We start from the raw sequence: 56,215 nt of genomic DNA, 5'->3' as shown, positions 1-56,215 counted from the left end.
GTCGTTCGGTCCGGGCGTGGCGTTCAACCTCAAGCCCAAGCAACTGGCCAAGACCGAAGACCTGACCGCGCTCAACCGCATCCAGATCCAGATGAGCGCCCTGAGCCCGGAAGATGGCGGTTATGTGCTGATGAACTTCAGCCAGTTGTTGGATGACGAGATCCAGGCAGTGCTGGTGTTCGGCAACGACCTGGCGCGAGTGCTGGAACTGTGTGCCGAAGTCGGCATCAAGGCCGAGCCCTCGCTTGAAGCCTTGAAGATTGCCGTACACGTCTGAAATAAAACGGAACCCGCGCCAAGGCTGACTATCCTACAAGTGCATGCCCTCACTTAGGAGCGACACCATGGGTTCCACGTTTAATAGTCTGATTGGCCTGATCATCCTCGCGCTGGATATCTGGGCGATCATCAACGTGTTCAAAAGCGGCGCCAGCACCGGCGCCAAAGTGTTGTGGATCCTGTTGATCCTGCTGTTGCCAGTGCTGGGCCTGATCATCTGGGCTATCGCCGGGCCGCGCGGTAACGTGCGGATCTGACGACCCACTCGATTTGGAGCGGGCACAGTCAATGTGGGAGCTGGCTTGCCTGCGATAGCGGTGGGTCAGCTTGCATTGTATTGGTTGACACACCGCTATCGCAGGCAAGCCAGCTCCCACAGTGGGGTTTACGGCGTTAATTAAATTTGTGTGTCGAAAGTATTCGCCGCACGAAATTTTCACATCCCATCCAAGACAATTCTCCGGCTTTATCCGGCTGCCAGGGCTCTATCTCCAGTGCCCTTAAAGGCAGGGCTGTGGCATGCGTTCAGTAATTAATAGCCTTGCCGGCCTTGATCGGGCACCATTTGTGCCACCGCGTTAACCGCCTACCCCAGCCAGCCTGGGCGAGGGACGGACGCCACTGCATTATTTCGCAACTTAAACTTCCAATGGGTCCTAAAACGACATGGCAAACCCGGACGCCCTGAATCAGCAGCGAGCTTCAAATCGCCTGCTGCAACCGACCGTCAAATCCCATCTGGCGTACACGCTGCTCTGCGCACTGGTCATGATGGTGATGTTTTCCCTGCTGCGCCTGGCGTTGCTGGTCTACAACCGCGAGATGATCCTCGATACGCCGGCCTCGACGTTCCTCGAAGCCTTCGCCAACGGGCTGCGCCTGGACATTCGCCTGGTGATGTACCTGCTGATCCCGCTGCTGTTGGCGCTGTTCAGCGTGCGGGCCATGGCAGCGCGCGGGTTCTTCCGTTTGTGGCTGACCGTCGCGTCCAGCATCGCCTTGTTCCTTGGCCTGATGGAGATGGACTTCTACCGCGAATTCCACCAGCGCCTCAACGGCCTGGTCTTCCAGTATGTGAAGGAAGACCCGAAAACCGTGATGAGCATGCTCTGGTACGGTTTCCCGGTGGTGCGCTACCTGCTGGCCTGGGCCGTGGGCACGCTGATCCTGAGCATGGCCTTCAAGGGCGCTGACCGCGCAACGCGCCCACGGGGCCCCTTCAGCGGCGGCACTATCAGCACGCGCCAGGTGGCGCCATGGTACAGCCGCATCGCAGTGTTCATGGTTTGCCTGCTGGTCGCCGTGGTCGCCATCCGTGGCACCCTGCGCCAGGGGCCACCGCTGCGTTGGGGTGACGTCTACACCACCGATTCGAACTTCGCCAACCAGCTGGGCCTCAATGGCACCTTGTCGCTGATCGCGGCGGCCAAGGCGCGCTTCGGTGAAGACCGCGCCAACATCTGGAAGGCGACCCTGGAACAACCGCTGGCCACCCAGACCGTGCGTGACATGCTGGTGCTGCCGCAAGAGAAGCTGGTAGACACCGACACCGCTGCCGTGCGTCGTGACTTCACGCCACCGGCCGAGAAAACCCTGCCGATCAAGAACGTCGTGGTGATCCTGATGGAAAGCTTCGCTGGTCATTCGGTGGGCGCATTGGGACGTCCGGGCAATATCACCCCGTACTTCGACAAGTTGACCCACGAGGGCTTGCTGTTCGACCGCTTCTTCTCCAACGGCACCCACACCCACCAGGGTATGTTCGCCACCATGGCCTGCTTCCCGAACCTGCCGGGTTTCGAATACCTGATGCAGACTCCGGAAGGCAGCCACAAGCTGTCGGGCCTGCCGCAGTTGCTCAGTGCGCGTGATTTCGACGATGTGTATGTCTATAACGGCGATTTCGCCTGGGACAATCAGTCGGGCTTCTTCAGCAACCAGGGCATGACCAACTTCATCGGCCGCAATGACTTCGTCGACCCAGTGTTCTCCGACCCGACATGGGGCGTGTCCGACCAGGACATGTTCAACCGTGGCTTGGAAGAACTGAAGGCGCGCGAAGGCGGCAAGCCGTTCTACGCACTGCTGCAAACCCTGTCCAACCACACGCCGTACGCATTGCCGACCCCGTTGCCGGTAGAGAAAGTCACCGACCGTGGCAGCCTCAACGAGCATTTGACGGCCATGCGCTACTCCGACTGGGCCTTGGGCCAGTTCTTTGAAAAGGCCCGCAAGGAGCCGTACTTCAAGGAAACCCTGTTCGTGATCGTCGGTGACCACGGCTTTGGCAATGAGCAGCAGATCACCGAGATGGACCTGGGTCGCTTCAACGTGCCGATGCTGATGATTGCACCGGGCATGCGCGAGAAGTTCGGTGAGCGTGACCACACCGTGGGTACCCAGATCGACATAGTGCCGACCATCATGGGCCGCCTGGGCGGCGATACCTTGCACCAGTGCTGGGGCCGCGACCTGCTGAACCTGCCGGAAGGTGACAAGGGTTTCGGCGTGATCAAGCCATCGGGCAGCGACCAGACCGTGGCCTTGCTCACCGGCGACCGCGTACTGGTATTGCCCAAGGAAATGCCACCCAAGTTGTGGGAATACACACTGGGCGCCGAGCCGACTGGCAAGGTGATTCCTGAGTCGCCGGACGAAGCTGTGCTCAAGCAGAAGCTCGAGTCGTTCCTGCAGACCGCGACCAAGAGCCTGCTGGATAACACCGCAGGTGTGGTAGATGGCAAACCGGACTAACTGACCGGCAATAAAAAAGAGGCCCTCTAGAGGGCCTCTTTTTTTTGCTTTCTTACTTGTAGGAGAGAGCTTGCTCGCGAAGAAGGTCAATGATAACGCGCGTCCTGAATAAACGCGGCGCCTGTACCTTTTTCGCGAGCAAGCTCGCTCCTACAAAAAGCGTAGCGCCGTGTTTATATCTTGCCGAGCAACAACAGCACCAGCAGAACAACCAGTACCACACCCAGGATACCCGACGGTCCATAACCCCAGTTACGCGAGTGCGGGAACACCGGCAGACCACCGACCAGCAGCAGGATCAGGATAATAATCAGAATGAGGCTCATGGTTTTATTCCTTATAGGTTCTTTGCAAAAACCGGCTGTTTAACCGTTGGTTCGTCCATGTACAGTGGGACGCCTTACCCATTCCGACTCTGCCACTTCGTAAAAAATTCATTGTTTTTATAAAACATTTTGATGGGTCGCTTATTTCTTTTAACGCGTGCGCAACTTGAACTAATCAGTTAAAAAAATTGAACTTAATCTATAGGCACGCCTGCGACCGAGCCCACGGTTTGCCCGGGGCATTCATCACCCTGATGGTGCGTGGGTAGAGCAAAATCCTTCGCTACACTGCCGGTCACTTCTTTCGTGAACCACAAGGCTACCTCCTATGCAAAACCGCATGATGATCACTGGCGCCGGGTCTGGCCTGGGTCGCGAAATCGCGCTGCGCTGGGCCCGTGAAGGCTGGCAGTTGGCGTTGTCTGATGTCAGCGAGCCCGGTTTGCAGGAAACCCTCAAGCAGGTTCGCGAAGCCGGGGGGGATGGCTTTACCCAGCGCTGCGACGTGCGTGACTACAGCCAGCTCACGGCCTTTGCCCAGGCCTGTGAGGTGAAGCTCGGGGGCATCGATGTGATCGTCAACAACGCCGGCGTGGCCTCGGGCGGGTTCTTCGCTGAACTGTCCCTGGAGGATTGGGACTGGCAGATCGCAATCAACCTGATGGGCGTCGTCAAAGGCTGCAAGGCGTTCCTGCCGCTGTTGGAAAAGAGCAAGGGGCGGATCATCAACATCGCGTCAATGGCAGCGCTGATGCAAGGCCCGGCCATGAGCAACTACAACGTGGCCAAGGCGGGCGTGGTGGCGTTGTCCGAGAGCCTGTTGGTGGAGCTCAAGCAACAGGAAGTGGGCGTGCATGTGGTGTGCCCGTCGTTTTTCCAGACCAACCTGCTCGACTCGTTCCGTGGGCCAACCCCAGCCATGAAGGCTCAAGTGGGCAAGTTGCTTGAGAGTTCGCCCATCTCGGCGGCGGATATTGCCGACTACATTTACCAGCGCGTGGCCGAAGGCGAATTCATGATCCTGCCCCACGAGCAAGGCCGCATGGCTTGGGCGTTGAAACAGAAAAATCCGCAGTTGCTGTATGACGAAATGACCCTGATGGCCGACAAGATGCGCGCCAAGGCGCAGGCTGTTAAGGCCTGATTTGGCTGGGGTCTGTCAGGCAAGTTACCTACCTGTGTAGGAGATGCCTGATTTGCCCGCAAGCCATTGTCGGTCCAGCGCCAAGGGGGCATGGTCGAGGTCCTGTTACTGGAAAAGGACTACCGCCATGCTGGTCTTAAGCCGTGCCATAGGCGAAGCCATCGCCATTGGCGATGACATCACCGTGCATATCCTTGACGTGAACGGCACTCATGTGAAGTTTGGCATCGAGGCGCCGATGGGCGTCAACGTGTACCGCTCCGAGGTGTACCGCAAGATTCTCAAAGGCGAGGGCCAGGCTACTCATCCCGTGCCGGTGCCCAACCCTTAGGCGCAGCTTTTCAGTCGAACAGATGCTTGGGCACATCGTGCTTGAGCATCAACTGGCATTGCTCGCTCTCGGGGTCGAAGACGATCAGCGCCTGGCCTTTGGTCAGCGCCTGGCGCACGCGCAGCACGCGGGTTTCCAGGGGCGTGTCGTCGCCATTGTCGGTGCCGTCGCGGGTGACGAAGTCTTCGATGAGGCGGGTCAGGGTGTCGACTTCAAGTGCATCGTAGGGAATCAGCATACAAGCCTCAGGTGTCAGGTCCCGGCGATGCTACTGTGCCGGGACTTTTGTTGCCAGTATTCACTCACCCCGCGTCAGGACTTCTGGCCGACCAGGCTGTCCACCGACGGCACGCGGGTGTCGCTCTCCATTTGCGTTTCATGCTCGATCTGATGACTGAACCGATCCAGTGAGCCCTGGGCCGGTTGCGCATCGCTGGCAAACACCGGCGGGCTGAGGATATAGGCGCCCAATAAGCGGCTCAGGGCGGCGAGGCTGTCGATATGGGTACGCTCGTAACCGTGGGTGGCGTCACAACCGAAGGCCAGCAGGGCGGTGCGTATATCATGGCCGGCGGTGACCGCCGAGTGCGCATCGCTGAAGTAATAGCGGAACAGATCGCGGCGTACCGGCAGGTCGTTCTCCGACGCCAGGCGCAGCAAGTGGCGGGACAGATGATAATCATAGGGCCCGCCGGAGTCCTGCATGGCCACGCTCACCGCGTGTTCGCTGGAGTGCTGGCCGGGGGCGACCGGGGCAATATCGATGCCGACAAACTCACTCACATCCCAGGGCAGGGCGGCCGCTGCACCACTGCCGGTTTCCTCGGTAATGGTGAACAGCGGGTGGCAGTCGATCAGCAAGGGTTCGCCACTGTCGACGATGGCCTTGAGCGCGGCGAGCAGGGCAGCGACGCCGGCCTTGTCGTCCAGGTGGCGAGCGCTGATATGCCCGCTCTCGGTGAACTCGGGCAGTGGGTCGAACGCCACGTAGTCACCGATGCTGATGCCCAGGGAGTCGCAGTCGGCACGCGTGGCGCAGTAGGCGTCCAGGCGCAGTTCCACATGGTCCCAGCTCACCGGCATTTCATCCACGGCAGTGTTGAACGCGTGCCCGGAGGCCATCAACGGCAATACGCTGCCGCGAATCACGCCGTTGTCGGTGAACAGGCTGACCCGGCTGCCTTCGGCAAAGCGGCTCGACCAGCAGCCCACCGGCGCCAGGGTCAGGCGCCCGTTGTCCTTGATCGCACGCACGGCGGCGCCGATGGTGTCCAGGTGGGCGGAGACGGCGCGGTCAGGGCTGTTTTTCTGGCCCTTGAGGGTAGCGCGAATGGTGCCGCGCCGGGTCATTTCAAACGGAATGCCGAGCTCTTCCAGGCGTTCGGCGACGTAACGCACGATGGTGTCGGTAAAACCGGTGGGGCTGGGAATGGCGAGCATTTCCAGCAGCACTTTTTGCAGGTACGCGAGATCGGGTTCGGGAATGGTTCGGGTCATGGAAACTCCTGATGAGTTGAGGGCGATCGACGCGCTGCGATCGTGCGATCTTTCCCACGCTCTGCGTGGGAATGCCTCAGGGACGCTCTGCGTCCGCTGTGGTGACGCAGAGCGTCACAGGCTGCATTCCCACGCGGAGCGTGGTAACGATCGGTAGTCAGGTAGCCGGCTGACTGTGTGGAAACAACAAATCCACAAACTTCTCAGCCGTGGGTTGCGGTTCATGGTTGGCCAGGCCGGCCCGTTCGTTGGCTTCGATAAACACATACTCTGGCTGGTCGGCCGCAAGTACCATCAGGTCCAGGCCGACCATAGGGATATCCAGGGCACGGGCCGCACGCACGGCCGCGTCCACCAGCGTGGGGTGCAGGATCGCCGTGACATCTTCCAGGCAACCCCCGGTGTGCAGGTTGGCGGTGCGTCGCACGGCCAGTTGCACGCCACGGGGCAGGATGCTGTTGTAGTCGTAACCTGCGGCTTTTAGGGTGCGCTCGGTTTCTGCATCCAGCGGGATTTTGCTCTCGCCGTCGGTGGCCGCCTGGCGACGACGGCTTTGCGCCTGGATCAACGCGCGAATCGAATGTTGGCCGTCGCCGATCACTTCGGCAGGGCGACGAATCGCAGCCGCGACCACTTCAAAACCGATCACCAGAATCCGCAGGTCCAGGCCTTCGTGGAAGCTTTCCAGCAACACGCGGCTGTCGAACTGGCGCGCCGCTTCGATCGCCTGCTGCACCTCTTCGATGCTGCGCAGATCCACGGCGACGCCATGGCCTTGCTCGCCATCCAGCGGCTTGACCACGATGCGCTGGTGTTCGTCGAGAAACTCCAGGTTGTCGTCGGCACTGCCCGCCAACTGTTGCACCGGCACCTGCAGGCCTGCAGCCTTGAGCACCTTGTGGGTCAGGCTCTTGTCCTGGCACAGGGTCATGCTGATGGCGCTGGTCAGGTCGCTCAGGGACTCACGGCAACGCACGCGACGCCCGCCGTGGCTAAGGGTGAACAGGCCCGCATCGGCGTCGTCCACTTGCACATCAATACCGCGTCGGTGGGCTTCTTCGACAATGATGCGCGCGTAAGGGTTGAACTCCGCCTGGGGCCCCGGGCCCAGAAACAGCGGTTGATTGATGCCGTTCTTGCGCTTGATTGCAAAGGTGGTCAACGCCCGAAAGCCCAGCTTGGCGTAAAGGCTCTTGGCCTGGCGGTTATCGTGCAGCACCGACAAGTCCAGGTAGCTCAAGCCTCGGCTCATGAAGTGCTCCACCAAGTGGCGCACCAACACTTCACCGACGCCAGGGCGGGTGCATTGAGGGTCGACGGCCAGACACCAGAGGCTGCATCCGTTCTCCGGGTCGTGGAAGGCCTTGTGATGGTTGAGGCCCATCACGCTGCCAATCACCGCGCCGCTGTCTTCATCTTCGGCCAGCCAGTACACCGGGCCGCCTTGATGGCGTGGGGTGAGGCGTTCCGGGTCGACAGGCAGCATCCCGCGGCCCTGGTACAGGTGGTTGACCGCTTGCCAGTCGGCCTCGCTCTGCACCCGGCGGATACGAAAGCCGCGAAAGACCCGGGTGGCCGGGCGGTAGTCGGTGAACCACAGGCGCAGGGTGTCGGACGGGTCGAGGAACAGTTGCTGCGGGTCAATGCCCAGGATTTGCTGGGGCGCGGCCACGTACAGCGCGATATCGCGCTCGCCAGGCTGCTCGTTGAGCAGTTCCTGGGCCAGGCTTGCCGGGTCGGGAAAGGTGTGGCCGATCAACAAACGGCCCCAGCCGCAATGCACCGCAATCGGGTCGGCGGCCAGTGCGCTGCCATCTTCGGCCAGGCGCGCTTGCAGGCGCTCGTAGGTCGGCGCCTGGCCCTTGAGTAAGCGTTGGCTGTAAGCCGCGGCATTCGGTTTCATGGATCAGATTCCTTGTTCGCTCAGCCACAGGTTCAGCGCCGCCAACTGCCACAGCTTGGAGCCGCGCAGTGGGGTCAGTTGGCCTTGCGGGTCGGTGAGCAAGCGGTCGAGCATGGCCGGGTTGAACAGCCCGCGGTCCTGGCTCGGGTCCAGCAGCAACTCGCGCACCCAGTTCAAGGTGTCGCCCTGCAGGTGCTTGAGGCCGGGCACGGGGAAGTAGCCTTTCTTGCGGTCGATGACTTCGCTGGGGATCACGCGGCGCGCCGCTTCCTTGAGCACCTGTTTGCCGCCGTCGGGTAGCTTGAACTGGGCCGGCACACGAGCCGACAGTTCTACCAGGCGGTAGTCGAGAAACGGCGTGCGCGCTTCCAGGCCCCAGGCCATGGTCATGTTGTCGACGCGTTTGACCGGGTCGTCCACCAGCATCACCGTGCTGTCCAGGCGCAGGGCCTTGTCCACCGCTGCGTCGGCGCCCGGCATTGCAAAGTGCTCGCGCACGAAATCGCCAGCAGCGTCGTTGGCGGTCAGCCATTGGGGCGCGACGGTCGCCGCGTAGTCGTCGTAGCTGCGGTCGAAAAACGCCTCGCGGTAGGCCGCGTACGGGTCGCTGGCACCGTCCACTTGCGGGTACCAGTGGTAACCGGCGAACAGTTCATCGGCGCCCTGGCCGCTCTGCACCACTTTGCAATGCTTGGCCACTTCCCGCGACAGCAGGTAGAAGGCGATGCAGTCATGGCTGACCATCGGCTCGCTCATGGCGCGGAAGGCGGCCGGCAGTTGCTCGATGATCTCGCTTTCGGCGATGCGCAGTTGGTGGTGATGGGTGCCGTAGTGTTTGGCGATCAGGTCTGAGTACTGGAACTCGTCGCCACGTTCGCCGCCGGCGTCTTCAAAGCCGATGGAAAAGGTCGACAAATCCTCCACGCCCACTTCACGCAGCAGGCCGACGAGCATGCTCGAGTCGACGCCGCCGGACAGCAGCACCCCCACATCCACCGCCGCACGTTGGCGAATGGCCACGGCTTCGCGGGTGCTGTCGAGCACGCGGTCGGTCCAGTCTTCCAGGGTCAGGTGTTTTTCGTCCTCATGGGGCCCGTAGGGCAGGGTCCACCAGGTTTTCTGTTCGGTCTTGCCGCTGGCGTCGATGCGCATCCAGCTGGCGGGCGGCAGCTTTTCGATGCCGGCCAACAGCGTGCGCGGCGCAGGGACCACGGCGTGGAAATTCAGGTAGTGGTTGAGGGCGACCGGATCGAGGATCGGGTTGATATCCCCACCCTTGAGCAACGCGGGCAACGCTGAGGCAAAGCGCAGGCGTTGGCCGGTGCGCGACAGGTACAAGGGCTTCACACCGAGACGGTCACGAGCGATGAACAGACGCTGGGCATCACGCTCCCAGATGGCGAAAGCGAACATGCCGTTGAGCTTGGGCAGCAGCGCTTCGCCCCAGGCGTGGTAGCCCTTGAGCAGCACTTCGGTGTCGCCGCCGGAATAGAAGGCGTAACCCAGGGCTTCCAGCTCTTGGCGCAGCTCCGGGAAATTATAGATAGCGCCATTGAACGCCAGGGACAGCCCCAGATGGGCGTCGACCATCGGTTGGGCAGAGCCGTCCGACAGGTCCATGATCTTCAGGCGGCGGTGGCCCAGGGCAATCGGCCCTTGGGCATGAAAGCCCCAGGCGTCGGGGCCTCGGGGGGCGAGGTGGTGCGTGATGCGTTCTACGGCTGCCAGGTCGGCAGGTTGATGATCAAAGCGTAACTCGCCAGCTAGTCCACACATAAATTCCTTACCGGTTTTTCCGTTGGGGAGGGGTCAATACTCAATACGCCCAAAAGGGCGCGTACCCAGAAACTGACCCAGTGCTATGCGTGGAGTTTTAGACCGATAAGTTATAAGGCAGATAGCCGCCTTGCCTTTAATCCGGCTTTTTTTGTGCAGCGCCCTGGCCTCGCACCAGCGTGCGCAGGGCAAATCGATTGGGGTGGCAAGCCTCGGCTACGCTGGTGGGCACTGGCAGGGGCTCATCACTCAGCCATGCAGCCAGCAGTTCGCCGCACAACGGCGCAGTGATCAGGCCACGCGAGCCATGGCCGCTATTGAGAAACAGCCCCGGCAGCCACGGGCAGGGCGTTTGCGGCACTTGCCGGGCGTCTTTGCCCAGTACCGCATAAGCCTGCTGAAACGCCGCATGGTCGGCCAGTGGCCCAACGATGGGCAGGTAGTCGGGGCTGGTACAACGAAACGCGGCACGGCCTTCCAGTTGTTCGGCCGCCAGGCGGTCGGCACCCAGGCGCTGCAGCAGGTCGGTAGACATCTCGCGCAGCATCTGCAGGTTGCCGCTGTGTTCGGCGGGCGTGGGCGTGAGGTCTTGATTGTTGAAGTCAAAACTGGCGCCCAGGGTGTGTTCGCCAAGCCGGGCCGGCGCGACGTAGCCCTCGGCACAGACCACCGTGGCCAGCGCTTTACTCGCGCAGGTTTGCGCCAGCCGAGTGATCTGCCCGCGGATGCGCTTGAGCGGTATGTCTGCACTGAAGGGGAAACGCTTGATCTCCGCAGCCCCGGCGAGCACCACGACACCGGCGCTGGCCAGCACGCGGTCACCGGCGCGGGCTTGCCATTGGTCGTCGAGCCGGTGCAGTTCCAGTGCCTCGTGGTGGGTGAGCACTTCAATCAGTGGATGTTTGGCCTGCCACTGGCACAGCGCGGGCGGATGCACCCAACCGCCCTCTGGAAAAAACAACCCGCCGTGGGCCAGTTCGATTCCCGCCTTTTGCTGCGCCTGCTCGCGGTCCAGCAGATGCAACAGGTCCGGAGCAAAGGCGTTTGCCAATTGAGCCTGACGCTGGATCTCTTTGGCGTCAAACGCCAGTTGCAACACGCCACAGCCGTCCCAATCGACACCTCGGTGCAAATGTTCCAGCAGGCGTCGGGTGTGGCCAAAACCGCTGACTATCAGCTGGGACAAGGCCGTGCCATGGGCCGAAAGCTTGAGGTACAACACACCCTGTGGGTTGCCCGACGCTTCCTGTGCCAAGCCGGCGTGGCGCTCCAGAAGGCTGACACGCCAACCCCTGGCGGCCAGGCTGGCGGCGGTCGCGCAACCGGCCAGGCCACCGCCGATGACCAAGGCATGACGTTCTCCCTCGATGGCGGGTGGCCGGGCGAACCAGGGTTTACGTGGGGCCGGCGCGGGTAAGTCGGCGGGCCAACCGACAAACTCCCCACGCAGGATCTCCCACTTATGGCCGATGCCTGGCGTGCGTTTCATCTTGAACCCGGCTGCATTGATCAACCGCCTTACCCAGCCGGTGCTGGTGAAGGTGCTGATGGTCGAGCCCGGTGCCGCCAGGCGCGCCAGTTGGGCGAACAGCTCGGCGGTCCACATGTCGGGGTTTTTCGCCGGGGCGAACCCGTCGAGAAACCATGCATCGACCTGGGCGTCCAGTTGCGGCAATTGTTCCAGCGCATCGCCGATCAACAGGGTCAGGGTCACGCGGCCGTTGTCCAGTACCAGGCGCTGGAAACCCTGGTGGATGGCAATGTATTGCGCCAGCAGTTGCTCGGCCAAGGGTTGCAGTTCGGGCCAGAGGGCGAGGGCGCGTTGCAGGTCGGCATGGCTGAGGGGGTACTTTTCCACGCTGACGAAGTGCAGCCGCGCACCGGCGACTGCGTGCTGTTCGAACAACTGCCAGGCGCAGAGGAAGTTCAAGCCGGTGCCGAAGCCAGTTTCACCAATCACCAGGCGCCCACCTGCGGGCAAGGCGGCGAAGCGTTCCTGCAAGCGGTTCTGCTCCAGGAACACGTAGCGGGTTTCTTCCAGGCCCGATTGGTCGGAGAAATACACGTCGTCGAATACCCGCGAATGCGGGCGGCCTTGGTCATCCCAGTCGAGCTGGGCGTGGGTGATGGGGTTCATGGCGGCTCATAAAATGAAAGCGGGCAAAGGCAAGGCGGCCATTCTAGCCGATCAACCGGCGTTGAATTGATCCATGGCAAGGCTGGGTTGTATTTCCTTGCGCGTGTCGGGGCCCAATCCGCTAGTCTTGAGCCATCTTGAAACGGAGCTGCCCATGTTCGAATCCGCCGAAATCGGTCACGCCATCGACAAAGACACCTACGACGCCGAAGTGCCGGCCTTGCGTGAAGCCTTGCTGGAAGTTCAGTACGAGCTGCAACAGCAGAAACGCTTCCCGGTGATCATCCTCATCAACGGCATCGAGGGCGCGGGCAAGGGTGAAACCGTCAAGCTGCTCAATGAATGGATGGACCCGCGCCTGATCGAAGTGCGCACCTTCGACCAGCAGACCGACGAAGAACTGGCGCGTCCACCGGCCTGGCGCTACTGGCGGCAACTGCCGGCCAAGGGCCGCATGGGCATTTTCTTCGGCAACTGGTACAGCCAGATGCTGCAAGGCCGCGTGCATGGGCAGATCAAGGATGCGCGCCTGGACCAGGCCATCGCCGGCGCCGAACGTCTGGAAAAGATGCTCTGCGATGAAGGTGCGCTGATCTTCAAGTTCTGGTTCCACCTGTCCAAAAAACAGATGAAGGCGCGCCTCAAGGCCCTGGCCGACGACCCGCTGCACAGCTGGCGCATCAGCCCATTGGACTGGCAGCAGTCCAAGACCTACGACAAGTTCGTGCATTTCGGTGAGCGTGTGCTGCGCCGCACCAGCCGCGATTACGCGCCGTGGCATGTGATCGAAGGCGTCGACCCCCATTACCGTGGGCTGACCGTGGGCAAGATCCTGCTCGATGGGCTGCAAAGTGCCCTGAACCAGGCCAAGGTCAAGGCCAGCGGCATGAACCCGGCGCCGTTGCTTGCCTCGGTGGACCAAAAGAGCCTGCTCGACAGCCTCGACATGACCCTGCGCCTGGACAAGGACGACTATGAAGAGCAACTGATTACCGAACAGGCGCGCTTCTCTGGCCTGATGCGCGACAAACGTATGCGCAAGCACGCGCTGGTAAGCGTGTTCGAGGGCAACGACGCGGCGGGCAAGGGTGGGGCGATCCGTCGAGTGGCGGCAGCACTGGACCCGCGCCAGTACCACATCGTGCCGATTGCCGCGCCCAGCGAAGACGAACGGGCCCAGCCTTATCTATGGCGGTTCTGGCAGAAAATCCCGGCGCGCGGCATGTTCACCGTGTTTGACCGCTCCTGGTACGGCCGCGTGCTGGTGGAACGCATCGAAGGCTTCTGTACCCCTGCGGACTGGATGCGCGCCTATGGCGAGATCAATGACTTCGAAGAGCAACTGCGCGATGCGGGGGTGATCGTGGTCAAGTTCTGGCTGGCCATCGACAAGGAGACGCAACTGGAGCGCTTCCAGGCCCGTGAAGAAATCCCCTTCAAACGCTTCAAGATCACCGAAGACGACTGGCGCAATCGCGACAAGTGGGACGACTACCGCGCGGCAGTGGGCGATATGGTTGACCGCACCAGCACCGAGGTGGCGCCCTGGACTCTGGTCGAGGCCAACGACAAGCGCTGGGCGCGGGTCAAGGTGCTGCGCACCATCAACCGTGCGCTGGAAGAAGCGTTTGACAAAAGCGACAAGCACGACAAGAAGAAAAAGAAATAGCCTGTAGGAGCGAGCTTGCTCGCGAAAAACGTCAACGATTACGCGTGTTTCCTGAGTGAACGCGGCGCCTATTAGTTTTTCGCGAGCAAGCTCGCTCCTACAGAGGCTCCATGCTTTTGCATCCACGCAGTGAATGATCATCGCGGTCGGCCAGGCCTGGATCTATCCTCGATCCACAACCACAAGATCGAGGTAGCCCATGCGTGAAGTAGTGATCGTCGACAGCGTGCGAACCGGCCTGGCCAAATCCTTTCGCGGCAAGTTCAACCAGACCCGTCCCGATGACATGGCGGCCCATTGTGTCAATGCGCTGCTGGCCCGCAACGGTATAGACCCGGCGACGGTGGAAGACTGCATCGTCGGTGCCGGCTCCAACGAAGGCGCCCAGGGCTATAACATCGGGCGCAATGTGGCGGTGCTCTCGCAACTGGGCACCGGTACGGCGGGCATGACCCTCAACCGCTTCTGTTCGTCGGGCTTGCAGGCGATTGCCATTGCCGCCAACCAGATCGCTTCGGGCTGCAGCGACATCATTGTTGCCGGTGGCGTGGAGTCCATCAGCCTGACCATGAAGAGCGTCAACACCGATAACCTGATCAACCCGCTGCTTAAGGAACAGGTGCCGGGCATTTACTTCCCCATGGGCCAGACCGCCGAAATCGTTGCGCGCCGCTATCACGTCAGCCGCGAAGACCAGGACCTTTATGCGCTGCAAAGCCAGCAACGCACCGCCCAGGCCCAGGCTGATGGCTTGTTCAACGATGAAATCGTGCCGATGGCGGTCAAGTACAAGGTCGAGGACAAGAACACTGGCGCGGTGCAGATCCTGGATGGCGTGGTAGACCGGGACGACTGCAACCGCCCGGACACCACCCTGGCCAGCCTCAGCGGCTTGAAGCCGGTGTTTGCCGAGGATGGCTCGGTGACGGCAGGTAACTCCTCGCAGCTCTCCGACGGTGCGTCGATGACCCTGGTGATGAGCCTGGGAAAAGCTCTGGAACTGGGGCTCAAGCCCAAGGCGTTCTTCCGTGGCTTTACCGTGGCCGGTTGCGAGCCGGACGAGATGGGCATCGGCCCGGTGTTCTCGGTGCCCAAGTTGCTCAAGGCCAAGGGTTTGCAGGTGGCGGATATCGACTTGTGGGAACTCAATGAGGCCTTTGCTTCCCAGTGCCTTTACGCACGCAATCGCCTGGAGATCGATAACGCCAAATACAATGTCAACGGCGGCTCGATTTCCATCGGGCACCCGTTCGGCATGACCGGCTCGCGGCAGGTGGGGCACCTGGTGCGCGAACTGCAACGGCGCAACCTGCGTTACGGGGTTGTCACCATGTGTGTGGGGGGTGGGATGGGCGCCACCGGACTCTTCGAAGCCGTACGCTGAGTCAGGTTGGAATACCGCCAATGTGGGAGCTGGCTTGCCTGCGATTGCGGTGGGTCAGCGACAGATTGGACACAGATAAATCGCCATCGCAGGCAAGCCAGCCCCCACATTCAAGACTGTGACGTATCCGAACTCAGTGACTTGCCCCTAGAATGCCTGCTCCACTTCCTCTGGCATCTGGGGCACTCATGCACATCTCTTCCGGCCGCTGGGTCTACGGTTTCTTCCTGACCCTGCTGACCGCGTTTCTGTGGGGCATTCTCCCGATCAAGCTCAAGCAAGTGTTGCAGGTGATGGACCCGATCACCGTGACCTGGTTTCGCCTCATGGTAGCGGGCACGTGCCTGTTCGTTTACCTGGCCGCCACCAAACGCCTGCCCAGCCGCAAAGTGCTTGGCCCCAAGGGTGGGTGGCTGGTGGGCATGGCGGTGTGTGGCCTGGTGGGCAACTACGTGCTGTACCTGGTTGGCCTGAAAATGCTTAGCCCCGGCACGGCGCAGTTGGTGGTGCAGATGGGCCCGATCTTTCTGATGGTTGCCAGTGTGTTTGTGTTCAAGGAGCGCTTCAGTCTGGGGCAGGGGGTGGGGCTGATGGTGCTGATCGCAGGCTTTGGCTTGTTTTTCAACCAACGCCTGGTGGAGTTGCTGACGTCCATGGGCACCTACACCGCCGGTGTGCTGACGATCCTGCTCGCCACCACCATCTGGGTGTTCTATGCACTGGGGCAGAAGCAGTTGCTGACGGTATGGAATTCATTGCAGGTGATGATGGTGATCTACCTGTCGTGCGCGGTGTTGCTCACGCCTTGGGCGCACCCGCTGGAGGCGTTGCAGTTGAGCCCGTTGCAAGGCTGGCTGCTGCTGGCGTGCTGCATGAATACGCTGGTGGCCTACGGCGCATTTGCCGAAGCCCTGGCGCATTGGGAAGCCTCGCGGGTCAGTGCGACCCTGGCGTTGACGCCGTTGGTGACCTTTGTGGCGGTGGCAGTGTCGGCCTGGCTGTGGCCGGACTATGTGCAAGCCGAAGAGATCAATGCCTTGGGGTATGTGGGGGCTTTGGTGGTGGTGACTGGCTCGGCGATGGTGGCGCTGGCGCCTTCGCTGCTCGCCGGGCTCAGGGCCCGGCGGCTGCGGATGTCGGTTTAAGCGCCGAGCATGTTTTGCGGGCGCACCCACTGGTCAAACTCGGCATCGGTGAGATAGCCCAGCTCCAGTGCAGCCTCACGCAGTGTCAGCCCTTCGGCGTAAGCCTTCTTGGCGATTTCGGCTGACTTGTCGTAGCCGATATGCGGGTTGAGGGCGGTGACCAGCATCAGTCCGCGTTCCAGGTGCTGGGCCATTTGCTCGGCGTCGGGTTCAAGACCGGCAATGCAATGCTCCTGGAAGTTGTTGCAGCCATCGGCCAGCAGGCGGATCGACTCCAGCAGGTTGTGGATGATCACCGGTTTGTACACGTTCAACTGCAAGTGCCCTTGGCTGGCGGCCATGCCGATGGTCACGTCGTTGCCCAGCACCTGGCAGGCCAGCATCGACAGCGCTTCGCATTGTGTGGGGTTGACCTTGCCGGGCATGATCGAACTGCCCGGTTCGTTGGCCGGCAACTTGACTTCGGCCAGCCCGGCGCGAGGGCCGGAACCCAGCAGGCGCAGGTCGTTGGCGATTTTCATCAGCGCCACGGCCAGGGTTTTCAGCGCGCCGTGCAAGGTCACCAGCGGCTCATGGCCGGAGAGGGCGGCGAATTTGTTCGGCGCGGTCACAAAGGGTAGACCCGACAACGCGGCCAGCTCGGAAGCAATCGCCTCGCCAAAGCCATGGGGGGCATTGAGGCCGGTGCCGACGGCGGTGCCGCCCTGGGCCAGCTCGCACACCGCGGGCAGGGCGCTGCGGATCGCACGCTCGGCGTAATCGAGCTGGGCGATAAACGCCGAAAGTTCCTGGCCGAAGGTGATCGGTGTGGCATCCATCATGTGGGTACGGCCGGTCTTGACCAGCTTCATATGCCGCGCGGCCAATTCTGCCAGCCCACCGGACAAGGTGGCGATTGCCGGCAGCAGTTGCTTGTTCACCGCTTGCACCGCAGCAATGCTCATGGCGGTGGGGAAGCAGTCGTTGGAACTCTGGGAACGGTTGACGTGATCGTTGGGGTGCACCGGGCTCTTGCCGCCGCGGTTGTTGCCGGCCAGTTCGTTGGCGCGGCCAGCGATCACTTCGTTGGCGTTCATGTTGCTCTGGGTGCCACTGCCGGTCTGCCAGACCACCAGCGGGAACTGGTCGTCATGCTGGCCGTCCAGGACTTCGTCGGCAGCCTGCTCGATCAGGCGGGCAATATCGGCGGGCAAGTCGCCGTTGCGGTCGTTGACCCGCGCCGCAGCCTTCTTGATCAGGGCCAGGGCATGCAATACCGCCAGCGGCATGCGCTGCTCGCCAATCGCGAAATTGACCAGCGAACGTTGGGTTTGCGCGCCCCAATAGGCGTCATCAGGGACCTGTACTTCCCCCAGGCTGTCGGTTTCGATACGGCTCATCGGTCACCCTCCTTATGCAGTCGTGATTGGTCAGTTTAGGCCCTGGCGGCCAGCGTGGGTTCCCTAAAAGCGCATTTGTGCCATCGCGCCCCGTGAAACCGGGGCTTGCCAAGGAGTGGGGTTGAGCCGCGAGGTTTTTTAGGCGCAGAATGGTCGCCCTTGGGGTCTTACCTCGCCTGCTAGAAAAGGAAACTCGATGACTCGTCTTCGTGCCATCTGTACCGCGGTTGCTCTGGTTTGCGCCAGCGGCCAGGTTCTTGCCGATACCGCCAGCCACAACGCCAGTGCCGAAGCCTTCCTTACCCTGGCCCATGCTGACAAGCTGGGTACCCCGGTGTACATGCAAGTGCAGCAAATGTTCGCCCAGCGTTTCGAACAGACCAAGGCGCCTGCCGCCAAGCAGTCGGTACTGGACAGCTACCAGGCCAAGGCCAACGCCGCTCTGGACCAGGCCATCGGCTGGCCGAAGCTCAAGCCTGACATGGTCAAGCTCTACACCACCAACTTCAGCGAATCCGAGCTCAAGGACCTGGTAGCGTTCTACCAGTCGCCACTTGGCAAGAAAGTCCTGGAAAAAATGCCCCAGCTGACCCAGCAATCGGCCCAGATGACCCAGGCCAAGCTGGAAAGCGCCGTACCGGTGGTGAACAAGCTGTTGGAAGACATGACCAACGAGCTGGCGCCAAAAGCCGCCGCACCGGCCAAGAAGAAGTAAGCAGGAATGACCATGCAACAGCGTATCGAAACGGCCCTTGCCGCCCTGGCCCCGCAACACTTGAGCGTGCTGGATGAAAGCCACATGCACAGCCGTGGGTTGCAGACCCACTTCAAGGCCGTGCTGGTCAGCCAGCAGTTCGAGGGGCTCAACCGCGTCAAGCGCCACCAGAAGGTCTACGCCACCCTGGGTGATCTGATGAGCGAGTTCCATGCGCTGGCGCTGCATACCTATACGCCCGACGAGTGGGCGACAATCGACGCAGCCCCGGCCTCGCCGACCTGCGCCGGCGGACATTGATGGGGTAACCCTGATAGAATCCGCAACGCGCCGCTTAGCCGGCGCGTTTTTTTTGCATCCGGTTCACCCCTTACGAGGGTAGCCACCTGGAGAGAACACCCATGACTCAACCGATTGTCGTGGCGGCACTGTATAAGTTCGTCACCCTCGAAGATTACGTCGCCCTGCGCGAGCCCCTGTTGCAGGCGATGGTCGATAACGGCATCAAAGGCACCTTGCTGATCGCCGAAGAAGGCATCAACGGCACCGTTTCCGGCAGCCGCGAAGGTATTGATGGCCTGATGGCCTGGCTCAAGAAAGACCCACGCATGGTCGACATCGACCACAAAGAGTCTTACTGCGACGACCAGCCGTTCTACCGCACCAAGGTCAAACTCAAGAAAGAGATCGTGACCCTGGGTGTCGAAGGCGTGGACCCGAACAAAAAGGTGGGTACCTACGTCGACCCGCAGGATTGGAACGCGCTGATCAGCGACCCGGAAGTATTGTTGATCGACACCCGTAACGACTACGAAGTGTCCATCGGCACCTTTGAAGGCGCAATCGACCCGAAAACCACCAGTTTTCGCGAATTTCCCGACTACATCAAAGCCAACTTCGACCCGGCCAAGCACAAGAAGGTCGCCATGTTCTGCACTGGCGGCATTCGCTGTGAGAAGGCGTCGAGCTACATGCTCAGCGAAGGCTTCGATGAGGTCTACCACCTCAAGGGCGGTATCCTGAAGTACCTCGAAGAGGTGCCCCAGGAAGAAACTAAATGGCAGGGCGACTGCTTTGTGTTCGACAATCGCGTGACCGTGCGCCACGACTTGAGTGAAGGCGACTACGATCAATGTCATGCCTGCCGCACACCCGTGAGCGTAGAAGACCGCGCCTCCGAGCATTACGTGGCGGGCATCAGTTGCCCCCATTGCTGGGATAAGCTGCCGGAGAAGACTCGTCGCAGTGCGATCGACCGCCAGAAGCAGATCGAACTGGCCAAGGCCCGCAACATGCCGCACCCGATTGGTTACAACTACAAGCAAACCCCTTCCGAGGCCTGAGCCATGTCTGCGCGCCTGCTCTATGTAATGGACCCGATGTGTTCCTGGTGCTGGGGCTTTGCCCCGGTGGCACAAGCGCTGGTGGAGCAGGCCCAGGCGGCCGGCGTGGACGTGCACCTGGTGGTGGGCGGCTTGCGCACCGGCAGCGGCGCGGCGCTGGAGCCGACTACCCGGCGCTACATCCTTGAACACTGGCAGGCCGTCACCGACGCCACCGGCCAGCCGTTCAAGCGAGAAGGCGCATTGCCCGACGGGTTTGTCTACGACACGGAGCCGGCATGCCGCGCTATCGTCACCGCACGCAGCCTGGCGCCGGATTGCGCCTGGAAGCTGCTGGGGCTGATCCAGCGTGCGTTCTATGTCGAAGGCCGGGACGTGACGCTCGCCCCTGTGCTGGTGGAGCTGGCCGAACAGGCCGGTATTCCACGTATCGAGTTTGCCGGCGAGTTCGACCGTGCCGATCAGCACGCGGCCACGGCGGCCGATTTCACTTGGGTGCAGGACCTGGGCATTGCCGGGTTCCCGACCCTGCTGGCCGAGCGCAACGGCCAGTTGGCCTTGCTGACCAATGGTTACCAGCCGCTGTCCGAGCTGTCGCCGTTACTGGGTCGATGGCTGGAGCGAGCTGCCTGTGTATGAACAGCCTCCACGCACCGACCGCCTGACCTGGGCAGAAATTCGCCGCCTGGCCCTGCGCCACAAGAAATCCCTGTGGGTCGCCAACGGTGTCGCCGTGCTCGCCACCCTGTGCAGCGTGCCTATCCCGCTGTTATTGCCGTTGCTGGTGGACGAAGTGCTGCTGGGCCATGGCGATGCCGCCCTCAAGGTGATGAACCACGCGCTGCCCCTGGGTTGGCAAAAAGCCGCTGGCTATATCGGCCTGATGCTCTTGGTCACCCTGGCCCTGCGCTGCGGCGCGCTGGTGTTCAACGTGGTGCAGGCGCGGCTGTTTGCGCGCTTGGCCAAGGACATCGTGTACCGCATCCGCGTGCGCCTGATCGAGCGTCTCAAGCGTATCTCTCTGGGTGAGTACGAAAGCCTGGGCAGCGGTACGGTCACCACTCATCTGGTGACCGACCTGGACACGCTGGACAAATTCGTGGGTGAAACCCTCAGCCGCTTCCTGGTGGCGATGCTGACCCTGGTCGGCACCTCGGCGATCCTGGTGTGGATGCATTGGCAACTGGCGTTGTTGATCCTGTTGTTCAACCCGTTGGTGATCTACGCCACGGTGCAGTTGGGCAAGCGCGTCAAGCACCTCAAGAAGCTGGAAAACGACAGTACTTCACGCTTTACCCAGGCGCTGACTGAAACCCTCGATGCCATCCAGGAAGTACGTGCCGGCAACCGCCAAGGCTTTTTCCTCGGGCGCCTGGGCCAGCGTGCCCAGGAAGTGCGTGACTACGCCATTCATTCCCAGTGGAAAACCGACGCGTCGAGCCGCGCCAGTGGCTTGCTGTTCCAGTTCGGTATCGACATCTTCCGCGCCGCGGCCATGCTCACCGTGCTGTTTTCCGACCTGTCCATCGGCCAGATGCTCGCGGTGTTCAGTTACCTGTGGTTCATGATTGGCCCGGTGGAACAACTGCTGAACCTGCAATACGCCTATTACGCGGCGGGCGGCGCGCTGTCGCGCATCAACGAGCTGCTGGCGCGTGCCGATGAGCCGCAATACCCAGGCGGCGCAGACCCGTTCAGCGGGCGCGAGACGGTCGGCATCGAAGTGCGTGGCCTCGACTTCGGCTACGGCGAAGACCTGGTACTCAACCAGTTGAACCTGGCCATCGCACCGGGTGAAAAGGTGGCAATTGTCGGCGCCAGCGGCGGCGGTAAAAGCACCCTGGTGCAACTGTTGCTGGGGCTCTACACGCCGCAGGCCGGCAGCATTCGCTTTGGCACTGCCACCCAGCAGGAGATTGGCCTGGAGACCATCCGCGAGAACGTCGCGGTGGTGCTGCAACATCCTGCGCTGTTCAACGATACCGTGCGCGCCAACCTGACCATGGGCCGCACCCGCACCGATCAAGCCTGCTGGCAGGCGCTGGAAATCGCCCAACTGGATGCTACTGTCAAGGCATTGCCCTTGGGCCTGGACAGCGTGGTCGGGCGTTCGGGCGTGCGCTTTTCCGGTGGCCAGCGGCAACGCCTGGCGATTGCCCGCATGGTGCTCGCCGAGCCTAAAGTGGTGATTCTGGACGAGGCCACGTCTGCATTGGATGCGGCGACCGAGTACAACCTGCACCAGGCACTGGCGCGGTTTCTCAGCGGGCGTACTACACTGATCATCGCTCACCGGCTGTCTGCGGTGAAGCAGGCTGACCGAGTGTTGGTGTTCGATGGCGGGCACATCGCCGAGGATGGCGACCATCAGCAGTTGATTGCCGATGGTGGGTTGTACGCCAAACTGTACGGACACTTGCAACAAGTGCGTTGATTTAGCTTAGGCTGTGCTATCGGGAGCGGATTTTCGCGTGCGTATTAAGCTGTGCATGTGTAAGGGACTTCATGAAGCAAAAGCGGACTCTCGGAACGCCACGCCTGTTGGGTATTGTCTGGCCCTTCATCGCCGTCGTGTTGTTCCAGGCATTGTTAGGCTGCGTCAGTCTCTACGTGCTTTCGGCAGTGCGGGGTTATGTGGCGGGCGAAAGCCTGTGGTCCAAGGGCCAGAAGGATGCCATCTACTACCTGACCCTCTACGCCGATAACCGCAACGACGCCACCTACCTCAAATACCAGCAGGCCATTGCCGTGCCCCAGGGTGGGCATGAATTGCGCATTGCCCTGGACCGTCCCAATCCAGACATGGAGGCCGCGCGCCTGGGTATCCTCAAGGGCGGCAACCATCCGGACGACGTTTCCAGCCTGATCTGGCTGTACCTCAACTTCCGCCATTTCAGCTACCTGGAAAAAGCCATTGAGCTGTGGACGGTGGGCGACGGCTATCTGCTGCAGTTGGATGAGCTGGCCCAGGAGATGCACGGCGCCATTACCTCCGGCTACGTCAGTAGTGACGATGTCCATAGTTGGAAGGCGCGCATCACGGCCATCAATGAAGGGGTGACGCCCGCCGCCAAGGCGTTCAGCGATGCCCTGGGCGAAGGTTCGCGGATGATCCTGCGCCTGTTGTTGATCACCAACCTGGCGACGGCCTTGGGCCTGTTCGTATTGGCGCTGCTGCGCACCCACAAGCTGCTGGCCCAGCGTCATGCCTTTGCCGATGCGCTGCAAGCGGAGAAGGAGCGGGCGCAGATTACATTGGAGTCGATTGGCGACGGGGTGATTACCACCGATGTCGACGGGGCCATTGCCTATATGAACCCTGCCGCTGAAGCCTTGACCCACTGGCGCTCGGGGCAGGCCCAGGGCCTGCCGCTGGCGGCGTTGTTCAAGCTTTTGAATGAAAACGCCGAGCCCGACGGATTCACCCTGATTGAGCACATCGTCAAGGGCCAGTTCAGCGGCGGCAGCGAGCATTCCAAGCTGATCCAGCGCCTGGACGGCAGCACGGTCTCGGTCACCCTGGTGGGCGCGCCGATCCGCAGCGCCGGCAAGATCAGCGGTGCGGTCCTGGTGCTGCACGACATGACCCAGGAACGCCAGTACATCGCCAATCTTTCCTGGCAGGCCACCCATGACGCCTTGACCGGCCTGGCCAACCGTCGCGAGTTCGAGTTCCGCCTTGAACAGGTGCTGCAACAGGTCGCGCGCCAGCAAAGTGGGCGACATGCCTTGATGTTCCTCGACCTCGACCAGTTCAAGCTGGTCAATGACACCTGTGGCCACGCGGCAGGCGATGAATTGTTGCGTCACATCTGCGCGCTATTGCAATCAGACTTGCGCGAAGGCGACACCCTGGCTCGGTTGGGCGGCGACGAGTTTGGCATCCTGCTGGAAAACTGCCCGGCGCCGGTGGCGGAAAAAATCGCCGAGAGCCTGCGCCATACCGTGCAAAGCTTGCACTTCGTGTGGAAGGGGCGGCCCTTCATGACCACTGTCAGCATCGGCCTGGTGCATATCTCGCAAACCCCGACCACCCTGGAAACCTCCCTGCGCGCCGCCGACATGGCGTGCTACATGGCCAAGGAAAAGGGGCGCAACCGGGTGCAGGTCTACCACGTCGACGACTCCGAGTTGTCTCTACGGTTTGGCGAGATGGCCTGGGTACAGCGGCTGCATATCGCCCTTGAAGAAGATCGCTTTTGCCTCTATGCCCAGGAAATCGCGCCGTTGGGCCCTACCGACGCTGGCAATGGGCACATCGAAATTCTCCTGCGCCTGCATGACGAAGCGGGGCGGATCATTTTACCCAACAGTTTTATTCCGGCTGCCGAGCGTTACGGTTTGATGACGTCCCTGGACCGTTGGGTAGTGGAAAACGTATTCAAGATTATCGCCCGCTGCATGCATGAGCGTCCGGGCCGACCCATGGCCATGTGTGCGATTAATCTGTCAGGCATCACTATTGGCGATGATGACTTTTTGGGTTTTTTACGTCAGAAATTCGATAGTTACAGCATTCCACCGGAAATGATTTGTTTTGAAATAACTGAAACGAGCGCTATAGCCAATTTGGGCAGTGCGATTCGATTTATTAATGAACTCAAAGCGTTAGGGTGCCATTTTTCCCTGGATGACTTTTGCGCCGGAATGTCCTCATTCGCATATTTGAAACATTTACCTGTAGACTTCCTGAAGATCGATGGAAGTTTCGTAAAGGATATGCTGGACGACCCGATTAACCGCGCCATGGTCGAGGTGATCAACCACATCGGCCACGTCATGGGTAAGCGCACGATTGCCGAGTTTGTTGAAACACCCCAGATCGAACAGGCTTTACTTGAGATAGGTGTGGATTACGCTCAGGGCTACCTGATTGAACGCCCGCAATTATTTACCTTTGATAGCCTGCAGTGCCGACCTGAGCGGCCGCAGCCTCTGTTATTCAAGGCGCCCGGCACTTTCCGCTGAAACATTTGCTGGTCTGTACAATCACACTTGAAAAGGAGCCCCACAGTGATCGACACATTCAACAGAACCGGCCCGCTTATGGAAGCCTCGAGTTACCCCGCCTGGGCGCAGCAACTGATCCAGGACTGTAGCGAGAGCAAGCGTCGGGTTGTCGAGCACGAACTGTACCAGCGCATGCGCGACAACGCCCTCAGCGCCAAGACCATGCGCCACTACCTGATTGGTGGTTGGCCGGTGGTGGAACAGTTTGCCTTGTACATGGCGCAGAACCTGACCAAGACCAAGTTTGCCCGCCATCCTGGGGAGGATATGGCGCGCCGTTGGCTGATGCGCAACATTCGCGTGGAGCTCAACCATGCCGACTATTGGGTCAATTGGGCGCGGGCTCACGGCGTCAGCCTTGAAGAACTGCAAGCGCAGGAGGTGCCGCCCGAGTTGCACGCCCTGAGTCATTGGTGCTGGCACACCAGCTCGGCGGATGCGTTGATCGTCGCGATTGCCGCCACCAACTACGCGATCGAGGGGGCGACGGGGGAGTGGTCCGCCGTGGTCTGCTCTACCGGTGTGTATGCTGCCGCCTTCCCTGAGGAAGATCGCAAGCGGGCGATGAAGTGGCTGAAGATGCACGCCCAATACGACGATGCCCACCCTTGGGAAGCCCTGGAAATCATCTGCACACTGGCCGGGACCAACCCGAGCAAGGCCTTGCAGGAAGAGTTGCGCCAGGCGGTGTGCAAGAGCTACGACTACATGCACTTGTTCCTGGAAAGCTGCATGCGTCTAGAGAATGCGGAAAAAGACAAGGCGCCAGCCGTTCGCGAGCGCCCTGTGCGCATCGCCAGCGAGGCGTGATGTAACGGTTCGGATGATATTTGTGGCCAGGGAGCTTGCTCCCGTTGGACTGCGTAGCAGGCCCATTCTTTTTAAATAAAAAATGGGGCCGCTTCGCGCCCCAGCGGGAGCAAGCTCCCTCGCCACAACTGGCCTTATCCCGCCATCGCCAAGCGATTGCGACCTTCGCGCTTGGCCACGTACAACGCATTGTCGGCCCGGCGCAGCAGGCTTTCAGCCGACTCGGCCGCCAGCAGCGTAGAACAACCGAGGCTCACGGTCAGTTCGATTCGCGTGCCCTCTACCCAGTAGTCCTGGGCTTGCGCCGCCTGGCGCAGGCGTTCTCCCACCATTTTCGCGGCATCGCGACCGGTGTTGGAGAGCAGGATCAAAAACTCTTCCCCGCCAAACCGAAACACCATGTCCACGTTGCGCAGCTGGCGTTTGATCGCCCCGGCTACGGCCCGCAGTACGCTGTCGCCCGCAGCATGCCCATGGGTGTCGTTGATTTTCTTGAAGTGGTCGATGTCCAGCATCAACAACGACAGCGGGTGCAAGTGCCGACGTGCCATGTCTATTTCTCGCTGCAGCGTCTGGTCCATGGCCACACGGTTGCCGGTTTCGGTCAACGGGTCACGCAGGGCGCTGCGGGTGGCGGCGCGGTAGAGCAGAGCGTTGCGCATCGGATAAAGCAGGGTCACCAGCAGGAGTTCGAGTTGGCTCAGTTCTTCTTCAAGCAACCGCTGGTTGCGACGAAAGACCAGTTCCCCCAGGTGTTCCCCTTCATGGCTCAGGGTGTAGCTGACGGAGTGATGACCCCGGTGGCCAAACTCCAGGCGCAGGTCGCTGGCGGCGTGACGGTATTGCAACGCGTCCAGCGGAACCAGGCGCTGAACCTCACGAAAGAACAGGCCCAGGATGCGCTCCGGCTCCAGGCTGGTCTGCAACTGCTGGTTCAGTTGCTGGCGAAGTTCGGCGAGGGTGGCGGGGCGGCGTGGGCGCAAGGATGGCTGGCCAAATCCCAGGCGTTGCAATTTGGCACTGTCAAAGTCAATTGCGTTGGTCTGGGTGGGGGTTTTCATAAGCGCGTGGCCTCTAAGCACTGGGCTGTCTTACAGGCGGGATGAGGGTGGCGAGTGCCAAGCGTCTTACTGATCCTTCAGTTCCGTAAAACATTGGAAACAGTTTAAACCGCTTTTCATTGGGTTATAACCCCATGGCCCTGCCGCACGTCTTGTCATCGCCGAACCTGCTTGAACAGTACTAGAGCGAGATTCATGCCAAGTGTCTTTAGTTGGCAAAAAACCTTATAAATCAATTAACAAATTTTTAAATAAGAAAAGTCCGTTAAAGCATGGCGCCAGTTATTTGGCTGATTTGGGCCAGCGTTGCCGCCGGCCCGGTTGACGTAACTGTTTCGGTGGGGCGAGTTGCTTGTCGCAAATAAACAACGCTTCGGTTATTCGTGAACAAAGTACACCGCACCCATCACCACTAGACCAGGGTGGTACGGTCGATTTGCGCGATGGAGGTGACCCCGGTCAGGGTCATGGCCACGCGCATTTCCTTGGCGAAGATGTCCAGCAGATTCTCTACCCCATGCTGGCCCTCGGCGGCCAGCGCGTAGGCGGTGGCGCGCCCCAGCAGGCACGCCTTGGCGCCCAGGGCGAGCATGCGCACCACGTCGAGCCCGGAGCGAATGCCGGAGTCCACCAGCACGGTCAAGTCATCGCCCACCGCTTCGGCAATTGGCGGCAACGCCTTGGCCGTGGACAGCACCCCGTCGAGCTGGCGGCCGCCATGGTTGGAGACCACGATGCCGTCGGCACCGAAACTCACCGCGTCCTTGGCATCCTGAGGGTCGAGGATGCCCTTGATGATCATCGGGCCTTTCCAGAACTCGCGGATCCACTCCAGGTCTTTCCAACTGATGGATGGGTCGAAGTTGTTGGCCAGCCAACCAATGTAGTCCTCCAGGTGGGTGGGTTTGCCCAGGTATTTGGAAATATTGCCCAGGTCGTGAGGGCGGCCCATCAAGCCCACGTCGAAGGCCCACTGCGGCTTGGTCACCGCCTGCAACATGCGTCGCTGCGCTGCGTAGGGGCCAGACATGCCCGAGTGCGCATCGCGGTAGCGTGCGCCGGGTGTGGGCATATCCACCGTGAACACCAGGGTGGTCACGCCAGCTGCCTGCGCCCGCTCCAGAGCGTTGCGCATGAAGCCGCGATCCTTGAGCACATACAGCTGGAACCAGATCGACTGCGGGCTTTGCGAGGCCACCTCCTCAATCGAACACACCGACACTGTCGACAGGCAGAAGGGGATGTGTTTGTTGGCCGCCGCCTTGGCTGCTTGCACTTCACCGCGTCGCGCATACATGCCGGTCAGGCCGACCGGGCTAAGGATCACTGGCATCGCCAGTTCGGTACCGAACAGCTGGGTGGTGAGGCTCAGGTCGTCGACATTGCGCAGGATGCGTTGGCGCAGGCTGATCTCGGCCAGGTCCGAACTGTTGGCGCGCAGTGTGTGCTCGGCGTAGGCACCGCCGTCGATGTAATCGAACAGAAAGCGCGGCAACTTGCGCTTGGCCGCAGCGCGGTAATCGGAAGCGGACGAGATGATCATCGACGGTGTCTCCACAGGGCAAAGTGCTACACCCTAAGCAAAGTTATGCCATGATGAAAACAACTTTTATCACTGCCATCCAGTCGTTATAGGAATACTGATGAACCTACGAACATTGCGTGCGTTTGTCGAAGTGGTGCGCCAGGGCGGGTTCTCCCAGGCGGCCGAAGTGGTTGCCCTGACTCAGTCCACCGTCAGCAAAGCGGTCAAGACCCTTGAGGGCGAATTAGGCATGCCGCTGCTCAATCGCCTCGGCCACAAGAACGAACTCACCGCCGCCGGCGAAATTGCCTACCGCCGCGCCTTGGTGATGCTCGCCGAACGCACCGACTTGATGGCTGAAATCAACGACCTGCGCGGCCTCCAGCGCGGCGTGCTGCGCATCGGCCTGCCGCCGGTAGGTTGCGGCGTGTTGTTTGCGGCGATGTTCGCCACTTACCGCAGCCGTTACCCGGGCATCGACATCGAACTGACCGAGTACGGCAGTAAAAGGCTGCGCGAATGCCTGGAAGCAGGGGAGGTGGACCTCGCCGCCTTGCTGCTGCCGGTTGATGAAGGTTTTGACTACCAACCGGTGCGCAACGAGCCGTTGATCGCCGTGTTGCCCATGGGCCACCCATTGGCCCGGCGCGAGCGTATCGACTTCACCGACCTGGCCGACTCACCCTTCATCCTGTTCGAGGCCGGCTTTGCCCTCAATGCCAAGATCCTCAGCGCCTGTGAACGCAAAGGCGTGACCCCCAAAGTCACCGCCCGCAGCGGGCAAATAGACTTTATCGTCGACCTGGTCACCGCAGGGCTGGGCGTTGCCTTCCTGCCTAGGATGCTGGCGCACAAACACCAACATCCCGGCATCGCCTTGATCCCTCTGGACGAGCCTCATACCGATTGGCACATCGCCCTGGCCTGGCGCGCGAGCGCCCACTTGCCGCCAGCGGCAAGGGCCTGGCTGGATTTGGCCAAGGAACCGCCGTATTCAAGCGAGCAGGGGGACGATTTTGCGGAAAATTTCTGAGGACGCTTGACTTCTTCTTTTTAATCAGTAACATACGGCGCATTCCGCGATAGCTCAGTTGGTAGAGCAAATGACTGTTAATCATTGGGTCCCTGGTTCGAGTCCAGGTCGTGGAGCCAGATAGAGAAAAGCCTGCAGAAATGCAGGCTTTTTTTTGCTTGGGATTTGACCCAGCAATCCAGACGCTTAGCGCGGTTCCCATGATGCCATCTCTAATCCTTCGATTCAGAGGTAAGGCCAATGAAAGTCGCTGCAGTCGTTTCAACCAAAGGCGGGCCGGGGAAAACCGCGGTTGGCGCCAATCTAGGCGCGTTCTGCGCCGACGCGTATCATTGGACCTTACTGATCGATCTCGATCCCAGCCGTCACTGTCCTTGTTCTATACGCTAATGCGTGAGGCGCCGGGCGGGACCTACCAACTGATCGTTAATAATGAAATGCCTCCGCGGAGCGCTTTCTTCTGTCGGTAATGAGGTGAAGCGCTGAGCCAGGCATTTGATAAAATTGCTAGCGAATGTGGCCGCGGAAGTATCAACGGCCTTTAATAATTCACTATTATGAAAAACTATGATCAGTGCATAGGTGTAGACGCTAATTCAAAACCACCATTGATAACGAACTGAACACCCATACAAACCAGTAGAAAACCAACGACTCGGGAAATTGCATCGATTCCTGACTCACCAAGCACTTTCATGATTCGCCCCGAACATCGTAAAGCTATCCAGAAAATAAGCGCAGTAATGATGAATACGGTTGCGGCTGCAAGGTGAATGACGAGTGGCAGGGTCTGGTAGGTCGACTGCAGGGTAGAGGCGGAGCTGATAAGCAACGCTATCGTGCCGGGGCCTGCTGCACCAGGAAGAGCTAAAGGTACAAATGACAGATCGCGGAAATGTGGGGTTGATTTCTCTTTCTCTGAAAGGAAATCTTTCTGAACTTCTGTTTCGTCAGGTGTCGTTGCTGGAAAAAGCATGGCGAAACCGATGTAGGTAACGATCAGGCCTCCGGCTATTCTCAAGCCGGGGACAGATATTCCGAATACCTGCATTACCAGGCTGCCTCCGTAGAAGCTGACAAACATAATCAGAGCTACATATAAGCTTGCCTTCAGGATTTGCCGGTTACGCTCTACTGTAGGCAGCTTTCCTCCAAGGCCTAGTAAAAGGGAGATGCTAGTTAGAGGATTGGCCATAGGAAGCAGGGCCAATAGTCCAATAAGAACATGATGAAAGTAATTGCCCATGGTGTTTTTACTCGGTTATGCAACGAATAGGAGGCTATAAGATTATTAAGGTCGTACGTCATCTGCCCTAACGAACCGATATCAAGTCAGGGGTCAATCGGGAAAGTATTTTTTTGCCTCTTCCGTGGTATAGCGCAGAAAGATCTGCACCGCCTGCGGAATCAAGCGTCGTGACAGTAGAAAAGCATACAGCGACATGTTCTGGAGGGTATAGCCAGGTAAAATACGTACCAGTTTTCCGCTCTCTACGGCCTCATTGGCGCTGGGCAAATTGAACTGCGCGATGCCAAGTCCGCGCAGAGTAAGATCCATGCGCGCATCGTTCGGTGTGGCAAGCAGGATGGCTTGCACCGGCGTCAGGTGTTTATGTCCTTGGGGGTCGATCAGCTCCCACTCGGGTTCTCCCTGACGCCCAAGGCAGGGCCATTGCAAGAGATCGTCCGGTACACGGGGAGGTTTCCTGCCGGCCAGTAACAGGGGAGAAGCGAATAACCCTTGTGGCATTGAACAGATTGGCCGAGCAACCAGCGACTTGTTAATCACTTCGGCGCGGCGATGACTGAAGTAGACATCCACTGGCTCTTCAAGGGGGTTTGGCACGCGTGTGCTGGCCTCCACTTCAAAATGAATTTCGTGCTGTTCTTCCAGCATTCGAGCGATAGCCGGGTTGATAAACCAGTGCACAACCTCGGGCGATCCGACGACCCGGATGCGTCCTCTAATTTTTCCATCATCCGACTTGATCGCGCTTTCGACCTCTTGAAGGCCTTCGAACAAGGGCGCGATTTCGCTATAGAGCCGCTCGCCCGGGTCCGTCAATCGCATAGAGGGCATCCGATTGAACAAGCGCAGACCCAGGTGCTCCTCCAGCCGGGTCACGGCGCGACTGATGCTTGAAGTGTTCTGCCCAAGCCGTTCAGCCGCACGGCTGAAGTTCAGTGTTTCCGCGGCAACGAGGAAGGTGTGGTATTCGCTCCACATGGCGTTGCTTTTATGCAATGTATAGTTGCTCCATATGGCATGGCTAAAATTAATAGTCTAACACTATCATCGCTGGGTCTGAGAGCCATTTAGCGTATAGGAGTTCAACTGTGACCTCGATAAATCGTATTTTTGCCAGCCTAGTTGCCTTGATGGGGCTGGGGCTATTGTTAGGTGGAGCTTACCTCTTAACCCTGGGCGGATCGTTTTATTACGTGCTGGCCGGATGGGCCTATCTGAGCGCTGGCGTCATGCTTTGGCGTAGGCAAGTTTGTGGAGTATGGCTGCTGGTAGTAGTTGCCGTGCTAAGTATTCCATGGGCGCTTTGGGAATCGGGTGCGTTCTATTGGGCGCTGTTTCCGCGCCTGCTCGTACCTGCATCGGTGGCGAGCATCGGCTTGCTCCTACTATCCTCATGGTGGCCTGCGGGCGCGCGGCGTCGGATGCGTGGCCTTGGTGTTCTAGCGCTATTAGGGACAGTTGTATTTTTCGGGTTTGCCTTTACTCCGCACGGCGTCGTCTCGCCTGTCGCGGGCACACCTTTTACTGCAGCAGCCACAAACACCACACCTTCGAATTGGTCCGCATATGGCCGAACCACGGCGGGGACGCGCTACGCGCCCTTTACGCAGATCAACCGTGACAACGTTCAGGACCTGAAACTGGCCTGGACCTATCGTACCGGCGCGAAGATCGGGCTGGGCAATGGCGCCGTGGATTCGAACACCCCATTGCAAATTGAAGATACGTTGTTCACTTGCACACCCGATGATCGCATTGCTGCCATCGATGCAGATACGGGGATAGAACGTTGGAAATTCGATACCCATAGTGCATCTCCTATCTGGAACCGTTGTCGCGGCCTGGGTTACTACAAACTCAAGGAGGCGCCGGCTGATGGCGTCTGTGCGGAACGAATCGTCAATTCCACCATCGATGCGCGCCTGATCGAACTAGATTCCAAGACCGGCAAGCAGTGCCCAGGTTTTGGCAGCGACGGCGTCGTCGACCTGAAGCAGGGCATGGGCGACGTTAAGCCTGGGTTCTACTTTCAGACCTCCGCGCCGCTGGTGGCGCGCGACTACATTATTATCAGTGGCTGGGTAGTTGATAACTACAGTCGCGGTGAGCCGTCAGGCGTGATCCGCGCCTTTGATGCCCGCACCGGCGCACTGGCATGGGCGTGGGACCTGGGCAACCCGGACATAACCGGCTTGCCACCGGCGGGGCAGACCTACACGCCCGGCACGCCCAACATGTGGACCGCCGCTGCCTATGACGACCAGTTGGGTCTTATCTATGCGCCGCTGGGAAATGCCACGCCGGACTTTTTCGGCATGGAGCGTCCACCGCACTCGGATGAATACAACTCTTCTCTCGTCGCCCTCGATATCATGACGGGTCGCCCGAAATGGAAATTCCAGACCGTCCATCACGACATCTGGGACTACGACTTGCCTTCTCAACCCGCGCTGGTCGATTTGCCTGACGGCCAAGGCGGAACCATCCCCGGGGTATTGCAAACCACCAAGCGTGGCCAGCTTTTCCTGCTAAATCGCGCCACCGGGGAGCCGATTGCGGACGTCGTCGAAAAGCCCGTGCCTACGGCCGGTGCGGTACCTGAAGAAAAGCTTTCGCCTACACAGCCTTATTCGGTAGGGATGCCGACTATCGGTGCCGAACACCTCACCGAGAAGAAGATGTGGGGGGCAACCATGTTCGACCAACTCATGTGCCGCATCATGTTCAAGCAACTGCGCTACGAGGGGGACTTTACGCCGATCGGTCTGACCAAGGCACTGGATCAGCCCGGCAATATCGGAGGATTCAACTGGGGTAGCGTCTCCTACGACCCCGTTAATCATCTGGCTTACATGAACGATATCCGGGTGCCGAACATCTTTTGGCTGATGCCTCGTGATGAATTCAATACTTGGACAAAAACCCACCAGATCGAGGTGAGCGGACATGGGCCATCACCGCAGTTGAAAACACCTTACGGTCAAGCCATTTATATCTGGATGTCATCCCTAGGGGTTCCGTGCAACCAGCCACCCTATGGGACCGTCACGGCGGTCGATCTGAATACGCACAAGGTGGCCTGGCAAGTGCCGGCTGGCACCACAGAGCAATTGGGGCCACTGGGTATCGCATCACACCTGCCCATGCCCATGGGCATGCCAACTTATGCAGGAACGATGACCACGGCAGGCGGCCTCGTATTCTTTGCGGGTTATCAGGACTACTACATCCGGGCATACGACGGGCAAAGTGGCAAACTCGTCTGGGAACATGAATTACCGGTCGGCGCCAGCGCCACGCCGATCTCCTACGTCTCGCCGACGACGGGCAAACAGTACGTTGTCATTTCCGTAGGCGGGGCAGCGCATTCTCCCGACACCGGTGACTATGTAATGGCCTTCAGCCTTCCGACATCCCAACCGTGAAGCGTCTGCAGCGACAGCAAAAGAAGGCGTTACTTGTACATGGCCAGCGCTGAATACGTGTTCAAAGCTGACGAGAAACCGGCGATGGCGGGCAGTCCTTATAAGCCCAGGCTGTCGCCGGCCAGGCGTGGCATATATTTTGTCGTAGGCTTATTCCTCGGGACCTGCACGACGCTGTGCAACGGCCTGGTGGCGAGCAATCTAGGCGTAATCTCTGGCTCTATTGGCGAGTACACGGTTCAGGTCTCATGGTTGGTGGCAGTTTTTCTGGCGATCAATGCCAGCGCCAACCTGACCTTGGTCAAGGCCCGGATGCAGTTCGGAATCCCTTTGGTTACGGCAAGCATTGTCGGTACCTACATCGCTGCCTGCGTGCTGCAGTTACTGTGGCCCACTCTGACAACTGCGGTCATTGCCACGGCGATCAACGGCTTGATGTGCGCGACGTTGATCGCCTTGAGTACCTATTATCTGATGCAGGCCCTAGCCCCATCGGCCCAGCCGATGGCCCTGATTATCAGCGTAGGGCTTACCCAGGTAGGATCGCCGGTGGCGCGCATGATTCCCGTGGAATTTCTCGCCTCGGAACATTGGCTGGGGCTGCACTTGTTGAATCTGGGCATTGGTATGGCGGTGTTGGGTGTGACGTTGGCGGTGCCTTTGCCACGCAGTGATAGGGCCAGCGTGTTTTCTGCCTCGGACGCAGTGGTGATTGTATTGCTGGTTTCATCCTTCCTGCTGTTTGCCGGTGTGCTTGGCCTCGGCCGGAGCTATTGGTGGACCGACGCGCCCTTTCTCGGCTGGATGCTGGTGGCGGCTATCTCGTTGCTGGTGACGGTGGTGTTCATTGAACGACGTCGGCGTCAGCCGCTGTTGCAATTGGAATGGCTGGGCAGTTTCGACTTGATGCGTTTTGTTGCGATTGCGCTGCTGGTTCGGCTATCGCTGGCCGAGCAGACTTTCGGCTCGGTAGGTTTGCTATCAATGGGCGGGCTCAATAACGATCAGTTGCGTGTCCTGTTTGCGTGCGTACTGGTGTCGATGCTGATGGGGATCGTCGTCGCTTGCCTGACGTTGTCGCCCAAACGTATCCCCTGGCAGGTCATGGTCGCGGCGTTGTTTATCGCAACGGGAGCGTATCTGGACTCGCAATCCACCAGCCTCACGCGTGCGCCGCAACTGTACCTGAGCCAGTGTTTGATTGGGTTCGGTGCGACGCTGTTCATCGGGCCTGCCTTGATCTTTGGCTTTCTCAAACTGTTCGCGAAGGGACCTCAGTACATGATCACGCTCGTGGTCCTGTACGGGGCGAGCCAGAGTATCGGTAGCCTGGCAGGGTCGGCTGTAATGGGCAGCTACGAGTTCATCAGAACCCAGTCCCATATCGCTAGCCTGGCGGACAGTACGCCGATCACCAATCCTCTTGTCGTAGCGCGCCTCGGGATTGGCGAGTCGTCACTGTCGAGTCATATAACCGACCCGGAACAGCTCCAGCAGCAGGGCAGCAAGCTGCTAGGACAGGCGTTGCAGCAACAGGCTAGCGTACTGGCATTCAATGACGTCTTTCGCATCGTGTCAGTGCTGGCTTTTGGCACCGCGATGTATGTGTTTTACCTGCAGATGTCGGCTTTTTTCCTCTCGCGCATCCGTCGCGAGCCTGAGAACGTAAATGACTGATTCCATGACTGCTCCATCGGATGTTGAACACACGGCTTCTCATTGGTCGCCCCCGCCCCGTGGCCGTTTGCAAGGCATCATCATGGTGCTGGCTGCGATTGGCGTTATTACGATCGTCCTGTACATCTGGAAGTTGCCGCCTTTTGACGCAGGTCTGCAACAGACAGATAACGCCTATGTGAGGGGGCGAACCACGGTGATTGCCCCTCAGGTCAGCGGCTATATCGTCCAGGTGGCCGGGCAGGATTTCGCGCAGGTCAAGCGAGGCGAGGTCCTTGTGCGTATTGACGATGAGGTCTACCAGGCGCAGGTGGATGAGGCGACGGCTAATCTTGCCGTCGCCAAGGCCGACCTCTCCAACAACCAGCAGGCGCACGCTGCTCGCATGGCGGGCATCGAGAGTCAAGTTGCAGCTACGGCCGGTGCGCAGGCGCGCTTATTGCGTGCCCGCGCTGATATGCAGCGCGCAAACGCGTTGGTCATGGATGGCGCCATTTCTACGCGCGAGCGCGACCAGGCACGAGCCGATTTCAGTCAAGCCCAGGCCGAGGTACAGCAGGCGGGTGCGCAAGAGTCGATTGCTCGGGAGGAGTTGCGTACCGTGGATGTCGGCCGTGAAGGTCTGGAAGCCCAGGTGCGGGTGGCACAGGCAAAACTGCGTGCGGCTCAGATTGATCTTAATCACACGGTCATCCAGGCTCCGGAGGATGGCGTGCTCGGAGAAGTGGGCGTGCGGTTGGGCCAATTCGTGACCCACGGCACACAATTGATGTCGGTAGTACCCGCTGATCACTGGATAGTCGCGAACTACAAGGAGGCGCAGACTAAGGCTATTGCGCCCGGGCAGACCGCGACGCTCAGGATTGATGCGTTAGGAGGTGCGACGCTAAAGGGGCATGTCGAGCGGCTCTCACCAGCGACGGGCTCGGAATTCGCGGTGCTCAAGCCGGACAATGCAACGGGCAATTTCGTCAAGGTACCGCAGCGTATCGGGGTGCGCATATCTGTTGATCCGGACCAGCCTTTCGAGTCTTCGCTGCGCCCGGGCATGTCGGTTGAGGTCGATGTCGATACGCGTCATCGGTGAGGAGGCGGCTATCAGCATTCAGTTGCTGTTGAGAGTCCCCAGGACCCCTCCGTGAATTTCCCTGACTTCTTACGAGCTGAAAGCATCAGCGCTTTTTGAGCATCATTGAGTTCGCGGAGCCGGGCGATTTTGTTGACCTCGTCAGGCGGCATGTTCAGACATATCCACCACTCAATCATGTTCAGCATCGGTTCTGCCGCTTTGGGTATTGGAGGAGCGGTTCAACGGTGAAGCGCGCTACGGCCCGGTAACTGGCCGCAGCGCCGAGGTGAGGGGGAGAGATAGAGGGAAAGGGTTCAGCCGTGAATATGTTCAGCCGCATGCATGGCCAGATAGGCATCCAGCTTCTTGTCTTTCAAACCCAAGGTGTCGAGAATTTGCGCCATGAAACTGACCGGCGCGCTGCCAGGAGCCGTGACCACACCCTGGTCGGCAACGGCGTGCGGTACGTCCTGGTAATAATCTGCTCCGCGATAATGCACCTGCTTGAGGTTGTCAGCGGAGTTGGAGGTGTGCTGCAAGTGATCCAGCACTCCAGCCTTGGCCAGTACGCGGGTACCGTCACAGATTCCCGCCACGACGATGTTCCTGGCGTGAGCCTCACGGACCAGCGCCTCGATGGCGGGGGCGTTGTCTGTTCTCCAGATCGGGCCTCCCGGCACAATCAGCAAGTCGACATCTTCCAGCCGAATGGCCTCGATGGCCAGGTCGGGAATGATGGTCATGCCTCCGGATGATGTCACTTGCTTGCCACCGGGAGCGGCAAAACAAGTCTCGAAGCCATAGTAGGCGCGGCCCGTGGAATTGATCAGCGCGGGCTCCCAGTCAGAAAAATTCTCGGTGAGGATAGTAACGGCACGTACCATTTGAGTGTCCTTCTCAAGTTTCCATGATAATCAGCAGCAACCTGCCCAGCAGGGTTGTCCTGGTGGGCATTGCTGTCGAGTGTACTCGCCAGCGGGGTTGATGAATGGTGTGGTGGAGTATCGGCAGTATGTGTTTCAACTGGCAATGACAGTGATCAACGCGGCGGCATGTTCAGGCGTGAAACGTTGAGAGGGTGTTCTGGTGCGCTGCGCAGCTCGCCGTTGGGCAGCAAGTCTGCCTCCAGCGCAGCGGCTTTAGAGCGGCCCGGCGCCTGCACTGGGTAAGCATAAAGGCTGTGCATCTAAAACGTGCGCGGTGATTGAGCCGCAGTCAAGATGGAGTCGAACCGTTGCGCAAGGCTCCAGCCTGATAGCCGCTGCAGCTCATCGACATCGATCGACTCATCTTCCTGCGCGGTGTAGCACTCGTCACCACTGCGCCTGTCATCGGGATAGACCATAAAACCACCACGGCCGTCAGGGCAGTCGGGCAGATACACCGAGGTCAGGTTGCGTTGCTCATCGAGGTGCGCATTCAAGCGCGCGATATAGATACCCATCGAAACCGCCACACCAATAACCAGCACCACGCAGGCGACCAACTGGCTGGCATAGCCGGCGCCCAGCTCATCACGACGCACGGGCGACATGACACGACCCTGTCTGCTCAACATTCTGGCCAATCAGAAACCAGCCACTGCCTCCCATGCGTACCAACTGAGTTTGCTGTGGAAGGATGCCCACCATCAGCGCGAGGAAAATCACGGCTAACAGCACCCCTTTGATCATCGAATACAGGTTCATGACGGTGACGAGCTCTGGATAAGAAGAGCCTTAGCCTAAGCAGCGCGGGGTTAACACCAGGTAAACATCGCAGGAAACAGCCTGACTTCCGCTATCCTTCACACCGCTGAGCACCATCTGCCCGAGGGTTTTTCCGTGCATATTCATCTGCTGCTGGTCGAGGACAACCTGGACCTGGCCACCACTGTCATCGAGTACCTGGAGATCAGCGGTATCGTCTGCGATCACGCCAGCAATGGCCAGGCCGGGCTCAACCTGGCGCTCAACCAGCATTACGACGTCATTCTGCTGGACATCATGCTGCCGCGACTGAACGGCCAGCAGTTGTGCGCAGGCTTACGCCAGCAAGGCATCCAGACCCCCATCCTGATGCTGACCTCGCTGGATGCGTTGCCCGACAAGCTCGCCAGTTTTGCTGCAGGAGCCGACGACTATCTGGTCAAGCCGTTCGAGCTTGCCGAGCTGGTGGCGCGGATTCGCGCCTTGAGCCTGCGGCGCAGCGGCCAGACCAGCCGCCTGCAAGTGGACGACTTGGTCATGGAGCTGACCACCCGCAAAGTCAGCCGGGCAGGGCAGGAGCTGCATCTGTCACCCATTTGCTGGGCCTTGCTGGAGCACTTGATGCGCGCCAGCCCCGAGCCTGTTCCCAGGGAGCGGTTGGAAAGCAAAATCTGGGGCGATGAGCCGCCCGACAGTAATACGCTCAAAGTGCATATGCATCGGCTGCGCAAGACGGTAGACAAACCTTTTGGCCGGCCATTGATCCATACCCTGGCGGGTGTCGGCATCCAGGTAAAGGCCCATGCGTAGCGGCCTGAGCCTGAAGTGGGTAATCAGCGGCAGTTTCCTGTGTCTGATTGCGGTGGTGCTGGTGATCTATAGCAGGCTGCTACCTGAATTCACCGTGCGCGGCCTGTTCTACACCGCCAGCGCGATGATGGAGGAGGAAGCCCTGTATTTTCTCCGGCACTACAAACAGGACCCGACCACGCCGACGCCGCACAATTACTACTACACCAGCGTCATCGGCAAGGAGGCGTTGCCGCAGGACGTGCGCGAGTTGCTGAATGCACCGCCGAGCCTGTCCTTTGGTGCGGTGAATATCTTCGGCGATCTCTATTCCGATGACGACGAGGCGCCGTTCCATATCGTTCTCGAACAACCTCTGGGCGACGGCAAAACCCTCTACATGTATGACATCGACCACGATAAGGAAGTAGGGGGTGAGGTCGAGACGCCATTGTCCGACGCCTACTTTGACCAGGTACTGGAAAGCGTCCAGCTCATCAGCCTGGCCGTATTCGTGCCGGCGCTGATTATCATCGCGCTGTTGGTGTGGTGGTTGGTGCGTCCGCTGGGACGTCTGATCCAATGGTCCAGCACCCTGAACAATCCTGACGCCCTGGCCAGCGAGCGGCCGGGTTTCAACTTCAAGGAGTTCAATATGTTGGCCGATGCCCTGGCCAAAAGTGTTGTGCAAGTGCAGGCCGCCAGCCAGCGTGAAGGCCGCTTGTTGCGCTACACCAGCCATGAACTGCGCACGCCGCTGGCGGTGCTCAAGGCCAATATCGAATTATTGGCCCTGCAATCGGGTGGTGTGCTACCACCCTCGTTGCAGCGCGTAGAACGCTCGGTGCTCAATATGCAGCTCATCGCCGAGACATTGCTGTGGATGAGCCGCGAACGTCCAGAGTCGTTGCCCGAGGAAGACGTTAATCTGAGCGAAGTAGTTGGCGAACTGATTGAAAGGCACCGCTACCTGATCGGTCACCGGGATATTGAGCTAAGCATCGACATCCACAACGAACCTTGCCGGCTGCCCCCTACGGCGTGCCGTATCGTGATCGGCAACTTCCTGCGCAATGCGCTGCAATACGCGGAAGAGGGCACGGTAGATATCAGTTTCAAATACCCCCGGCTGGTGATTGCCAATTACATCAGTGAGGTCAAGCCGCGGCAGGAGTCCGATGATTTTGGATATGGGCTTGGGTTGCAGTTGATGCGGCAGTTGTGCGCAAAGCTGGGCTGGCAGATTGAGGTGATCCGCGAGCAGCAACGGTTTACGGTCATTCTTGATTTTACGAATGTACGGGACACGCCGCCGGCAGACGGCGCACCTGTAGTCTGTTGAACGATTGTGTCTAAGCGAGCTTCACATTCATGGTGATGTGGGCGGTGAAGACCTTGACGCCGCCCGCATCGAAGATCTCCACCGGCACGATCTTGTCTCCGGCGGTTTGCCAATCGATAGCGCTGCCATCGGCAACAGCGCGGATATCGGTTTTCGCCTTGGCCAGATATTCCACAGTCATGCCTTTGGGAATCCAGCGTGCGCCTGCGGGGATCGACGCGTCGGTCATCATGCCGCCGGCCAGTTCGGCGGCGTTGCACAGTGCGATGGCATGCACCGAGGCCAGGTGATTGGTGATTTCCTTGCGAAACGGCACGGTGACCACCGCATGGTTGGGTTTGAGCTCCGCGATCTCGGGAGTGATGGTGCTGAAGTAGGGTGCCATCTGGCACGCCAGGTTGCTGAATGCGGCGGGGCCTACGCTATTGAACATGCTCAGGGCTTGGCTCATCGGAATATCCTCAAGGGTCATTTACAGAATAATATTCTGTAACGGAACAATATTCTGTTGATTCCACGACTGTCAACCTGAGCTTTCTCTGCCGGTCGTTCAGCCTATAAACTGTTTTGATTTGGCGTTCCTCCATGCACTCCATCGATCTCATCGAGCGCACCTTCCCCGGCAGGCGCAGCGACCTCAAGCGCATCATCCTGCGCGAAGCACTGGCGTGTTTTAACGAGGTGGGCATCGAGGCGACCTCTATCGAAACCATTCGCGCGCGCTGCGACACCAGCGTGGGCGCTATCTATCACCACTTCGGCAATAAAGAAGGGTTGGTCGCTGCGCTGTTCTTTGCGGCGCTGGAGGACCAGGCCAGTCTGCGTGACCACTATCTGCAAGCAGCGGACACCGCCCACGCAGGCGTCGTCGGGCTGGTGTACAGCTACGTTGAATGGGTGACCGCACAGCCGGACTGGGCGCGGTTCGTGTTCCAAAGCCGTTTTGCCGTCTCCAGCGGCCCGTTCAAGGACGAGCTGCTTGCACGCAATAAACAGCGCAACCAACAGTTGAAGGAGTGGATGAGCGGGGAAGGGCGCAAGGAGCATTTCAGTCATTTGCCTGCCGAGCTGATCCCTTCGCTGATCATTGGCGCGGCGGAAAGTTACTCGCGTGCGTGGTTGTCGGCGAAGGTCAAAAAGAGTCCATTTGAATACCGCGAACTGCTGGCTGAAGTAGCGTGGAAGTCGATCAGCCTGGGTTAGTCAGTCCACATACACAACCGATCCCCTGTGGGAGCTGTCGAGCTTTAGCGAGGCTGCGAAAGCGGTGGTTCAAACGATGATCCTTTCGGTAATGCCCCACCTGATCAAATTCCTTCTGAGGCTATACTTGCCTCCTTCCAACCAATCGAGAACCCCATGAGCACGTCTCTTTCCCTGACGCCCGTGCGCAAGCCCGTCGCGCCACTGATTGCCTTTATCATCCTGGTGGCGGGCGCGCTGTTCCTGCAGAACATGGTTGGCGCACGCCAGGTGTTGCTGCTGGTGGTCGGCGCCGCGCTGGGCCTGACGCTCTATCACGCAGCCTTCGGTTTCACCTCGGCCTGGCGCGTGTTTATCAATGATCGGCGTGGCGCTGGCTTGCGTGCGCAGATGGTGATGCTGGCGGTGGCGGTGCTGCTGTTTTTCCCGGCGCTGGGCGCAGGCACTTTGTTCGGTCAGCCGGTCGTGGGGCTGGTGGCGCCGGCGGGTGTGTCGGTGGTGTTCGGGGCGTTTATCTTCGGGATCGGCATGCAGCTGGGCGGCGGCTGTGCGTCGGGAACCTTGTTCACCGTCGGCGGCGGTAATGCGCGGATGTTGGTGACACTGCTGTTCTTTATCTGTGGCTCGTTGATCGCCACCCATCACGTCGACTGGTGGTTTGCACTGCCATCGTTCCCGGCGGTTTCCATTGTCAAAAGTTTCGGTGTGCTGCCGGCGCTGGTCCTGAGCCTGGCGGTGTTCGCGCTGATTGCTATGGTGACCGTGCGCCTGGAAAAACGTCGCTATGGTCAACTTGAACAAGGCGTGCAAAGCGAGCACCAAGGGCTACGCCGCTTTCTGCGTGGGCCATGGCCGTTAGTGTGGGGCGCGATTGGCCTGGCGCTGCTCAACTACGCCACCCTGGCCTTGGCTGGGCGGCCGTGGGGCATTACCTCGGCGTTCGCGCTGTGGGGCGCCAAGGTGGCGAGCGGGCTGGGCGTGGACGTTGCCAGCTGGGCATTCTGGGAGATGCCGGGCAATGCCAAGGCCCTGGCTGCACCGGTGTGGGAAGACATCACCAGCGTCATGGACATCGGCATTGTCCTCGGCGCGCTGCTGGCCTCTGGCCTGGCCGGGCGTTTCGCGCCCAGCCTGAATATTCCAGCGCGCTCGTTGATCGCGGCTGTGATCGGCGGCCTGATGCTTGGCTACGGTTCGCGCCTGGCCTATGGCTGCAACATCGGCGCGTACTTCAGTGGCATCGCCTCGGGCAGCCTGCATGGCTGGGTGTGGCTGGTGGCGGCCTTTATCGGTAACGGCGTGGGCGTGCGCCTGCGGCCCTTCTTCTTTGCGGGCGAACGGCCCCAGGTGGCCTTGAGTGGCTGCTGAGCAGTCCACCCACATTCGCCTGGCGCGCGCGCAAGATGCCGGTTTGTTGCCCGCCATCGAGCAGAGCGCAGCCCAGGCATTTCGCGCAATCGAAGGGCTGGCTTGGCTGGCGGATGCCGCGCCGATCGGCGTCGAGTGCCATCGGCAGTGGATCGCGTTATCGACCTGTTGGGTGGTGGTTGATGACCACGATCGCCCTCAAGGCTTCCTCAGCGCAGAACGCTTTGGCGACGACCTGCATATCCATGAAGTGTCGGTTGCCCAGCCGCTGCAAGGCCAGGGCTGGGGGCGCAGATTGGTGGAAACGGCGATAGAGCATGCCCGCGCCCAACACCTGCGTGCGGTGACGCTGACCACTTTCAAGCATGTACCCTGGAATGCTCCGTTCTACCGGCGCCTGGGCTTTGCAATTCACGTCGATTCGCGTCTGGAAACGATCCTGGCGGATGAGTACGCCCATGGCTTCGAACCCGGCAGCCGTTGTGCCATGGCGTGCCCGGTAACATGTCCGAATCCGTCCTGAAGTAGTCTGCCTTGCGTCTGTCGCGCACTGTGGGTGGTCCTTACCATGGCGTGCATCGTTTACCCACTGATGCAAGCCACAAGGACTGTCCATGACCCATAAAGCCCTGATCGTGATCGACGCCCAGCACTCGTTCCGTCATTCAACCTACTGGTCCGAAAACGACCTGCCCGACTATCTGGAAAAACAGCAGGCCCTCATCGATGGTTGTGTTCAGCGCGGCATCCCGGTGGTACAAGTCTTCCATGTTGAAGACCAAGGGCATTTCTCCATGCAATCGGGCAACGTCAGGGCATTGAGCGAGCTGTCGATCAAGCCGCAACTGGTGATCCATAAGCGCTACCACAGTGCTTTGGCCGGTACGCCACTGGCCGCTCGGTTGGTGGAAATGGGCGTCACCACGCTGATCATCAGCGGCATCCGCACTGAGCAATGCTGCGAGACCACTACGCGGCAGGCTGCGGACAGCGGCTTCAAGGTGGATTTTGTCAGCGAGGCGACGTTGACCTTCCCGATGACCCACGTGCGTAGCGGCCGGGTCTATACGCCAGCTGAGATTCGCGAACGCACGGAGTTGGTCCTCGATGACCGCTTCGCCCGCATCGTAACGGTCGCCCAGGCACTGGCGGAGTGAAGCGGTGAGCGTACCGGTGCTGTTCGTGCTATTGCCAAACGTGCTGATGCTCGACCTGGCCGGGCCTGCCGAAGTACTGCGCCTGGCCGCGCAGGTCGACGACCCGGCGGCGGTGGATTTCGACTTGCAATACGTCAGCCCGGTGGCAACGCTGCACACCTCCATCGGCTTGCCGCTGATGGGGCTGGCGCCGCTGCCGCCGACCCTGGTCCCCGGTACGCTGGTGGTGTTGGTGGGCTCCACGATGAACGTGTCGAAAACCCACCAAAAGGCCTTCGAATCGGCCAGCCATCAGCTCACCCAGTGGCTGCAAAACGTCTTCGCGCCCTCGGCCGAGCGTCTGGTGTGCGTGTGCGCCGGCGCGTTGAGTGCCGCCAGGGCCGGGCTGCTCGATGGGCGCCAATGCACCACGCACCATTCGCTGTGCGCCACCTTGCAAGCCCTCGCACCCAAGGCCCGGGTCCTGGAAAACCGGCTGTACGTCACCGACGGCCCGGTCAGTTGCAGCGCCGGTATCACGGCGGGTATCGACCTGATGCTGCACCTGGTTGCCGAACTGGCCGGGCCACGCTTGGCCTGCGCCGTGGCGCGGGACATGGTGGTGTACCTGCGCCGCAGCGGCAGCGACCCGCAGCTATCGCCTTGGGTGACCGGGCGCAATCACCTGCACCCGGCGGTCCATCGCGTGCAAGACGCCATCGCCGCCGCCCCCTGCGAGGCCTGGACGCTCACCCGCATGGCAAGCCTGGCCTGCACCAGCAGCCGGCACCTGGCGCGCCTGTTCCAAGAGCATGTCGGCATCCGCCCGTTGGATTACCTGCATCGCCTGCGCCTGGCCGTGGCCCGTGAACTGCTGGCCGAGTCGGCCCTGGACATAGAAGCCATCGCCGAGCGCGCAGGCTTTGGCTCGGCGCGGCATCTGCGGCGTATCTGGGGCAAATATGAAGCGGCCACCCCTTCAGCCATGCGCCTTACTCAGCAGGCGTCTCGACAGCCGTGACCGGCTCTTGGCCGGCCTCGGTCGCCAGCTTCAAACGGTCCGCCTTGCTGATGTATTTGTCTTTGCTTTTAGGTGCCAGCTTGGCGCTGGCCTTTTTCGCTTTGGCTTTGAAGAGCTGCTGAAGTTTTTTCTGGCGGTTCATGTTTCGTTGCCTGAAGGGGAAAGGCGCGGATGATACCAGTTTCAACAAATGTGACCGGGCCCTGGGTTAATGCCAGTCAGTTAAGGCAGAGCCGGTAACTGTGGCGAGGAAGCTTGCTCCCGCTGGGCTGCGTAGCGGCCCCAAAAAAGCTGGGAGCGCTGCGCACTCCAGCGGGAACAAGCTCCCTCGCCACGGGCTCAGCGCGCCAGGAACTGGGTGATCAGCGTGGTTATCTGCTGCTGGATCACGGGCCGTGGCCGCGCGCCTTCGCCGTCCTGGCAAATGATGCTGTCACCGGGCACATCAGCGTCAAGCACCGCTGCCGCCCCCGGTTTGCACTGGGACATAAAACTGAAGTGGTTGGCGTCCTGGATCTCCACGTACTGTGTCGACGTTTTTGGCAGCCGCTTGGCCATGTCGGCGGATTCCATCTGCGCCGGCAAATCCGCTGACGGCACACCGGCGGTGATCACCAGAGCCGGCACCGGCAATGCCGCCAGGCTCGCATTGGTAAAGCCGCGCGACAGGCCCAGGTCCAGAGACACCACAGCGGTCACGCGCTTGTCACGCAAGTCCGCGGCCACTTGAGCCTTCCCGCTCGGCGTACCTTCAGGGTTCATCTCACGGTAGGCCTTGCACGCCACCAATGTCGGATGGGTCTCGCAGTCCCGGGCAAACAACGCCGGGTCAAAACGCGCCCCCGCGCTCTCCATGACCGTCCAGCCACCCAGGGAATGGCCTATCACCGCGATCCGCCCGCTATCCACCGCACCGAATGGCTCGGGCTGCGCCAACAGCGCATCGATGGCCCGGCTTAAATCCCTGGGCCGTTGCCACAACTGCGCAGCGGCTTGCGCGCTGCGATCCTGGCTGGTGGTGCCAGGGTGATTCACTGCCGCCACGATATACCCCTGCCGGGCCAGCGCACTGGCCAACCACGCCTGCTTGCCCCAATTGCCACCGTAGCCGTGGGAGAGCACCACCACCGGATGTTTACCGGGCGTCGGTGCGGCATCAGGCACCGCAAGCACACCGATGAACACCAGGTTGTCAGCGATCAGCTTGGGTTGGGCGGTGCTGGTGGAGGGGTACCACACGGCCATTTCCAGTGGGCGAATGTTGTGAGTGTCAGGGATGGTGGTGGTTTGGAAACCGATGGGGTCGTTGGCGAGTGCAGGCCCAGTCAGGCTGATCAGGAGCAGGGCGGCGAGGGGGGCTTTCATTGTTTTTATCGTCCTTGAAATGAAGGACGCAGCATGACCTGAAACGAGCGGTTCAGGTAGAGGGGAGGCGGTCACCCGCCCCCCCAATAATCAATCAGCTCCTTATAAACGCCAGCAAATCCGCATTAATCGTATCGGCATGGGTAGTAGGCATGCCATGCGGGAAGCCCGGGTAGATTTTCAGCGTGCTGTTTTTCAACAATTTGGCGGACAGCACCCCGGCATTTTCATGGGGGACGATCTGATCATCGTCGCCATGCATGACCAATACGGGAATCTGGATGCTCTTCAGGTCTTCGGTGAAATCGGTCTGGGAAAACGCCACGATCCCGTCATAGTGCGCCTTGGCACAGCCCATCATGCCTTGCCGCCACCAGTTCAGGATGATGCCCTCGGACGGCTTGGCGCCTGGGCGGTTATAGCCGTAGAAAGGTCCGGCGGGAACGTCCTGATAGAACTGTGCGCGGTTGGCTTTCAGCTGCGCCTGCAAGTCGTCGAACACTGACTTGGGCAGGCCACCAGGATTGCTCGGGGTCTGGACCATCAAAGGAGGGACGGCACTAATGATGGCGGCCTTCGAGACGCGCTCTTCACCGTGGCGGGCGATGTAATGAACCACTTCACCGCCGCCGGTGGAGTGACCGACATGCACCGCAGTTTGTATACCCAGGTGCTCGACCACCGCCGCAACGTCGTCGGCATAGTGGTCCATATCGTGCCCGTCCCAGACCTGGCTGGAACGCCCGTGGCCACGCCGGTCGTGGGCAACGACCCGGTAACCTTCGCCCAGGAAAAACAGCATTTGCGCGTCCCAATCATCTGCGCTCAGTGGCCAGCCATGATGGAAGAAAATGACCTGGGCATCGCGTGGGCCCCAGTCCTTGTAGAAAATTTCAACACCGTCTCGCGTGGTGACGTAGCCCATGTTCGCCTCTCCCAAATGAAATGATGGCCTGATCGAATCGCGATCATGGCGCTGGATTGACCCACTGCGGCCCATGCGTGTCTGGCAAGCGCGCCGCCTACCAATTGCCGCCTTGGCCGCCCAATGACTTTAGGTTTAAAGTCAACTTTAAGGTCAATGGTTTTTTGTGGGTGGTACATGAGAATAGGCGAGTTGGCAAAAATCAGCGGGTTGGCGGCCTCACGCATCCGCTTCTACGAGGCGAGCGGTCTGATCCAATCGGTTGAGCGTAAATCCAACGGCTATCGGGACTATACGCCCGGCACCGAGGCGGTGTTGGAGATCATCAAGGGTGCCCAGGCAGCCGGTTTCTCTCTGGAAGAAATCCGGCAGTTAATGCCCCGCAGTGCCGGTGGTTGGCAGCATGACGAGCTGCTCAGCGGGCTCAAGCACAAGGTCGAGGAAATCGAGGTTCTGCAACAACGGCTGGCCCAGAACAAGGCGCAGTTGCTGAACGTCATCAAGGGCATCGAAGGCAAGCCCGAGGGCATGGCCTGTGCCGAGAATGCGCAGATGCTGATAAACCGTCTGCGCGAGGAAGGGGGCGCTCCAGCCTCATCCACAAAAAAAAGCGCCCGCCGGGCCCCGAGGGCCTGACCGGCGCACGAGGTTCAGCGTTCGCCAATCAGGTTGACGAGCGGCTCTGGCGCATAGAGTGCGCTCTGGAACTCGGGTACGTATTCGTACTTCACCATTTTCCCCAGCTTGAGGTCGCGCAGGTAATCGGACAGGCTGCCATCGCCTAGCGTGAGGGTGGCTGAGTCTGCGTCACGGCTGGAGCCATGGCTGAGCTGGCGGGAAACCGCATACCCATAGGCCAGTTGGCCGTGGTGATCGAGATTGGTGAAACTGCTGGTGACCAGGTCCATATCACGGGACAGCTTCTCAAGCTTTTTAGCCTTGAACGACACGTCCAGTTTGCCGGTCTTGCTATCGGTAATGTCATACACCACCGAGTGCCCATCCTCTTTGCGATCAATGCCGGTCAGCCATTTCGGCAGGTTGTAACCGACCACCCCGCGCACCCGCGCCAGCTCGGTATTCACCGGCAGCTTGAGCACATAGCCCCAAAAGTCCTGCGACATCGACTGGCCCACCAGCGTAAAGGGGCCCAGGTTGGCTTTGCCAGGTTTGTTCGTGATGATCGACACGGCGACTTCGTTATAGGCGTCGTTATCGCAATGCTCATAGGTGTACGCAGTAAACGCGATCAGCCCGCGACCCGGCCAGACTTGCAAGGGCTGCACGGCGGCCAGTACCTGCGGTGGCATCAACGCCCGAAGCTTATCGATGTCGGCTGTATAGACTGCTGTTACCCGACTGTTCTGGTAGTAAAAATTGGGCGAGTAGGATTCAAAACCGATGTCGACCTTGTGCTTTTGCAACCCTTTGAACCAGCTTAAATCAACCCCGGGTAATTCTGCTGCAACCACCGACAACGGCGGGTTGGAGCGAAAGCGGTCGTACAAGCCACCCTTGACGACGGGCACCTGCTGGCCGGCGATATCGATGTGGGTTGTGTCGTTGGGGCTGGGCATCTCGGGCGTTCCGGCCAACGCAAGGTTGGCAAAAGGGGTGAGCAGCAATCCGGTTAAAATGGCGCTTGGAATGTTCAATCGGTTTTCTCCAGAGAGGGGCTAGGCGCTATCGTTCGTGGGACAGCTCGGTTATTACGGCGAGTGCGACGGCCTTGGGCGATTGCGGGTTCTGGCCCGTGATCAGGCGGCCATCGGTGATGACAAATGAGGTGAACGGCACCCAGCCCTTGCGGTAACGCGCCCCTTGGCTCAGCAGCCGGTCTTCAAGCAAGAACGGCACCTCACGCTTCATGCCCGATAGCAGTTCTTCGCGATTGGAGAAGCCGGTGATGTTTTTGCCCTTGATGATCGCGTTGCCCTGTTCATCCTTCAGATCCAGCAGGCCCGCCACACCGTGGCACACGGCCGAGACGATGCCGCCCTGGTTGTAAATGGTTTGGGCGACACGTTGCAGGTCGAGGTTGCCAGGGAAGTCCCACATGACACCGTGGCCGCCGGTGAAGTAGATCGCGCGAAATTGCGACGGATCGACATTGGCGATGGGCAGCGTGTTTTGCAGCCGGGCGCGAAAGGCCGGGGACTGCAACTGTTCACGCGCCGCCTTATCCATGTACAGCCAACCGAGGCTGCGCTCGTCCAGAGGCACAGCACCTCCTTTGGGGCTGGCAAATACCGTCGTGTAGCCAGCCGCTTCCACGACCTCGGTGAAATGCGTCAGCTCTGTCAGCCACAGGCCCGTGGTATCGGGCCTTGAGGGGTAGCTGGCGTGGTTGGTCATGATCACCAGGATCTGGCGATTGTTTGCAGCGGCCGTGGAAGGGCCGGGTTCAGCCTGTGCAAATGTCATAAGCGCGCCACCTATCGCTACCAACGCAAAAGAAATAAGGGTTTTGAGCATGATCCAGGGGCCAGTAATCCTGTCGGTTGGTGCATGCTCACCTTAAACCTCGCTTTAAGGTCAACCCCTGCTTTGGCAAAAAAAAACCGAGTCGTCTTGGGGCGCGACGGCTCGGCTTTTTTTGGGCGTGTTGAACGTTTAGCCAGCTGCTACAGCCGCCTCGCGCTCCATCAACTTATCGACCAACAACATTCCCAGCTCACTTAACTGATGAATCGCCAACGCGACGTCGCGCTGTTTACCGGTCAGTTCATCCGACAGGTCGAGCAGCAGGGCGGTTACTGAGGAAAAGGTTTCATAGCTATTGGCGACGAGCATTTCATTGCTGGCATCGTCGGCAACGCTGAACAGCGGTGTCGAGGGTGGAGGAGAGGGTTCGGCGTTGGGGTTGAGGGCGTGATCGATCGCACGACGGGCTGCCTGATCAAGCTTCAGGTTTGGATCGTTTGGAGGGTTTGGGGTGACTTTGTACATATGCGTAATTCCTGAATGGGGCCGACACCGTTTCGCTACTAAACGAAAGGGTGGCAGCTGTACGCAGGTTAGTAGACCGGGGAATTACACAAAGCCGGCGCGCCCGAAGGCGCCCTACGCACAGCCACCATCAGGCACAGACAGGAACGTCTGATAGATGAAGCTCATGCACTAAATGTAATTGACCCTCGGGCTACTAAACCCGATCACTGAGTTGTCAGCGACCGAGCCACCTTAGAGACGCCCATCCAAGCGCACAAGCCGGCGGATTCTGACGCAACTGTAGGCAATGGAGCAAGGTGGTGCAGCTTGCTGTAGGACGGGTCTACATCAACGCCGGCCCACTCACTCGCTCCTACAGAGAGGATGCCTCAGTCGCGACGCAACGTTTCGGTCTTGAGGACACAAGTGCTAATAGTATTGCTCGGCTGCCTGCGCGGCGGCTGGACTAGGATTTTTTCTGGCGGTGCACACCGACATTAAAAATTCACTGGCATCTACAAGGAGTAGCCAGTAGGCTACATTTGAATCTGTGCCCAATACGATCGGCAGGACGCCCGAGTTCGATACATGGCTCGACGGTATGAAGGATGTGTGGGGTAAGACGGCTGTACTGATCCGCCTGGATCGAGCCGAAGAAAACAATTTTGGCGATTGCCAGCCTGTAGGCGATGGCATGAGTGAAATGCGTGTGTTTGTCGGGCCCGGCTACAGGATTTACTTTGTGCGCACGGGCATCACCGCTTACCTGATGCTGTGGGGAAGCGATAAAACCGACCAGAAACGAGGAATCAAGCGGGCAAAAGAGATTCTCGATGCCCTGAGAGGTCAATGACATGAGTAAGTCGACATTCAAACCAGAGGACATGCCGATCCTCGAGCTGGATACATCCGGCACCAGCGCCTATGAGGCTTCACGTTTCCTTGATAGCCCGCAAACCATCAGTGCCTATCTTGCGCAAAGCATGGCGTGCCATGACCCGCAAGTCCTTATGAAGGCGCTGGCCGAGGTTGCCAAGGCCCAGGGAGTGAACAAGGTTGCCGAAGCGGCGGGGGTGAATCGGGAGAGCCTGTATAAAACCCTGAAAGGCGGCTCAAAGACACGTTATGAGACGGTCGAGAAGCTGATGCTGGCATTGGGGGTGGAACTGACGGTGCGACCGTTTACCGCGACTACCGCTAAAAAAACGGCTGTCATCGGCAAAACCTGATGGACCAAACAGAGGACGGTTTTGATGAAAATAGATACGTCCCTTTTTTTCGACAGAGCGCCCATCCCTTACGAAGGGGATAAAGCCATTTACGAGAGAAGCGTGTTGATATGCGCCTGGTCTTGTAGGAAATCGACCTCTAGTAGCGTAAGGCTTCCTCTATAATACTGGTTGTATATCCAGTATTTGCGGGTCTGCGCGCTCACGAAACGAAAATGAGTGAAAAATGGGCCTGTGGCAAAAAAAAGCAACTCCGTTAGGTTGAGGTCCTCTCCTTCAAGAAAGGGAGAGTTCTTAATCAAGTGAATGGAGTCACAACATGAACAAACCACAAACCCAGACACCTCTTCGCCATGGTCGTGTCACATCCCCTTCCAGCCGTGGCGCAGTCGCCGTGGATCTTGGCCTGCTGGAGACCTGGCAGGTCAATGAAATGGAAGGCGGCAAGAACTTCCCGGCACTGACGGCCGGTCCGTTCCCGGCGCCTTACCAAACCGACAGTGACAGCGTCACCCCGCCAGCCGACGGCTTCATCCTCAGCGGTGGCAAGACCGATGCCCGTGACTGCGTCAACTTCACCCACGAGGAAATGGCCAAGAAACTTGGTCGCGCCTTCACCTGGCCGTTGCTCAATGTCGAGCCGGGTCAGACCTTCAAGGTCACCTGGGCATACACCGCGCCGCACACCACCCGTGGCTATCGCTGGCTGATCACCAAGGATGGCTGGGATCCGAAACAGCGCATCACCCGCGCGCAACTGGAAACCCAGCCGTTCGCTGAAGACTTCTATGCCCAGGTGCCGTACTACAGCCATGCAGGCGAACTGAAGGCCAAGGTCAATCATGAAGTGAAACTGCCGGCCAACAAGAAGGGCCAGCATGTGATCGTATTGATGTGGATCGTCGCCAACACCGGCAACGCCTTCTATCAAGCCTTCGACGTGGACTTCAAATAAGCCCGCGCCGTTAAACCCACACGTTCTGAAGGATTAGAACATGTCAAAGATTGACTTTACCTCACTGCAATCGCCGCTCAACGATGCCGCTTCGCTGATGCCGAGCATTGCCGGCAAAAAGATCCTCATGGGCTTCTGGCACAACTGGCCTGCCGGCCCGAGCGACGGCTACCAGCGTGGCCAATTCGCCAATATGAGCCTGGTGGATGTGCCAAAGGATTACAACGTGGTGGCCGTGGCCTTCATGAAGGGCAACGGTATCCCAACCTTCACCCCGTACAAGCTGTCCGACGCCGAGTTCCGTCGCCAGGTGGGTGTGCTGAACAGCCAGGGCAGGGCGGTGCTGATTTCCCTTGGCGGCGCCGATGCACACATCGAACTGCATAAAGGCAACGAACAGCCACTGGCCAGCGAAATTATCCGCCTGGTGGAAACCTATGGCTTTGATGGCCTGGATATCGATCTTGAACAGAGCGCGATTGATTTCGCCGACAACAAGACTGTCCTGCCCGCCGCCTTGAAGCTGGTCAAGGACCACTACGCAGGTCAAGGCAAACACTTCATCATCAGCATGGCGCCGGAGTTTCCGTACCTCACCACCGCCGGCAAATACGTCGGTTACATCCAGGCGCTGAAAGGCTATTACGACTTCATCGCCCCGCAGTATTACAACCAGGGGGGCGACGGCATCTGGGTGCAGGAGGTCAACAATGGCAACGGCGCCTGGATTGCCCAGAACAACGACGCAATGAAAGAGGACTTTCTGTTTTACCTGACCGAAAGTCTGGTGAGCGGAACGCGCGGGTTTACCAAGATCCCGGCAGACAAGTTCGTCATTGGCCTGCCCGCCAACGTCGATGCGGCTGCCACCGGTTATGTAGTCAACCCGACAGCCGTGACCAATACATTCAAGCGTTTGCACGACAAAGGATTGTCGATCAAGGGCCTGATGACCTGGTCGGTGAATTGGGACAACGGGATCAACAAAGACCATGTGCCCTACAACTGGGAGTTCAGCCGCCGTTATGGGCCGATGATCAATGGCACTGATCTCGCTGGCCTGGAGCAGGAAGAGGCGGATCTGGAGATCGCCAATCGGCAGTAGCGCAAAAGGGGCCTCTGGCAGAGGTGCCAGAGGTCAAACAGCTAAGCTTCTGATCTGACTAAAATCCGATGCCTGTTTGGGCATCGGATTTTTTGCGTCACGCTCAAATTGCGCTGAGCATTCCTAAAGCCGATTTACCGCACCAGACAAGGCCGCTTGTTATCAAAGCCCCAACCCGGGATCAGAAACTGCATCGCCACACTGTCATCCCGGGCTCCAAGGCCCATGCCTTGGTACAGTTCATGAGCCTTGGCCACCGCGTCCATATCGATATCCACACCCAGGCCAGGCTTGGCCGGCACCTTTACGTAACCCCCTTCAATCTTCAACGGCTCCCGCGTCAGGCGCTGGCCGTCCTGCCAGATCCAGTGGGTGTCGATGGCGGTGATCTCGCCCGGTGCGGCCGCCGCCACCTGGGTGAACATTGCCAGGGAAATATCAAAGTGGTTGTTGGAATGCGAGCCCCAGGTCAGGCCCCACTCGTTGCACATCTGCGCGACGCGCACCGAGCCCTGCATGGTCCAGAAGTGCGGGTCGGCGAGGGGAATGTCCACTGATTGCAGCTGGATGGCGTGGCCCATTTCACGCCAGTCCGTGGCGATCATGTTGGTGGCGGTTTTCAGGCCCGTGGCGCGGCGGAATTCGGCCATGACTTCGCGGCCTGAATAACCGTTTTCTGCGCCGCAGGGGTCTTCGGCGTAGGCCAGCACATGATGCTGGTCGCGGCACAGGCGGATGGCTTCTTTCAACGACCATGCGCCGTTGGGGTCAAGGGTGATGCGCGCATCGGGAAAACGCTCGGCCAGCGCAGTGACGGCTTCGATTTCTGCGTCGCCACTCAATACGCCGCCCTTGAGCTTGAAATCGTTGAAGCCATATTTGGCCTTGGCCGCTTCGGCCAGGCGCACTACCGCGTCGGCAGTCAGGGCTGTTTCATGACGCAGGCGGAACCACTCATCGTCGGCATCGGCCTCGTTGCGGTAGGCCAGGTCGGTGGCGTTGCGATCCCCCACATAGAACAGGTAGCCGAGCATCTTCACTGCGTCGCGTTGCTGGCCTTCGCCAAGCAAGGCGGCCACCGGCACTTCGAGAAACTGGCCCAGCAGGTCAAGCAGCGCGGCCTCCATGGCGGTGACGGCGTGGATGGTGATACGCAGGTCGAAGGTTTGCAGGCCGCGGCCCGCGCTGTCTCGGGACGCAAAGGTGCTGCGCATCTGGTTGAGGACGCGCTGGTACTGGCCGATCGGCTGGCCGATCACCAGGCTGCGGGCATCCTCCAGGGTTTGGCGGATGCGCTCGCCGCCGGGCACTTCGCCCACGCCGGTGTTGCCGCTGCTGTCCTTGAGGATCACGATATTGCGCGTGAAGTAGGGGCCGTGGGCGCCGCTGAGGTTCAGCAACATGCTGTCGTGGCCGGCGACGGGGATGACTTGGAAATGAGTAACGACAGGGGTATTCATGGCGCGTTCCTGGCTGAGTTCAAAGAGGTTTGCTGATGGCGGCGCCGCTGGGCACGGCCGGTACGGCAGAGGGTGAGGTCTTGGCAAAGAACACCAGGATGGCCGCGAGCACCGAAGTACAGGCCAGGCCATACAGCCCGCCCTGGATCGATCCGGTGGTCTGCTCCAGAAAGCCAAAGGTAGTCGGCGCCACAAAGCCGCCCAGGTTGCCGATAGAGTTGATCAGCGCGATCACCGCGGCGGCGATGCGCACATCCAGGTAGCCCTGGGGGATCGGCCAGAACAGCGACGACGCAGACTTGAACCCGATGGCCGCAAAACAGATCGCCACGAAAGCGAAGATCGGCCCGCCGGTGGTGGACATGAACATACCGGCCGCCGCGATCAGCAGCGCCGCCGCGACCCAGGCCTGCTGGAACTTGAACTTGCCCGACAGCGACGCGAAGGCGTACATGGCGATGATCGAGATCAGCCAGGGGATCGAGTTGAAGAAACCGACCTGCACATCAGTGAGGTCACCCATCTTCTTGATGATGCTGGGCAGCCAGAAGGTGGCGGCATAGATCGTCAGTTGAATGCAGAAGTACAGAGCGCAGAACAGCAGGATCTGACGGTCCTTGAGCAGTTTGCCGAGGGTGGGTTTCACCGTGGTCAGGGCTTCACGTTCGCGCTGTTCCTGGTCGATGGCGTCAACCAGGGCGTCTTGTTCTTCGCGGCTCATCCACTTGGCATCATGGGGTTTGGAGTCCAGCCAGAACCACACAAAAAAGCCCAGCGCCACCGAGGCCAGGCCCTCGATGCCGAACATCCATTGCCAGCCATGCAAACCAAAGCCTTCGATCTGCAACAACGCACCCGACAACGGCCCGGAGATCAACGACGCCACCGCCGAGCCACTGAGGAAGATCGCGATGGCCTTGCCACGCTCCACACCGGGCAACCAGCGGGTGAAGTAATAGATCACGCCGGGGAAGAATCCTGCTTCCGCCACACCCAGCAGGAAACGCAGGATGTAGAAGTGGGTTTCGTTCTGGATAAACGCCATCAGCGTGGCGAC

The 56,215-nt window shown here is 59.8% G+C and carries 54 protein-coding genes, 1 tRNA gene and 2 pseudogenes (2 of these 57 cut by a window edge); 33 read left to right on the top strand and 24 right to left on the bottom strand.

All coding sequences use genetic code 11. From position 1 onward, the window contains the following. The 3 genes from ACP7CZ_RS03585 to ACP7CZ_RS03575 form a co-directional block, all read left to right on the top strand. A protein-coding gene (locus ACP7CZ_RS03585) for a hypothetical protein (protein ID WP_054896321.1) crosses the window boundary here: on the top strand, positions 1-277 show its 3' portion. It extends 254 nt beyond the left edge of the window; the window shows 277 of its 531 coding nt (coding positions 255-531); its start codon lies beyond the left edge, outside the window; the stop codon is at positions 275-277. A gap of 67 nt (positions 278-344) precedes the next feature. Further along, complete coding sequence (locus tag ACP7CZ_RS03580) at positions 345-536, top strand: PLDc N-terminal domain-containing protein (RefSeq protein WP_003192770.1); 192 nt, start codon at positions 345-347, stop codon at positions 534-536. A gap of 409 nt (positions 537-945) precedes the next feature. Continuing rightward, complete coding sequence (locus ACP7CZ_RS03575; RefSeq protein ID WP_034126149.1) at positions 946-3,033, top strand: LTA synthase family protein; 2,088 nt, start codon at positions 946-948, stop codon at positions 3,031-3,033. A 173-nt stretch (positions 3,034-3,206) separates the two neighbouring features. Here ACP7CZ_RS03575 and ACP7CZ_RS03570 read toward each other — a convergent pair whose 3' ends face one another. Continuing rightward, positions 3,207-3,359 carry a DUF3309 family protein gene (locus ACP7CZ_RS03570; protein ID WP_003192767.1) on the bottom strand — a complete coding sequence of 51 codons (153 nt, stop codon included), beginning with the start codon at positions 3,357-3,359 and terminating at the stop codon, positions 3,207-3,209. 328 nt (positions 3,360-3,687) lie between these two features. Here ACP7CZ_RS03570 and ACP7CZ_RS03565 point away from each other — a divergent pair, with 328 nt between their 5' ends. Next, positions 3,688-4,503, top strand: a complete 816-nt coding sequence (locus ACP7CZ_RS03565) for an SDR family oxidoreductase (protein WP_014719268.1) — start codon at positions 3,688-3,690, stop codon at positions 4,501-4,503. A 127-nt stretch (positions 4,504-4,630) separates the two neighbouring features. Further along, positions 4,631-4,834 (top strand): carbon storage regulator CsrA, encoded by a 204-nt coding sequence (gene csrA / locus ACP7CZ_RS03560; protein ID WP_072433735.1) that lies wholly within the window; start codon positions 4,631-4,633, stop codon positions 4,832-4,834. A 10-nt stretch (positions 4,835-4,844) separates the two neighbouring features. On the opposite strand, the gene ACP7CZ_RS03555 is transcribed toward csrA, so the two are convergent. From ACP7CZ_RS03555 to mnmC, 5 genes are all read right to left on the bottom strand, one after another. Next, a complete protein-coding gene (locus ACP7CZ_RS03555) occupies positions 4,845-5,072 on the bottom strand; it encodes a YheU family protein (RefSeq protein WP_003192759.1) in 228 nt (75 codons plus the stop codon). Between the two features lie 74 nt (positions 5,073-5,146). Beyond that, the gene (locus ACP7CZ_RS03550; RefSeq protein WP_294363264.1) at positions 5,147-6,331 is read right to left on the bottom strand and encodes an osmoprotectant NAGGN system M42 family peptidase; all 1,185 of its coding nucleotides are present in this window, start codon (positions 6,329-6,331) and stop codon (positions 5,147-5,149) included. 157 nt (positions 6,332-6,488) lie between these two features. Continuing rightward, entirely contained in the window at positions 6,489-8,234 is a 1,746-nt protein-coding gene (gene ngg, locus ACP7CZ_RS03545; RefSeq protein WP_236455856.1) for an N-acetylglutaminylglutamine synthetase, read from the bottom strand. A gap of 3 nt (positions 8,235-8,237) precedes the next feature. Continuing rightward, a complete protein-coding gene (locus ACP7CZ_RS03540; protein WP_014719264.1) occupies positions 8,238-10,010 on the bottom strand; it encodes an N-acetylglutaminylglutamine amidotransferase in 1,773 nt (590 codons plus the stop codon). Positions 10,011-10,146: 136 nt separating this feature from the next. After that, the gene (gene mnmC / locus ACP7CZ_RS03535; RefSeq protein ID WP_054896317.1) at positions 10,147-12,147 is read right to left on the bottom strand and encodes a bifunctional tRNA (5-methylaminomethyl-2-thiouridine)(34)-methyltransferase MnmD/FAD-dependent 5-carboxymethylaminomethyl-2-thiouridine(34) oxidoreductase MnmC; all 2,001 of its coding nucleotides are present in this window, start codon (positions 12,145-12,147) and stop codon (positions 10,147-10,149) included. A gap of 154 nt (positions 12,148-12,301) precedes the next feature. On the opposite strand from mnmC, the gene pap reads away from it, so the two are divergent. From pap to ACP7CZ_RS03520, 3 genes are all read left to right on the top strand, one after another. Then, positions 12,302-13,816, top strand: coding sequence for a polyphosphate:AMP phosphotransferase (gene pap / locus ACP7CZ_RS03530; protein ID WP_054920485.1), 1,515 nt, complete (start codon positions 12,302-12,304; stop codon positions 13,814-13,816). Between the two features lie 199 nt (positions 13,817-14,015). Then, on the top strand, positions 14,016-15,200 hold the full coding sequence (locus ACP7CZ_RS03525; RefSeq protein WP_089041979.1) for a thiolase family protein: 1,185 nt from the start codon (positions 14,016-14,018) through the stop codon (positions 15,198-15,200). Positions 15,201-15,388: 188 nt separating this feature from the next. Beyond that, positions 15,389-16,345 carry a DMT family transporter gene (locus ACP7CZ_RS03520; protein ID WP_054922648.1) on the top strand — a complete coding sequence of 319 codons (957 nt, stop codon included), beginning with the start codon at positions 15,389-15,391 and terminating at the stop codon, positions 16,343-16,345. On the opposite strand, the gene ACP7CZ_RS03515 is transcribed toward ACP7CZ_RS03520, so the two are convergent. Beyond that, positions 16,342-17,724 (bottom strand): class II fumarate hydratase, encoded by a 1,383-nt coding sequence (locus tag ACP7CZ_RS03515; protein WP_057977022.1) that lies wholly within the window; start codon positions 17,722-17,724, stop codon positions 16,342-16,344. The genes ACP7CZ_RS03520 and ACP7CZ_RS03515 overlap by 4 nt on opposite strands. Before the next feature lie 196 nt (positions 17,725-17,920). On the opposite strand from ACP7CZ_RS03515, the gene ACP7CZ_RS03510 reads away from it, so the two are divergent. From ACP7CZ_RS03510 to ACP7CZ_RS03480, 7 genes are all read left to right on the top strand, one after another. Next, positions 17,921-18,439 carry a DUF2059 domain-containing protein gene (locus tag ACP7CZ_RS03510; RefSeq protein WP_014719258.1) on the top strand — a complete coding sequence of 173 codons (519 nt, stop codon included), beginning with the start codon at positions 17,921-17,923 and terminating at the stop codon, positions 18,437-18,439. A gap of 6 nt (positions 18,440-18,445) precedes the next feature. Next, entirely contained in the window at positions 18,446-18,739 is a 294-nt protein-coding gene (locus ACP7CZ_RS03505) for a BolA family protein (protein ID WP_054896313.1), read from the top strand. A 101-nt stretch (positions 18,740-18,840) separates the two neighbouring features. Continuing rightward, a complete protein-coding gene (locus ACP7CZ_RS03500) occupies positions 18,841-19,782 on the top strand; it encodes a rhodanese-related sulfurtransferase (protein WP_014719256.1) in 942 nt (313 codons plus the stop codon). Positions 19,783-19,785: 3 nt separating this feature from the next. Next, positions 19,786-20,421, top strand: a complete 636-nt coding sequence (locus ACP7CZ_RS03495; protein WP_032896046.1) for a DsbA family protein — start codon at positions 19,786-19,788, stop codon at positions 20,419-20,421. Next, positions 20,414-22,216, top strand: coding sequence for an ABC transporter ATP-binding protein (locus ACP7CZ_RS03490; protein ID WP_034126161.1), 1,803 nt, complete (start codon positions 20,414-20,416; stop codon positions 22,214-22,216). The genes ACP7CZ_RS03495 and ACP7CZ_RS03490 overlap by 8 nt, the downstream gene beginning before the upstream one ends. Before the next feature lie 71 nt (positions 22,217-22,287). Continuing rightward, positions 22,288-24,750, top strand: a complete 2,463-nt coding sequence (locus ACP7CZ_RS03485) for an EAL domain-containing protein (RefSeq protein WP_294164974.1) — start codon at positions 22,288-22,290, stop codon at positions 24,748-24,750. A 78-nt stretch (positions 24,751-24,828) separates the two neighbouring features. Then, positions 24,829-25,602, top strand: a complete 774-nt coding sequence (locus ACP7CZ_RS03480) for a TenA family transcriptional regulator (protein ID WP_153474739.1) — start codon at positions 24,829-24,831, stop codon at positions 25,600-25,602. 134 nt (positions 25,603-25,736) lie between these two features. Here the strand turns inward: ACP7CZ_RS03480 and ACP7CZ_RS03475 are convergent, their stop codons facing one another. Both ACP7CZ_RS03475 and lldD read right to left on the bottom strand, forming a co-directional pair. After that, a complete protein-coding gene (locus tag ACP7CZ_RS03475; protein ID WP_054896309.1) occupies positions 25,737-26,663 on the bottom strand; it encodes a GGDEF domain-containing protein in 927 nt (308 codons plus the stop codon). 412 nt (positions 26,664-27,075) lie between these two features. Continuing rightward, entirely contained in the window at positions 27,076-28,206 is a 1,131-nt protein-coding gene (lldD, locus tag ACP7CZ_RS03470) for an FMN-dependent L-lactate dehydrogenase LldD (RefSeq protein WP_003192725.1), read from the bottom strand. A gap of 100 nt (positions 28,207-28,306) precedes the next feature. Here lldD and ACP7CZ_RS03465 point away from each other — a divergent pair, with 100 nt between their 5' ends. The 3 genes and pseudogenes from ACP7CZ_RS03465 to ACP7CZ_RS03455 form a co-directional block, all read left to right on the top strand. Then, the gene (locus ACP7CZ_RS03465; protein WP_294164970.1) at positions 28,307-29,221 is read left to right on the top strand and encodes a LysR family transcriptional regulator; all 915 of its coding nucleotides are present in this window, start codon (positions 28,307-28,309) and stop codon (positions 29,219-29,221) included. A 43-nt stretch (positions 29,222-29,264) separates the two neighbouring features. Continuing rightward, a tRNA-Asn gene (locus tag ACP7CZ_RS03460) sits at positions 29,265-29,340 on the top strand. Between the two features lie 121 nt (positions 29,341-29,461). Continuing rightward, a pseudogene (locus ACP7CZ_RS03455) lies at positions 29,462-29,658 on the top strand (ParA family protein); the annotation flags it as partial. 134 nt (positions 29,659-29,792) lie between these two features. On the opposite strand, the gene ACP7CZ_RS03450 reads toward ACP7CZ_RS03455, so the two are convergent. After that, positions 29,793-30,467, bottom strand: a complete 675-nt coding sequence (locus ACP7CZ_RS03450; RefSeq protein ID WP_014719246.1) for a MarC family NAAT transporter — start codon at positions 30,465-30,467, stop codon at positions 29,793-29,795. Between the two features lie 93 nt (positions 30,468-30,560). Continuing rightward, positions 30,561-31,466 (bottom strand): LysR family transcriptional regulator, encoded by a 906-nt coding sequence (locus ACP7CZ_RS03445; protein WP_294164964.1) that lies wholly within the window; start codon positions 31,464-31,466, stop codon positions 30,561-30,563. A gap of 92 nt (positions 31,467-31,558) precedes the next feature. On the opposite strand from ACP7CZ_RS03445, the gene ACP7CZ_RS03440 reads away from it, so the two are divergent. From ACP7CZ_RS03440 to ACP7CZ_RS03430, 3 genes are read left to right on the top strand one after another with little or no spacing between them, the layout of a single operon-like run. Continuing rightward, positions 31,559-33,895 (top strand): membrane-bound PQQ-dependent dehydrogenase, glucose/quinate/shikimate family, encoded by a 2,337-nt coding sequence (locus ACP7CZ_RS03440; RefSeq protein WP_294164961.1) that lies wholly within the window; start codon positions 31,559-31,561, stop codon positions 33,893-33,895. A 39-nt stretch (positions 33,896-33,934) separates the two neighbouring features. Next, complete coding sequence (locus tag ACP7CZ_RS03435; protein ID WP_294363260.1) at positions 33,935-35,572, top strand: MFS transporter; 1,638 nt, start codon at positions 33,935-33,937, stop codon at positions 35,570-35,572. Beyond that, positions 35,565-36,659 (top strand): HlyD family secretion protein, encoded by a 1,095-nt coding sequence (locus ACP7CZ_RS03430; protein WP_294164952.1) that lies wholly within the window; start codon positions 35,565-35,567, stop codon positions 36,657-36,659. The genes ACP7CZ_RS03435 and ACP7CZ_RS03430 overlap by 8 nt, the downstream gene beginning before the upstream one ends. A 296-nt stretch (positions 36,660-36,955) precedes the next feature. On the opposite strand, the gene ACP7CZ_RS03425 is transcribed toward ACP7CZ_RS03430, so the two are convergent. From ACP7CZ_RS03425 to ACP7CZ_RS03410, 4 genes are all read right to left on the bottom strand, one after another. Continuing rightward, positions 36,956-37,525, bottom strand: coding sequence for a type 1 glutamine amidotransferase family protein (locus ACP7CZ_RS03425; RefSeq protein ID WP_089041988.1), 570 nt, complete (start codon positions 37,523-37,525; stop codon positions 36,956-36,958). Between the two features lie 155 nt (positions 37,526-37,680). Beyond that, positions 37,681-37,827 (bottom strand): hypothetical protein, encoded by a 147-nt coding sequence (locus ACP7CZ_RS03420; protein WP_294164946.1) that lies wholly within the window; start codon positions 37,825-37,827, stop codon positions 37,681-37,683. Further along, positions 37,828-38,175: a hypothetical protein gene (locus ACP7CZ_RS03415; RefSeq protein ID WP_294164945.1), complete on the bottom strand. Its 348-nt coding sequence runs from the start codon at positions 38,173-38,175 to the stop codon at positions 37,828-37,830. It abuts the gene before it with no gap. Further along, a complete protein-coding gene (locus tag ACP7CZ_RS03410) occupies positions 38,156-38,329 on the bottom strand; it encodes a hypothetical protein (protein ID WP_014719228.1) in 174 nt (57 codons plus the stop codon). Before ACP7CZ_RS03410 ends, ACP7CZ_RS03415 begins: the two co-directional genes overlap by 20 nt. Positions 38,330-38,464: 135 nt before the next feature. On the opposite strand from ACP7CZ_RS03410, the gene ACP7CZ_RS03405 reads away from it, so the two are divergent. Continuing rightward, positions 38,465-39,139, top strand: coding sequence for a response regulator transcription factor (locus ACP7CZ_RS03405; RefSeq protein ID WP_034126172.1), 675 nt, complete (start codon positions 38,465-38,467; stop codon positions 39,137-39,139). Beyond that, entirely contained in the window at positions 39,132-40,460 is a 1,329-nt protein-coding gene (locus ACP7CZ_RS03400) for a sensor histidine kinase (RefSeq protein ID WP_294164944.1), read from the top strand. The genes ACP7CZ_RS03405 and ACP7CZ_RS03400 overlap by 8 nt, the downstream gene beginning before the upstream one ends. A gap of 10 nt (positions 40,461-40,470) precedes the next feature. Here the strand turns inward: ACP7CZ_RS03400 and ACP7CZ_RS03395 are convergent, their stop codons facing one another. Then, positions 40,471-40,911 (bottom strand): hotdog fold domain-containing protein, encoded by a 441-nt coding sequence (locus ACP7CZ_RS03395; RefSeq protein WP_003192702.1) that lies wholly within the window; start codon positions 40,909-40,911, stop codon positions 40,471-40,473. A 134-nt stretch (positions 40,912-41,045) separates the two neighbouring features. Here ACP7CZ_RS03395 and ACP7CZ_RS03390 point away from each other — a divergent pair, with 134 nt between their 5' ends. The 5 genes from ACP7CZ_RS03390 (at position 41,046) to ACP7CZ_RS03370 (ending at position 45,188) form a co-directional block, all read left to right on the top strand. Further along, complete coding sequence (locus ACP7CZ_RS03390; protein ID WP_294164937.1) at positions 41,046-41,663, top strand: TetR/AcrR family transcriptional regulator; 618 nt, start codon at positions 41,046-41,048, stop codon at positions 41,661-41,663. A gap of 156 nt (positions 41,664-41,819) precedes the next feature. After that, positions 41,820-43,031 (top strand): YeeE/YedE family protein, encoded by a 1,212-nt coding sequence (locus ACP7CZ_RS03385; protein ID WP_103299821.1) that lies wholly within the window; start codon positions 41,820-41,822, stop codon positions 43,029-43,031. Further along, the gene (locus ACP7CZ_RS03380; RefSeq protein WP_034126176.1) at positions 43,021-43,554 is read left to right on the top strand and encodes a GNAT family N-acetyltransferase; all 534 of its coding nucleotides are present in this window, start codon (positions 43,021-43,023) and stop codon (positions 43,552-43,554) included. The genes ACP7CZ_RS03385 and ACP7CZ_RS03380 overlap by 11 nt, the downstream gene beginning before the upstream one ends. 91 nt (positions 43,555-43,645) lie before the next feature. Next, positions 43,646-44,188, top strand: coding sequence for a cysteine hydrolase family protein (locus ACP7CZ_RS03375; protein ID WP_034126177.1), 543 nt, complete (start codon positions 43,646-43,648; stop codon positions 44,186-44,188). Between the two features lie 4 nt (positions 44,189-44,192). After that, entirely contained in the window at positions 44,193-45,188 is a 996-nt protein-coding gene (locus ACP7CZ_RS03370) for a GlxA family transcriptional regulator (protein ID WP_096143255.1), read from the top strand. Here ACP7CZ_RS03370 and ACP7CZ_RS03365 read toward each other — a convergent pair. The 3 genes from ACP7CZ_RS03365 to ACP7CZ_RS03355 form a co-directional block, all read right to left on the bottom strand. Next, entirely contained in the window at positions 45,160-45,330 is a 171-nt protein-coding gene (locus ACP7CZ_RS03365) for a DUF2986 domain-containing protein (protein ID WP_069558568.1), read from the bottom strand. The genes ACP7CZ_RS03370 and ACP7CZ_RS03365 overlap by 29 nt on opposite strands. A gap of 197 nt (positions 45,331-45,527) precedes the next feature. Further along, a complete protein-coding gene (locus ACP7CZ_RS03360; protein ID WP_294164928.1) occupies positions 45,528-46,553 on the bottom strand; it encodes an alpha/beta hydrolase family protein in 1,026 nt (341 codons plus the stop codon). Between the two features lie 94 nt (positions 46,554-46,647). Then, positions 46,648-47,478 (bottom strand): alpha/beta fold hydrolase, encoded by an 831-nt coding sequence (locus tag ACP7CZ_RS03355; protein ID WP_032896079.1) that lies wholly within the window; start codon positions 47,476-47,478, stop codon positions 46,648-46,650. Positions 47,479-47,655: 177 nt separating this feature from the next. Here ACP7CZ_RS03355 and ACP7CZ_RS03350 point away from each other — a divergent pair, with 177 nt between their 5' ends. Beyond that, positions 47,656-48,114: a MerR family transcriptional regulator gene (locus ACP7CZ_RS03350; RefSeq protein WP_034126375.1), complete on the top strand. Its 459-nt coding sequence runs from the start codon at positions 47,656-47,658 to the stop codon at positions 48,112-48,114. Between the two features lie 14 nt (positions 48,115-48,128). Here the strand turns inward: ACP7CZ_RS03350 and ACP7CZ_RS03345 are convergent, their stop codons facing one another. The 3 genes from ACP7CZ_RS03345 to ACP7CZ_RS03335 form a co-directional block, all read right to left on the bottom strand. Beyond that, on the bottom strand, positions 48,129-49,055 hold the full coding sequence (locus tag ACP7CZ_RS03345) for an acetoacetate decarboxylase family protein (protein WP_034126376.1): 927 nt from the start codon (positions 49,053-49,055) through the stop codon (positions 48,129-48,131). A gap of 106 nt (positions 49,056-49,161) precedes the next feature. Next, positions 49,162-49,902: a type 1 glutamine amidotransferase domain-containing protein gene (locus tag ACP7CZ_RS03340; RefSeq protein WP_034126180.1), complete on the bottom strand. Its 741-nt coding sequence runs from the start codon at positions 49,900-49,902 to the stop codon at positions 49,162-49,164. 189 nt (positions 49,903-50,091) lie between these two features. After that, positions 50,092-50,427 carry a DUF6124 family protein gene (locus tag ACP7CZ_RS03335; RefSeq protein ID WP_032902107.1) on the bottom strand — a complete coding sequence of 112 codons (336 nt, stop codon included), beginning with the start codon at positions 50,425-50,427 and terminating at the stop codon, positions 50,092-50,094. A gap of 532 nt (positions 50,428-50,959) precedes the next feature. On the opposite strand from ACP7CZ_RS03335, the gene ACP7CZ_RS03330 reads away from it, so the two are divergent. From ACP7CZ_RS03330 to ACP7CZ_RS03315, 4 genes and pseudogenes are all read left to right on the top strand, one after another. Further along, positions 50,960-51,262 (top strand): type II toxin-antitoxin system RelE/ParE family toxin, encoded by a 303-nt coding sequence (locus ACP7CZ_RS03330; protein WP_294164916.1) that lies wholly within the window; start codon positions 50,960-50,962, stop codon positions 51,260-51,262. Between the two features lies 1 nt (position 51,263). After that, positions 51,264-51,638, top strand: coding sequence for an addiction module antidote protein (locus tag ACP7CZ_RS03325; protein ID WP_294164913.1), 375 nt, complete (start codon positions 51,264-51,266; stop codon positions 51,636-51,638). Positions 51,639-51,957: 319 nt separating this feature from the next. Continuing rightward, positions 51,958-52,593, top strand: a complete 636-nt coding sequence (locus tag ACP7CZ_RS03320; protein WP_056785932.1) for a lytic polysaccharide monooxygenase auxiliary activity family 9 protein — start codon at positions 51,958-51,960, stop codon at positions 52,591-52,593. Between the two features lie 40 nt (positions 52,594-52,633). Beyond that, positions 52,634-53,635: pseudogene (locus ACP7CZ_RS03315) on the top strand (chitinase); the annotation flags it as partial. Between the two features lie 197 nt (positions 53,636-53,832). On the opposite strand, the gene gudD reads toward ACP7CZ_RS03315, so the two are convergent. Continuing rightward, entirely contained in the window at positions 53,833-55,158 is a 1,326-nt protein-coding gene (gudD, locus tag ACP7CZ_RS03310) for a glucarate dehydratase (RefSeq protein ID WP_252949844.1), read from the bottom strand. Between the two features lie 19 nt (positions 55,159-55,177). Next, positions 55,178-56,215, bottom strand: the 3' portion of a protein-coding gene (locus tag ACP7CZ_RS03305; RefSeq protein ID WP_072448072.1) for an MFS transporter. It continues 312 nt past the right edge of the window; the window shows 1,038 of its 1,350 coding nt (coding positions 313-1,350); its start codon lies off the right edge, out of view — the gene reads right to left on this strand; the stop codon is at positions 55,178-55,180.

This window comes from Pseudomonas sp. DWP2-2 (genome assembly GCF_049897065.1).
GTDB lineage: Bacteria > Pseudomonadota > Gammaproteobacteria > Pseudomonadales > Pseudomonadaceae > Aquipseudomonas > Aquipseudomonas paracarnis.
The sequence above is the reverse complement of the archived record's forward strand: the minus strand, read 5'-3'. Positions and strand labels throughout refer to the sequence as shown.

Coding starts and splice junctions, on each gene's coding strand:
- ACP7CZ_RS03375 (WP_034126177.1), top strand. CDS start 43,646: ATGACCCATAAAGCCCTGATCGTGATCGACGCCCAGCACTCGTTCCGT.
- ACP7CZ_RS03555 (WP_003192759.1), bottom strand. CDS start 5,072: ATGCTGATTCCCTACGATGCACTTGAAGTCGACACCCTGACCCGCCTC.
- ACP7CZ_RS03430 (WP_294164952.1), top strand. CDS start 35,565: ATGACTGATTCCATGACTGCTCCATCGGATGTTGAACACACGGCTTCT.
- ACP7CZ_RS03575 (WP_034126149.1), top strand. CDS start 946: ATGGCAAACCCGGACGCCCTGAATCAGCAGCGAGCTTCAAATCGCCTG.
- ACP7CZ_RS03395 (WP_003192702.1), bottom strand. CDS start 40,911: ATGAGCCAAGCCCTGAGCATGTTCAATAGCGTAGGCCCCGCCGCATTC.
- ACP7CZ_RS03465 (WP_294164970.1), top strand. CDS start 28,307: ATGAACCTACGAACATTGCGTGCGTTTGTCGAAGTGGTGCGCCAGGGC.
- ACP7CZ_RS03520 (WP_054922648.1), top strand. CDS start 15,389: ATGCACATCTCTTCCGGCCGCTGGGTCTACGGTTTCTTCCTGACCCTG.
- ACP7CZ_RS03515 (WP_057977022.1), bottom strand. CDS start 17,724: ATGAGCCGTATCGAAACCGACAGCCTGGGGGAAGTACAGGTCCCTGAT.
- ACP7CZ_RS03340 (WP_034126180.1), bottom strand. CDS start 49,902: ATGACATTTGCACAGGCTGAACCCGGCCCTTCCACGGCCGCTGCAAAC.
- ngg (WP_236455856.1), bottom strand. CDS start 8,234: ATGAAACCGAATGCCGCGGCTTACAGCCAACGCTTACTCAAGGGCCAG.
- ACP7CZ_RS03390 (WP_294164937.1), top strand. CDS start 41,046: ATGCACTCCATCGATCTCATCGAGCGCACCTTCCCCGGCAGGCGCAGC.
- pap (WP_054920485.1), top strand. CDS start 12,302: ATGTTCGAATCCGCCGAAATCGGTCACGCCATCGACAAAGACACCTAC.
- ACP7CZ_RS03500 (WP_014719256.1), top strand. CDS start 18,841: ATGACTCAACCGATTGTCGTGGCGGCACTGTATAAGTTCGTCACCCTC.
- ACP7CZ_RS03580 (WP_003192770.1), top strand. CDS start 345: ATGGGTTCCACGTTTAATAGTCTGATTGGCCTGATCATCCTCGCGCTG.
- ACP7CZ_RS03540 (WP_014719264.1), bottom strand. CDS start 10,010: ATGTGTGGACTAGCTGGCGAGTTACGCTTTGATCATCAACCTGCCGAC.
- ACP7CZ_RS03420 (WP_294164946.1), bottom strand. CDS start 37,827: ATGCACAGCCTTTATGCTTACCCAGTGCAGGCGCCGGGCCGCTCTAAA.
- ACP7CZ_RS03450 (WP_014719246.1), bottom strand. CDS start 30,467: ATGGGCAATTACTTTCATCATGTTCTTATTGGACTATTGGCCCTGCTT.
- ACP7CZ_RS03335 (WP_032902107.1), bottom strand. CDS start 50,427: ATGTACAAAGTCACCCCAAACCCTCCAAACGATCCAAACCTGAAGCTT.
- ACP7CZ_RS03475 (WP_054896309.1), bottom strand. CDS start 26,663: ATGAAAACCCCCACCCAGACCAACGCAATTGACTTTGACAGTGCCAAA.
- ACP7CZ_RS03510 (WP_014719258.1), top strand. CDS start 17,921: ATGACTCGTCTTCGTGCCATCTGTACCGCGGTTGCTCTGGTTTGCGCC.
- ACP7CZ_RS03435 (WP_294363260.1), top strand. CDS start 33,935: ATGGCCAGCGCTGAATACGTGTTCAAAGCTGACGAGAAACCGGCGATG.
- ACP7CZ_RS03525 (WP_089041979.1), top strand. CDS start 14,016: ATGCGTGAAGTAGTGATCGTCGACAGCGTGCGAACCGGCCTGGCCAAA.
- gudD (WP_252949844.1), bottom strand. CDS start 55,158: ATGAATACCCCTGTCGTTACTCATTTCCAAGTCATCCCCGTCGCCGGC.
- ACP7CZ_RS03355 (WP_032896079.1), bottom strand. CDS start 47,478: ATGGGCTACGTCACCACGCGAGACGGTGTTGAAATTTTCTACAAGGAC.
- ACP7CZ_RS03415 (WP_294164945.1), bottom strand. CDS start 38,175: ATGTCGCCCGTGCGTCGTGATGAGCTGGGCGCCGGCTATGCCAGCCAG.
- ACP7CZ_RS03325 (WP_294164913.1), top strand. CDS start 51,264: ATGAGTAAGTCGACATTCAAACCAGAGGACATGCCGATCCTCGAGCTG.
- ACP7CZ_RS03360 (WP_294164928.1), bottom strand. CDS start 46,553: ATGAAAGCCCCCCTCGCCGCCCTGCTCCTGATCAGCCTGACTGGGCCT.
- lldD (WP_003192725.1), bottom strand. CDS start 28,206: ATGATCATCTCGTCCGCTTCCGATTACCGCGCTGCGGCCAAGCGCAAG.
- ACP7CZ_RS03550 (WP_294363264.1), bottom strand. CDS start 6,331: ATGACCCGAACCATTCCCGAACCCGATCTCGCGTACCTGCAAAAAGTG.
- csrA (WP_072433735.1), top strand. CDS start 4,631: ATGCTGGTCTTAAGCCGTGCCATAGGCGAAGCCATCGCCATTGGCGAT.
- ACP7CZ_RS03495 (WP_032896046.1), top strand. CDS start 19,786: ATGTCTGCGCGCCTGCTCTATGTAATGGACCCGATGTGTTCCTGGTGC.
- ACP7CZ_RS03345 (WP_034126376.1), bottom strand. CDS start 49,055: ATGCCCAGCCCCAACGACACAACCCACATCGATATCGCCGGCCAGCAG.
- ACP7CZ_RS03350 (WP_034126375.1), top strand. CDS start 47,656: ATGAGAATAGGCGAGTTGGCAAAAATCAGCGGGTTGGCGGCCTCACGC.
- ACP7CZ_RS03570 (WP_003192767.1), bottom strand. CDS start 3,359: ATGAGCCTCATTCTGATTATTATCCTGATCCTGCTGCTGGTCGGTGGT.
- mnmC (WP_054896317.1), bottom strand. CDS start 12,147: ATGAACCCCATCACCCACGCCCAGCTCGACTGGGATGACCAAGGCCGC.
- ACP7CZ_RS03485 (WP_294164974.1), top strand. CDS start 22,288: ATGAAGCAAAAGCGGACTCTCGGAACGCCACGCCTGTTGGGTATTGTC.
- ACP7CZ_RS03565 (WP_014719268.1), top strand. CDS start 3,688: ATGCAAAACCGCATGATGATCACTGGCGCCGGGTCTGGCCTGGGTCGC.
- ACP7CZ_RS03365 (WP_069558568.1), bottom strand. CDS start 45,330: ATGAACCGCCAGAAAAAACTTCAGCAGCTCTTCAAAGCCAAAGCGAAA.
- ACP7CZ_RS03425 (WP_089041988.1), bottom strand. CDS start 37,525: ATGGTACGTGCCGTTACTATCCTCACCGAGAATTTTTCTGACTGGGAG.
- ACP7CZ_RS03410 (WP_014719228.1), bottom strand. CDS start 38,329: ATGAACCTGTATTCGATGATCAAAGGGGTGCTGTTAGCCGTGATTTTC.
- ACP7CZ_RS03385 (WP_103299821.1), top strand. CDS start 41,820: ATGAGCACGTCTCTTTCCCTGACGCCCGTGCGCAAGCCCGTCGCGCCA.
- ACP7CZ_RS03320 (WP_056785932.1), top strand. CDS start 51,958: ATGAACAAACCACAAACCCAGACACCTCTTCGCCATGGTCGTGTCACA.
- ACP7CZ_RS03400 (WP_294164944.1), top strand. CDS start 39,132: ATGCGTAGCGGCCTGAGCCTGAAGTGGGTAATCAGCGGCAGTTTCCTG.
- ACP7CZ_RS03480 (WP_153474739.1), top strand. CDS start 24,829: ATGGAAGCCTCGAGTTACCCCGCCTGGGCGCAGCAACTGATCCAGGAC.
- ACP7CZ_RS03505 (WP_054896313.1), top strand. CDS start 18,446: ATGACCATGCAACAGCGTATCGAAACGGCCCTTGCCGCCCTGGCCCCG.